At 62.8% G+C, this 56,872-nt stretch carries 53 protein-coding genes and 2 pseudogenes (1 of these 55 cut by a window edge); 43 read left to right on the top strand and 12 right to left on the bottom strand.

Annotation, left to right across the window (positions count from 1 at the left end):
- Positions 1-740: 740 nt before the first annotated feature.
- Positions 741-1,337 (bottom strand): MarR family winged helix-turn-helix transcriptional regulator, encoded by a 597-nt coding sequence (locus CV770_RS21790; protein WP_104463797.1) that lies wholly within the window; start codon positions 1,335-1,337, stop codon positions 741-743.
- Between the two features lie 140 nt (positions 1,338-1,477).
- On the opposite strand from CV770_RS21790, the gene CV770_RS21795 reads away from it, so the two are divergent.
- Genes CV770_RS21795 through CV770_RS21840 form a run of 10 tightly spaced genes read left to right on the top strand, consistent with a single transcriptional unit; the run spans position 1,478 to position 10,637 of the window.
- On the top strand, positions 1,478-1,996 hold the full coding sequence (locus CV770_RS21795) for a flavin reductase family protein (protein ID WP_104463798.1): 519 nt from the start codon (positions 1,478-1,480) through the stop codon (positions 1,994-1,996).
- Positions 1,997-2,017: 21 nt separating this feature from the next.
- Positions 2,018-3,487: a 4-hydroxyphenylacetate 3-hydroxylase family protein gene (locus tag CV770_RS21800; RefSeq protein WP_104463799.1), complete on the top strand. Its 1,470-nt coding sequence runs from the start codon at positions 2,018-2,020 to the stop codon at positions 3,485-3,487.
- Positions 3,488-3,503: 16 nt separating this feature from the next.
- Positions 3,504-3,884 (top strand): cupin, encoded by a 381-nt coding sequence (locus tag CV770_RS21805; RefSeq protein WP_104463800.1) that lies wholly within the window; start codon positions 3,504-3,506, stop codon positions 3,882-3,884.
- 53 nt (positions 3,885-3,937) lie between these two features.
- Entirely contained in the window at positions 3,938-5,326 is a 1,389-nt protein-coding gene (locus CV770_RS21810; protein ID WP_245453823.1) for an ABC transporter substrate-binding protein, read from the top strand.
- 46 nt (positions 5,327-5,372) lie between these two features.
- Complete coding sequence (locus tag CV770_RS21815; protein WP_104463801.1) at positions 5,373-6,272, top strand: branched-chain amino acid ABC transporter permease; 900 nt, start codon at positions 5,373-5,375, stop codon at positions 6,270-6,272.
- A complete protein-coding gene (locus CV770_RS21820; protein ID WP_104463839.1) occupies positions 6,272-7,195 on the top strand; it encodes a branched-chain amino acid ABC transporter permease in 924 nt (307 codons plus the stop codon). Before CV770_RS21815 ends, CV770_RS21820 begins: the two co-directional genes overlap by 1 nt.
- Positions 7,192-7,938 (top strand): ABC transporter ATP-binding protein, encoded by a 747-nt coding sequence (locus CV770_RS21825; RefSeq protein ID WP_104463802.1) that lies wholly within the window; start codon positions 7,192-7,194, stop codon positions 7,936-7,938. Before CV770_RS21820 ends, CV770_RS21825 begins: the two co-directional genes overlap by 4 nt.
- Positions 7,938-8,630 (top strand): ABC transporter ATP-binding protein, encoded by a 693-nt coding sequence (locus CV770_RS21830; protein ID WP_104463803.1) that lies wholly within the window; start codon positions 7,938-7,940, stop codon positions 8,628-8,630. The genes CV770_RS21825 and CV770_RS21830 overlap by 1 nt, the downstream gene beginning before the upstream one ends.
- Positions 8,614-9,297, top strand: coding sequence for a DUF2848 domain-containing protein (locus CV770_RS21835; RefSeq protein ID WP_104463804.1), 684 nt, complete (start codon positions 8,614-8,616; stop codon positions 9,295-9,297). The genes CV770_RS21830 and CV770_RS21835 overlap by 17 nt, the downstream gene beginning before the upstream one ends.
- Positions 9,298-9,320: 23 nt before the next feature.
- Positions 9,321-10,637, top strand: a complete 1,317-nt coding sequence (locus CV770_RS21840; RefSeq protein WP_104463805.1) for an amidase family protein — start codon at positions 9,321-9,323, stop codon at positions 10,635-10,637.
- Between the two features lie 368 nt (positions 10,638-11,005).
- Here CV770_RS21840 and CV770_RS21845 read toward each other — a convergent pair.
- The 5 genes and pseudogenes from CV770_RS21845 to CV770_RS21865 all read right to left on the bottom strand — a co-directional run.
- Positions 11,006-11,191 (bottom strand): annotated as a pseudogene (locus CV770_RS21845) (JAB domain-containing protein); the annotation flags it as partial.
- A gap of 387 nt (positions 11,192-11,578) precedes the next feature.
- Entirely contained in the window at positions 11,579-12,091 is a 513-nt protein-coding gene (locus CV770_RS21850) for an aldo/keto reductase (protein WP_349627980.1), read from the bottom strand.
- A gap of 87 nt (positions 12,092-12,178) precedes the next feature.
- Positions 12,179-13,000 (bottom strand): DUF3108 domain-containing protein, encoded by an 822-nt coding sequence (locus tag CV770_RS21855; protein WP_104463806.1) that lies wholly within the window; start codon positions 12,998-13,000, stop codon positions 12,179-12,181.
- On the bottom strand, positions 12,997-13,926 hold the full coding sequence (locus CV770_RS21860; RefSeq protein ID WP_104463840.1) for an NAD(P)-dependent alcohol dehydrogenase: 930 nt from the start codon (positions 13,924-13,926) through the stop codon (positions 12,997-12,999). The genes CV770_RS21855 and CV770_RS21860 overlap by 4 nt, the downstream gene beginning before the upstream one ends.
- Positions 13,927-13,946: 20 nt before the next feature.
- Positions 13,947-14,560: pseudogene (locus tag CV770_RS21865) on the bottom strand (FMN-dependent NADH-azoreductase).
- A 210-nt stretch (positions 14,561-14,770) separates the two neighbouring features.
- Here CV770_RS21865 and CV770_RS21870 point away from each other — a divergent pair.
- Positions 14,771-15,364: a TetR/AcrR family transcriptional regulator gene (locus tag CV770_RS21870; RefSeq protein WP_104463807.1), complete on the top strand. Its 594-nt coding sequence runs from the start codon at positions 14,771-14,773 to the stop codon at positions 15,362-15,364.
- 247 nt (positions 15,365-15,611) lie between these two features.
- Here CV770_RS21870 and CV770_RS21875 read toward each other — a convergent pair whose 3' ends face one another.
- The 4 genes from CV770_RS21875 to CV770_RS21890 all read right to left on the bottom strand — a co-directional run bounded on the left by CV770_RS21875 (position 15,612) and on the right by CV770_RS21890 (position 19,975).
- On the bottom strand, positions 15,612-17,240 hold the full coding sequence (locus tag CV770_RS21875; protein ID WP_161500016.1) for an AMP-binding protein: 1,629 nt from the start codon (positions 17,238-17,240) through the stop codon (positions 15,612-15,614).
- 5 nt (positions 17,241-17,245) lie between these two features.
- Positions 17,246-17,698, bottom strand: a complete 453-nt coding sequence (locus CV770_RS21880) for a VOC family protein (RefSeq protein ID WP_104463809.1) — start codon at positions 17,696-17,698, stop codon at positions 17,246-17,248.
- A 33-nt stretch (positions 17,699-17,731) separates the two neighbouring features.
- On the bottom strand, positions 17,732-18,943 hold the full coding sequence (locus CV770_RS21885) for an ABC transporter substrate-binding protein (RefSeq protein WP_104463810.1): 1,212 nt from the start codon (positions 18,941-18,943) through the stop codon (positions 17,732-17,734).
- A 102-nt stretch (positions 18,944-19,045) separates the two neighbouring features.
- Positions 19,046-19,975 (bottom strand): LysR substrate-binding domain-containing protein, encoded by a 930-nt coding sequence (locus CV770_RS21890; protein ID WP_104463811.1) that lies wholly within the window; start codon positions 19,973-19,975, stop codon positions 19,046-19,048.
- 200 nt (positions 19,976-20,175) lie between these two features.
- On the opposite strand from CV770_RS21890, the gene CV770_RS21895 reads away from it, so the two are divergent.
- From CV770_RS21895 to CV770_RS21920, 6 genes are all read left to right on the top strand, one after another.
- Positions 20,176-21,876, top strand: coding sequence for an acyl-CoA dehydrogenase family protein (locus CV770_RS21895; RefSeq protein WP_104463812.1), 1,701 nt, complete (start codon positions 20,176-20,178; stop codon positions 21,874-21,876).
- A 5-nt stretch (positions 21,877-21,881) separates the two neighbouring features.
- On the top strand, positions 21,882-22,667 hold the full coding sequence (locus tag CV770_RS21900; protein ID WP_104463813.1) for a 2-keto-4-pentenoate hydratase: 786 nt from the start codon (positions 21,882-21,884) through the stop codon (positions 22,665-22,667).
- A gap of 125 nt (positions 22,668-22,792) precedes the next feature.
- Positions 22,793-23,773 (top strand): Bug family tripartite tricarboxylate transporter substrate binding protein, encoded by a 981-nt coding sequence (locus tag CV770_RS21905; RefSeq protein ID WP_104463814.1) that lies wholly within the window; start codon positions 22,793-22,795, stop codon positions 23,771-23,773.
- A 142-nt stretch (positions 23,774-23,915) separates the two neighbouring features.
- Positions 23,916-24,863, top strand: a complete 948-nt coding sequence (locus CV770_RS21910; protein WP_245453826.1) for a tripartite tricarboxylate transporter substrate binding protein — start codon at positions 23,916-23,918, stop codon at positions 24,861-24,863.
- A 3-nt stretch (positions 24,864-24,866) separates the two neighbouring features.
- A complete protein-coding gene (locus tag CV770_RS21915; RefSeq protein ID WP_104463816.1) occupies positions 24,867-25,352 on the top strand; it encodes a tripartite tricarboxylate transporter TctB family protein in 486 nt (161 codons plus the stop codon).
- Positions 25,353-25,360: 8 nt separating this feature from the next.
- Positions 25,361-26,869, top strand: coding sequence for a tripartite tricarboxylate transporter permease (locus CV770_RS21920; RefSeq protein ID WP_104463817.1), 1,509 nt, complete (start codon positions 25,361-25,363; stop codon positions 26,867-26,869).
- A 32-nt stretch (positions 26,870-26,901) separates the two neighbouring features.
- On the opposite strand, the gene CV770_RS21925 is transcribed toward CV770_RS21920, so the two are convergent.
- Positions 26,902-27,492 (bottom strand): TetR/AcrR family transcriptional regulator, encoded by a 591-nt coding sequence (locus tag CV770_RS21925; protein ID WP_245323464.1) that lies wholly within the window; start codon positions 27,490-27,492, stop codon positions 26,902-26,904.
- Between the two features lie 120 nt (positions 27,493-27,612).
- Between CV770_RS21925 and CV770_RS21930 the strand changes: the two genes are divergently transcribed.
- The 19 genes from CV770_RS21930 to CV770_RS22030 all read left to right on the top strand — a co-directional run bounded on the left by CV770_RS21930 (position 27,613) and on the right by CV770_RS22030 (position 46,031).
- Positions 27,613-28,101, top strand: a complete 489-nt coding sequence (locus tag CV770_RS21930) for a tautomerase enzyme (RefSeq protein ID WP_091960689.1) — start codon at positions 27,613-27,615, stop codon at positions 28,099-28,101.
- 15 nt (positions 28,102-28,116) lie between these two features.
- Positions 28,117-28,896 carry a crotonase/enoyl-CoA hydratase family protein gene (locus CV770_RS21935; RefSeq protein ID WP_091960692.1) on the top strand — a complete coding sequence of 260 codons (780 nt, stop codon included), beginning with the start codon at positions 28,117-28,119 and terminating at the stop codon, positions 28,894-28,896.
- Positions 28,897-29,197: 301 nt separating this feature from the next.
- On the top strand, positions 29,198-30,250 hold the full coding sequence (locus CV770_RS21940; protein ID WP_091960696.1) for an NAD(P)-dependent alcohol dehydrogenase: 1,053 nt from the start codon (positions 29,198-29,200) through the stop codon (positions 30,248-30,250).
- 1,171 nt (positions 30,251-31,421) lie between these two features.
- Complete coding sequence (locus tag CV770_RS21950) at positions 31,422-33,092, top strand: aromatic/alkene/methane monooxygenase hydroxylase/oxygenase subunit alpha (RefSeq protein ID WP_091960700.1); 1,671 nt, start codon at positions 31,422-31,424, stop codon at positions 33,090-33,092.
- An 84-nt stretch (positions 33,093-33,176) separates the two neighbouring features.
- Positions 33,177-34,217: a 2Fe-2S iron-sulfur cluster-binding protein gene (locus tag CV770_RS21955; RefSeq protein ID WP_091960704.1), complete on the top strand. Its 1,041-nt coding sequence runs from the start codon at positions 33,177-33,179 to the stop codon at positions 34,215-34,217.
- Positions 34,218-34,278: 61 nt separating this feature from the next.
- Positions 34,279-35,349, top strand: coding sequence for an aromatic/alkene monooxygenase hydroxylase subunit beta (locus CV770_RS21960; protein WP_104463818.1), 1,071 nt, complete (start codon positions 34,279-34,281; stop codon positions 35,347-35,349).
- A gap of 6 nt (positions 35,350-35,355) precedes the next feature.
- Positions 35,356-35,727, top strand: a complete 372-nt coding sequence (locus CV770_RS21965) for an MmoB/DmpM family protein (RefSeq protein ID WP_018319956.1) — start codon at positions 35,356-35,358, stop codon at positions 35,725-35,727.
- A gap of 122 nt (positions 35,728-35,849) precedes the next feature.
- Positions 35,850-36,872, top strand: coding sequence for an amidohydrolase family protein (locus tag CV770_RS21970; protein ID WP_092252091.1), 1,023 nt, complete (start codon positions 35,850-35,852; stop codon positions 36,870-36,872).
- A gap of 5 nt (positions 36,873-36,877) precedes the next feature.
- Positions 36,878-37,714, top strand: a complete 837-nt coding sequence (locus CV770_RS21975) for a metal-sulfur cluster assembly factor (RefSeq protein WP_104463819.1) — start codon at positions 36,878-36,880, stop codon at positions 37,712-37,714.
- Positions 37,715-37,814: 100 nt separating this feature from the next.
- Positions 37,815-39,446 carry a molecular chaperone GroEL gene (locus tag CV770_RS21980; RefSeq protein ID WP_104463820.1) on the top strand — a complete coding sequence of 544 codons (1,632 nt, stop codon included), beginning with the start codon at positions 37,815-37,817 and terminating at the stop codon, positions 39,444-39,446.
- A gap of 171 nt (positions 39,447-39,617) precedes the next feature.
- Complete coding sequence (locus CV770_RS21985) at positions 39,618-40,112, top strand: hypothetical protein (RefSeq protein WP_095426616.1); 495 nt, start codon at positions 39,618-39,620, stop codon at positions 40,110-40,112.
- A 102-nt stretch (positions 40,113-40,214) separates the two neighbouring features.
- Positions 40,215-42,281, top strand: a complete 2,067-nt coding sequence (locus CV770_RS21990) for a sigma-54-dependent Fis family transcriptional regulator (protein ID WP_091960724.1) — start codon at positions 40,215-40,217, stop codon at positions 42,279-42,281.
- 17 nt (positions 42,282-42,298) lie between these two features.
- Positions 42,299-42,748, top strand: a complete 450-nt coding sequence (locus CV770_RS21995) for a hypothetical protein (protein ID WP_091960727.1) — start codon at positions 42,299-42,301, stop codon at positions 42,746-42,748.
- Complete coding sequence (locus tag CV770_RS42705) at positions 42,745-43,053, top strand: hypothetical protein (protein WP_201759974.1); 309 nt, start codon at positions 42,745-42,747, stop codon at positions 43,051-43,053. Before CV770_RS21995 ends, CV770_RS42705 begins: the two co-directional genes overlap by 4 nt.
- An 8-nt stretch (positions 43,054-43,061) precedes the next feature.
- Positions 43,062-44,177, top strand: a complete 1,116-nt coding sequence (locus CV770_RS22005) for a WD40 repeat domain-containing protein (protein WP_245453825.1) — start codon at positions 43,062-43,064, stop codon at positions 44,175-44,177.
- Positions 44,178-44,224: 47 nt separating this feature from the next.
- Positions 44,225-44,407, top strand: coding sequence for a hypothetical protein (locus tag CV770_RS22010; RefSeq protein ID WP_091960733.1), 183 nt, complete (start codon positions 44,225-44,227; stop codon positions 44,405-44,407).
- A 777-nt stretch (positions 44,408-45,184) separates the two neighbouring features.
- Positions 45,185-45,346 (top strand): DUF2934 domain-containing protein, encoded by a 162-nt coding sequence (locus tag CV770_RS22020; protein ID WP_091960736.1) that lies wholly within the window; start codon positions 45,185-45,187, stop codon positions 45,344-45,346.
- Entirely contained in the window at positions 45,343-45,528 is a 186-nt protein-coding gene (locus CV770_RS22025; protein ID WP_104463822.1) for a hypothetical protein, read from the top strand. The genes CV770_RS22020 and CV770_RS22025 overlap by 4 nt, the downstream gene beginning before the upstream one ends.
- A gap of 224 nt (positions 45,529-45,752) precedes the next feature.
- Positions 45,753-46,031 (top strand): DUF2934 domain-containing protein, encoded by a 279-nt coding sequence (locus CV770_RS22030; RefSeq protein WP_201759975.1) that lies wholly within the window; start codon positions 45,753-45,755, stop codon positions 46,029-46,031.
- A gap of 1,627 nt (positions 46,032-47,658) precedes the next feature.
- On the opposite strand, the gene CV770_RS22040 is transcribed toward CV770_RS22030, so the two are convergent.
- Positions 47,659-49,446, bottom strand: a complete 1,788-nt coding sequence (locus CV770_RS22040) for a peptide ABC transporter substrate-binding protein (RefSeq protein WP_091961161.1) — start codon at positions 49,444-49,446, stop codon at positions 47,659-47,661.
- 339 nt (positions 49,447-49,785) lie between these two features.
- Here CV770_RS22040 and CV770_RS22050 point away from each other — a divergent pair, with 339 nt between their 5' ends.
- From CV770_RS22050 to CV770_RS22080, 7 genes are all read left to right on the top strand, one after another.
- Complete coding sequence (locus CV770_RS22050; protein WP_104463825.1) at positions 49,786-50,580, top strand: MetQ/NlpA family ABC transporter substrate-binding protein; 795 nt, start codon at positions 49,786-49,788, stop codon at positions 50,578-50,580.
- Between the two features lie 152 nt (positions 50,581-50,732).
- Complete coding sequence (locus CV770_RS22055; RefSeq protein ID WP_104463826.1) at positions 50,733-51,767, top strand: putative FMN-dependent luciferase-like monooxygenase; 1,035 nt, start codon at positions 50,733-50,735, stop codon at positions 51,765-51,767.
- Between the two features lie 35 nt (positions 51,768-51,802).
- The gene (locus tag CV770_RS22060) at positions 51,803-52,405 is read left to right on the top strand and encodes a CMD domain protein (RefSeq protein WP_104463827.1); all 603 of its coding nucleotides are present in this window, start codon (positions 51,803-51,805) and stop codon (positions 52,403-52,405) included.
- 15 nt (positions 52,406-52,420) lie between these two features.
- Positions 52,421-52,999 (top strand): alkylhydroperoxidase domain protein, encoded by a 579-nt coding sequence (locus tag CV770_RS22065; RefSeq protein WP_104463828.1) that lies wholly within the window; start codon positions 52,421-52,423, stop codon positions 52,997-52,999.
- A 58-nt stretch (positions 53,000-53,057) separates the two neighbouring features.
- On the top strand, positions 53,058-54,212 hold the full coding sequence (locus CV770_RS22070; RefSeq protein WP_104463829.1) for an ABC transporter substrate-binding protein: 1,155 nt from the start codon (positions 53,058-53,060) through the stop codon (positions 54,210-54,212).
- 54 nt (positions 54,213-54,266) lie between these two features.
- Positions 54,267-56,090, top strand: a complete 1,824-nt coding sequence (locus tag CV770_RS22075) for an ABC transporter permease (RefSeq protein ID WP_104463830.1) — start codon at positions 54,267-54,269, stop codon at positions 56,088-56,090.
- Positions 56,090-56,872 carry the 5' portion of an ABC transporter ATP-binding protein gene (locus CV770_RS22080; RefSeq protein ID WP_201759976.1) on the top strand. It continues 63 nt past the right edge of the window, so the window shows 783 of its 846 coding nt (coding positions 1-783); it begins with the start codon at positions 56,090-56,092; its stop codon lies off the right edge, out of view. The genes CV770_RS22075 and CV770_RS22080 overlap by 1 nt, the downstream gene beginning before the upstream one ends.

The raw sequence follows: 56,872 nt of genomic DNA on the forward strand, positions 1-56,872 counted from the left end.
CAACCTCGTGCATATCCTTTATGTGAAGATCGATAATGTCACCGAATGTACGAGCCCGCACAGCAACCTTCGGTTTGGGTGATCCGCTGCGGTCAATATTGCGCTCCATGGCGAGCGCCCAGTCCTCGCCATCCTTGCGGCGGCGGAAGCTCTCTGACACACAGCGGTTCTTGCGGCGGACCTGGCGCGCCAGTTTTCGGAAGGCAACTGAGTGAAGCTGGCAATGGACGTGTGCACTCCCCAATTCGTGCACTATGTGTGCACCGAGAGGGTCAAAACGGGTACAAGCGTGTGCAATTTCGTCTATTTTGGAGTGCACACGTTCGCTGTTCTTCCCCTAGAAGAGTAAGATAAACTGTTGAAATCGCAAGACTATCGCTTTTCCGCGGCGCCCATGATGGATTGGAGCGAAAGTTCACATTTTTCAATTGGTTAGACTGCGGCATGTGCACGACGTGTGTGCCGGGAGGTCAAGAAAAATCTCATCACAGCCAACGTGAGGAGGCTTGGTGGCAGCCTACACGCCCAAATTCGCAGGGAAGGGAGAGGCGAGTGCTGACCAACAGTCTCAGCCCTGGAGCTGAATTCGTTTCCACCTCAATGCAGTCGGGCGACTTCATTGACCCAGTCGAGAGCCAAAGACTCTCGCTGGGTTGGTCGCGCTCCCTCGCTATGACGATGCAGTCGCTCGGCCAGGGAGCTGAGAAGCACCCACGCATTGGTCGGCACTACCCCAGGCATTACCGGCTTGTTCGTTGCTTCTTGCGGCCTCTCTGCGGCTCGGTGCGGTACGCTTCGTTATTTTGCGACGTGAGCGTTGCCCGAACGTGCTCAGCGAGCTTCAGCGCGCTATCGGCGTTCGACGCAAGTCGAGAGAGCATTTGCGAGAGCACTTTGAACTCCTCGCGCGTCAGCATTCCAAACAAGGCGTCGTTGACCGGGCGTTGCAAGGCGGCGAGGCGGATCAATAGGTTCATCCCGCGTTCGGTTAGCGTGAGCTGCACGCGCCGTCCGTCGCCAGGATGTGGGCTTTTCTCGATCAGATCGTCAGAGACTAGCTTGTTGATCTCGTTTGTGACGAAGGCGCCGCTGAGATACAGCCGTTCGGCGACCTGATTAACGCCCATCGGCTTTTCCGCCGTCGAATTCTTGATTGCGATCAAGATCAGATACTGGGTGGGGGATAGGCCAACAAAGCTCGCGAAGGTCTCGCGAGCGGCTTCCAGGCCCCGTCCGAACGCAAAATAGTCGTAGAGGACGCCGCGAAGCGTGCGATCTCCATCCTTGTCGAGCAGTTCGGGCTTCGACGCCGTCAACAGTGCATCAGACACGGGCATTATCTCCGCAAAATCATAGCGTTGGAAGCCGCCTAAAGAGCACGCATGCGCCCGGTCAGCAAGCGCATTGACATTTTCAAATAGCTTTGTCAGAAAGCTACTTGGGAATTATAAATCAGGACCGGGCGACGAGGCAGTCCATGGAGGATCGTGCATTCAGGCGTGCTCTCGGCGAATTCGCCACCGGCGTTGCGGTGGTGACCGCGCGCGGCAGTGGCGAAGAGCTAATCGGCATGACCATGAGCTCGTTCAACTCCGTCTCACTCGATCCGCCGCTCGTTCTCTTCAGTGTCGATCGCAAGGCGCGCAGTCTGCCTGCGATGCTCGAAGCCAAGGGCTTTGCCGTGAACATCCTGGCGCGCGACCAGGAAAACATCTCCAACCAGTTTGCGCGCGCCCTGTCCGACAAATGGGACCAGGTCAAGACATCGGTCGGCCATGCTGAGGCGCCGCTGATCTCGGGCGCGATGGCGCATTTCGAATGCGCGCCCTATGCCAATCACGACGGCGGCGACCACGTCATCTTCGTTGTCCGTGTCGTTCGCCACGCGAGCCGCGCCGAGGCCGCGGCTCCCCTGATCTTCTTTCGCGGCCGATACCGCGATCTCGTCGATGAAACCGAGCGCGAGCCGACCTGGCCGCTTCCCATTCACTACTAGCTTCGAACCGGAGAAACTGCGATGCGCAGCGCAAAGGAATATCTGTCGGGCCTGAAGGATGGCCGAACCATCTACATCAACGGCGCCTCGGTCGGCGACGTCACGACGCACCATGCCTTTCGCAATCTCGCGAGCTCCATGGCGGGCCTGTTCGACTTCGCCAGTGCGCCGGCGAACGCGGAGTTGATGACGTTCGACACCGGCGCAGGTCGCGCCAACCGTATCTGGCAGCTTCCGACCTCCTACGCCGAGCTCGTGACGCGGCGAAAGTCCCTCGAGGCGTGGGCCTCGCTGCATGCCGGCTTCATGGGCCGCGCCCCGGACCACGTGGCGTCCTGCATTTCCGGACTCTACATGGGGCTCGATGTCTTCAAGGCGTACGATCCGGCCCGCGCCGGCGCGCTCGAGAGCTACTATCGTTACGCGCGCGACAAGGATCTCTATCTCACCTACGTCATCATAAATCCGCAGGCCGATCGTTCCAAGGGGGCGGCCGAACAGGCCGATCCGTTCCTCACCGCCGGTGTCGTCGATCGCGATGCCGAAGGGATCACGATCCGCGGCGCCAAGATGCTCGCCACCGGCGGCGTGGTGGCCGACGAGGTCTTCGTCACGACCATCCAGCCGATGCGTCCGGGGGAAGAGCGTTATGCGATGTCCTTCGCGATTCCGATGAATACGAAGGGCCTGAAGATGCTGTCGCGGAAATCCTATGAGGATGCCGCCGGCGCCGTGTTCGACAATCCCCTGTCGAGCCGTTTCGACGAGAACGACTCGGTTCTCTACTTCGACGACGTGAAAGTGCCTTGGGATCGCGTCTTCATCGAGGGCAACGTCGAGATGTGCCAGAAGCAGTTTCACGCGACGCCCTGTCACGTCTATCAGAACTACCAGGCGATGGTGCGCCTGAGCGTGAAGCTCAAGTTCCTGACCGGCCTTGCGCATCGCACCGCCGAAATGAACGGCGTCACCCAGTTCCCGCAAGTGCGCGAAATGCTCGGTCAGCTCGCAGCCGAGACCGGCATGGTCGATGCGCTGGTGGCTGCGATGGAGGCAAAGGGCACGCAGGTCGGCCCCTATTTCATTCCGGACCGGCACACGCTCTATTCCGCGCAGGTGCTGACGCAGCAGCTCTACGCGCACATCATCAACACGCTTCGCGAGCTCGCCGGCGGCGGCATGATCATGCTGCCCTCGTCGGTTGGGGACTTCGACAACCCCGAGATCGCGGCCCTCATCGGCAAGACCCAGCAGTCTCCGAAGGCCAGTTCGCATGAGCGTGTGAAATTCTACAAGCTTGCCTGGGATGCCGTCGGCTCGGAGTTCGGATCGCGCCACCAGCAATACGAGATGTTCTACGCCGGCGCCACCTTCGTCACCAAAGGCCATTCCTATCGCACCTACGATTGGGCCGGCGCCGATCGGCTGGTGCAGACCATGCTCGATTCCTACGACCTCAACGGCGTCTCGACCGCCAGCAAAGCCGCGTGATCCAGGGAGACAACTCATGCCCGTCAACAAGAAGCACGACGAGTTTCATACGCTCGATATGACCAGCGGCTGGGAAGTGCCGGCAGGCTATCCGAGCGGCATCCAGCAGAAGATCATCGCGGGTGGGCTGGACGAGGAGAACCGGCGCGGGACGCGGACGCGGCTGCTCCGCTTCGCGCCCGGCGTCTACACGACCGCGCCGTTCTCGCACGAGTATTGGGAAGAGGTCTATCTCGTCTCGGGAGATTTGATCGTCGGCAATGATGCGAAGGGTGAGGGCGGCGAGAGCTTCCCGCCGAACACGTACGCCTGCCGGCCGCCGCATGCGCCGCATGGCCCGTTCAAGTCGGTGAACGGCTGTCTCCTTCTGGAGATGCACTATTTCGATCCGGTGTGATCCGGATCGCTGCCGCACAACATCATTCGACCAGCACAGGGGGAGGAGACATCATGGCGTTCAGAGGTATTTCCATCGTAGTTGCGCGTTGCCTGTCGTCACTTGAATTGCTCTTCAGGCTGGATCGCGGCGTGCCGCAGGGCAATGTCCGATGGGTGGTGGATGGACTTGCCGGGGCCCTCGCGCTTGGTGTCGTAGCCGCCACGCCGGCGACTGCGCAGGAGAAGCCAAGCGCGTTGGGGCTGGGCATCTTCACGTTCACATCCGGGCCTGCCGCAGCCTACGGCATGCCGGGCAAGAACGCGGCCGACCTCATGATCGACGAGATCAATGCAAAGGGCGGCATTGGAGGCGTGCCGGTCAGCGCGACCTATGTCGACGAGGCGCAGGGCGCGCAGGGTGTGATCGCGGAATACCGTCGGCTCGCCGGGGACGCGAAGAACCAGGCGATGATCGCCGCCTTGTCGAGTGCGAATTGCCTGGCGCTGGCGCCGCTGGCGGAGCAACTCGAGGTTCCCACCGTGGGATGGAACTGCGATACCCATCAGCTGCTGATCGACGGCAAGAGCAAATATGTGTTCCGTCCGAACGGCAACACCGTGCCCGAATTCATCGCCTATGCGATCTATCTGCTGGATCGTAAGCCCGATGTGAAAACGGTGGCGATCATCAACCCGGACTATGCGTTCGGCCACGACGCGGCGAAGATCTTCACCGCGGCATTGAAAGCCCTGAAGCCGGACGTCGAAATTGTCGCCGAGCTCTATCCGAAGCTGGGCTCGCCGAACTACCAGACCGAGATTTCGCGCCTCGCCACCGCGCGACCGGATGTGGTCTTCTCAAATCTTTGGGGTGCCGACCTCGAGAACTTCGTTCGCCAGGCGGCGCCGCGCGGGATCTTCACCTCCAGCCAGGTGATCCTGGCACTCGGCGAGACAGTGCTGCAACGCGTGCCATTGCCTGACGGCGTGATCGTCGGAGTTCTCGGCGACGGCTGGTGGAAGTCGCCCGACGCCAGGGCGAAGCCGAACACAGTGAAGTTTGCCGAAGCCTACAAGGCGCGCTTCGGTGAGTATCCGGTCTTCCCCTCGATCAAGATGGCCAATGCGCTGATCTACGTGAAAGCCGCCTACGACGCCGCAATGCAGAAGAACGGCGGCAAATGGCCGACACGCTCTGAGCTCGCCGATGCCATGAAGGGCAGCAAGGTCGAGACCTTGACTGGCTCCGCGCAGACACGCGCCGACAATGACGGCCTTGTCGACCAGATCGTCGGCGTCACCGCGAAGACGCCGGCGCAGCAGTTTCCCGTGATCGGCGACATGGTCCGCTACAAGGGCGACAGTCTGATGCCGCAGGCTGGCCAGGATCCGCTCGCGTGGATTGCGACGCTCAAGCCTGAGTTCGCCAAAAGCCTGCCGAAGCCGGGTAGCTACAAATAGAGCGGGATGACGTTCATCTGGTTCCAATCACGGAAGGCGTAGGCCGATGTTGAATGCAATCATCCCCTTGCTGCTGGACAGTCTGGCCAGCGCCGCGCTGATCTTCTTCGCGGCGGTCGGACTGACGCTGGTCTTCAGCGTGCTGCGTGTCCTCAACGTCGCTCATGGCAGCCTCTATTCGATCGGCGGGTACGTCGCGGCTTCGATCTGCCTGTTCATCGCGAGCCGCCAGCTCAACCCGTATTTGTCGTTCCTGGCGCTGCTGTTCAGCGCCGTGTTCGTCGCGGCGATATTCGGTCCGCTGATCGAGCGCGGCCTGGTCCGCTGGACCTATGGCAAGTCGGAGGCCGTGCAGATCCTGATTACGTTCGGACTGTTCCTCATCCTGGAGGACCTTCAGCGCGTGATCTTCGGCGTGCAATCTTTCTACGAAGACGCGCCGATGCGATTGCTCGGCACCACGAGTATCGGTGGCGTCGTCTATCTCAACTACCAGATCCTCCTGATCGGGATGGCGCTGCTCGTCGTCGTCGGTCTGCGGCTCCTGATCAATCATACCCGGCTGGGGCGCCTTATCACGGCCGTCGTCACCGACCGCGAAATGGCGCAGTCGATCGGCATCGATACCAACCGGATATTCATCCTGGCGTTCTCACTCGGCGTGTTCCTGGCAGCATTGGGCGGCGCGCTGGCGACGCCGACGTCGGGCATCGCTCCGGGGCTCGGGGCCGACACCATGGTGCTCGCCTTTGCTGTGGCCGCGATCGGAGGACTGGGACAGATCGAAGGCGCCGCGTTGGCATCGCTGATCGTCGGCCTGGCGCGCGTGCTGGCGATCTATCTGGTGCCGTCGCTGGATGCGGTTGCGCCCTATGCGGCGATGCTTGTCGTTCTCCTGATCCGTCCCTACGGCCTGTTCGGATCGGTGACGGCGCGGAGGATATGATGCGAACGATTACTGCCGCTGCGGCGGTCCTCGTCATTGCGCTGCTGCCTGTTGCAGCACCCTGGCTTCAATTCGTCCTGACGCTTGCGATCGCCAAGGGGTTTGCGGCGCTCGGCGTCGCCGTGCTGCTCCGCGCCGGGCTGATCTCGATCGGCCATGCAATGTTCTTTGCGGCGAGCGCCTATGCAGTGGCTTTCCTGGCGCGCGCCGGCGTCAACGATCTTGGGTTGCTGCTGATCCTGTCGGTGCTGGGCGGGGCGCTCGTGGGCGCCGTCGCCGGATCGTTTCTCGTCCGCTATCGCGCGATCTTCTTCGCGATGTTGAACCTCGCTGTCTCCATGGTGTTCTACGCGCTGTGCGCCAAGCTGTACGGCGTCACCGGCGGGACCGACGGCATGCCCGTGCCGGTCCCGGCTGTGTTTGGCGTCGTGCTCGGCGAACCGGCCTTCAAGAGCGTGCTGTTCTATCTCAGCCTGGGGCTGATGGTGCTCGTCGGTCTTGCCGTGCAGCGCTACCTGAACAGCCCGCTCGGCCATGCGCTCTCGGCCGTCCATACCAACGAGATCCGGCTCGAATATCTGGGCATTCCCGTCTGGGCAGTTCTGCTGATTGCCTATGTCGTCTCGGCAGCGCTCGCTGGCCTTGGCGGCGCGATTGCCGGCTTTGCGATCGGGCGCGTGGTCCCGGATTTTGCGTTCTGGAGCGCATCGGGTCATCTCGTGCTGATCGCCGTGCTCGGCGGCATTGGTGGCGTTCCAGGCGCGTTCATCGGCGCCCTGTTTCTGGAATTGCTGCACAGCGCGGCGGTGACCGTCACGGATTCCTGGAATTTGATCGTGGGCATGACGCTGATCATCGTGATCATGTTCATGCCGCAAGGGATCTATGGATTGTTCGCGCGCAAGGAGGCGACGAACCTATGACGCGTCCCATCCTGGAAGCCAGGGGGCTCCACGTCGCGTTCAACGGCGTCAAGGCCGCCGACGACGTCAGTCTCGCCATTCACGACGGCGAGTTCCTCGCGATCATCGGTCCGAACGGGTCGGGCAAGACGACACTACTGAACATCTGCACGGGTTATATTCGTCCGAAATCGGGCAGTGTGCTGCTCGACGGTCAGAACATTACCCATCTGTCGCCACGCGCCATCGCGCGCCGCGGCGTCGCCCGCGCATTCCAGATCCCGCAGCTCTTCTCCGCACAGCGCGTCATCGAGAACATGATGTTGGCGCTCGCGGCAACGGATGGCCTGTGGAGCGCGGTCCGGCCGCTCGAAACTGCGAAGCGGCGCGAAGAGGCAAAGGAATTGCTCGACCTGGTCGGGCTCGCAGGTGATGCCGACCGGATCAGCAGCACGCTGCCTGAAGGGCATCGCAAGCTGCTGGACATTGCGGTTGCGCTGGCGCTGAAGCCTCGGTTGCTGCTGTTGGACGAGCCGACCAGTGGCGTAAGCGCCCTCGAACGCTTCCCGCTCATGGAGGCGCTCATGGGCGCGCTGCGTCAGCGCCGCATCACCGCGCTGTTCGTGGAGCACGACATGGACGTGGTCGCGCGCTACGCGAGCCGCGTCCTGGTGTGGAACGCCGGCAACATCATGGCCGAGGGCCGGCCCGACGAGGTGTTCAGCAACGCGCAAGTCCGTCAACGTGTCGTAGGAGTGGCCTGATGCTCAGGCTCGACAAGGTCAGCGTCTCGATCGAGGGCGTTCGCGTGCTACGCGCCGTCAGTTGCGAGATCATCGCGCGCAAGACGACGGTGTTGATCGGCCGCAACGGCGCCGGCAAGACCACGACGCTGCGCGCAATCATGGGCCTCATCGCGCTCGACGAGGGCTCGGTCCGCCTCGATGCCGACGATCTCGGCAGCAGGCCTGCCCACACCCGCGCCCGCGCCGGCATTGGCTATGCTCCGGAGGATCGCCGCCTGATTCCAGAGCTAAGCGTGGAGGAGAACATCCGCCTCCCAGCTCTGGCCCTGAAGCTCGACCGTGCCGAGATCGCACGCAGGCTCGACGAGATCTACCAGCTATTGCCCGAACTGCACGTGATGCGGTCCCGGCCCGCCGGCGGGGTTTCCGGAGGGCAGGGCAAGATGGTCGCGCTGGGGCGCGCGCTGACGGTCGCGCGCAAGGTCTTGCTGCTTGACGAACCCTTCCAGGGTCTGGCGCCGGCCCTCGCGCTCGACTACGCGCGGACCCTGGGCGAGCTACGCACGTATCGACCGGAGCTGGCCATGCTGATCACGGAATCTTCGCCGGCGCTGCTCGACCGGATCGCCGACAGGACGCTGCAGATCGAGCGCGGCGAAGTCCTGGCTACATCGACCAACGATAGGGAATCCCATGTTGCTGCAATTTGAGCGCCTCGCAAATGACCGGACTGACCGTATTGCTGTCGAGATCGAGTCCCTGGTCATCGCAGGCTGGGCAGGCAGAGATGCCGCGGCCATCGACCACCATATCGAGGAACTCGCCGCGCTCGGCATTCCGCGCCCCTCGACTACACCGCTCTATTACCGGGTCGCGGCACAAACATTGACCCAGGAAAGCCGGCTGACCGTGCTCGGCCCGGACAGTTCCGGGGAGGTCGAGCCGGTGATTGTCGCCATGACTGATGGACTCTGGGTCGGTATCGGATCCGACCATACGGACCGCAAGGCGGAAGCTTCGGGCATCGCTCTTTCGAAGCAGCTCTGCGGCAAGCCGGTCGGCCCACAGCTCTGGTCTTATGCAGATGTCGAGGGGCATTGGGATCAACTGGTCCTTCGCTCGTGGGCGACGATCGATGGCGAGCGGGTCCTGTACCAGGATAGCCCGGTCTCCTCGCTCAGGACGCCGCGCGATCTCATTCGTCGCTACGCCGGAACGGACACGCTACCCGCCGGCACACTGATGTTCTGCGGAACGCCGGGCGCGATCGGCGGCATTCGACCGGGGACGCGTTTCGAAATGGAGCTGAAGGATCCGGTCCTTAATCGGACTCTGACGCATAGCTACGACGTTGACGTCCTGCCAGTCGTCTCCTGATCCTTCTCTCCTAAGCGCGTGTCATGACAGCAACAAAGGATCGATCGTACCCTTCGGCCGTCGCCCGGCTGGAGACGGCACTTGCGCGGATCCATCCGCCGCAAGCAAAGAACGTCTTCACGACTGTGCTCGCGGACAGTGCCCGGTGGGAGGCTGAGGCCGCCGATCGGCGCTCCGCTGCCGGGGCGTCTCGCGGCCCGCTCGATGGTCGTATCGTTTCGGTGAAGGCGTTGTTCGACGTCGCCGGCACGGTCACGAGCTCTGGATCGGACGTGCTGCGCCATCTGCCGCCGGCCGTTGAGGACGCTGAAGTCGTGAAACGGCTGCGGGCTGCAGGTGCCATCGTCATCGGCAAGACCCAGATGACAGAGTTTGCCTTCTCCGCGCTCGGCACGAACCAACATGATGGAACGCCAGGTAATCCGCGAGACCGCGCACGCGCTCCGGGAGGGTCCTCGTCGGGAGCCGTGGTGTCGGTGATTGAGGGGATGGCAGACATCGCCATCGGCAGCGATACCGGCGGTTCCATTCGAATCCCGGCCTCGCTATCAGGCGCGGTTGGCTTCAAACCGACCAGCGGTTTCGTGCCGACTGCGGGCACCTTCTCGCTGTCATCGACGCTCGACACGATCGGTCCGATCGCCTCGAACGTCGAGGACTGTTTCGTGACTGATCAGGTGCTTTCGGGGGAAATCGCACCGTCGCGGCTAAAGGGGGCCTCTCCCGGCACTTTCCGCCTCATCGTTGCCCGCGGACGCCTGTTTCATCGTTGCGAGTCAGACGTGCTCGACGCGTTCGAGAATGCCATGGAGCGGCTTCGAAGAGGTGGATTGCAGATCAAGGATGGGTCGATTGAGAGCGCACTCGATGATGTCGCAAAAATCGACAAGATCGGCACGTTCCCGTCCATCGAGGTCGGCGCGACGCTGCGCAGTCTAGGGCTCGGGGAGCTCGACGGAGTCGATCTCCGAACGCGCGTTCGTATCGAAGCCGGAGCCGGCGTCCTCGGCACAGACTATGTCCGCATGGTGCGGCTCCGGCAGGCCGCGATCCAGTCCTTCGAAAAGTGTTTCGGCAACAACGAGGTTTTCATCCTGCCGACGACGCCAATCCGAGCGCCGCTTCTTTCTTCTGTTGCGGCGGATGCGGCATTTCATGAGCTCAATGGTCTCGTGCTGCGCAATCCGCGCGTCGCCAATTTGCTCGACTGTCCCTCTGTCTCCTTGCCGCTGCCGTTTGACGGCCTTCCTGTGGGGCTGATGCTGGTCGGACGCAGGAATTCGGACAGGCGTTTGCTCGAGATTGCGTCGTGCATCGAAGCGACACTGCGTCCGGCGTAACAGTATCGAACGCGTCCTCAAAACTCTGGCGACTCGTTCGGGTCGCCCCGTGGACTGCGACAAGCCTCCTCAAGAAGCTCTCAAGCGCGCCGGTAAACTCGACGCCACCCCTAGTAGCGACCGCGGAAGGTCGGGACGCAGTCCTGCTGGGTTGCATTTAGCTCGCGCAGCGTCGTGAACAGTTTCTCGACGATTGCTTCGCATTCAGGGAGATCCGGCATTGAATTGCGACCGCGCAGATCCCGCTCGAGCTGGGCCTAGGCACCGGCAGCGCGTAGCGCTATCTTGCTTCTGACCTTGATTGGCTTTCTGACCGCTTTCTCGCCGCCAGACAGACGCTTTTCTGTGGCTGCTGTGAGTGCTGAACGTCAGAAGGGGATGCAGCTAATCAGCTTCATCCCCTTCAAGCTCGCATGCCCGTTCTTGCCGACGATGATGTGGTCGCGCACGGAAATCCCGAGCGGGGCGGCGATGTCGATGATCGCCCTCGTCATCTGGATATCCGCCTGCGACGGCGTCGGATCGCGGGAGGGGTGGTTGTGCACCAGAACCATTGGGCCGCAAAAAAAGCGATCGCGCAGGCTCCTGACTGGATGCTTATGCCTTGGGGGCAGAATAGCCCAACCAGCACGGCTTCTCCCACCAAGAACGGTCAGGCCGCTGCTTCGAATAGCGATTTGAGATGGTTGCATGTCCCAGATTTGAACCTGCCTTTCGACAAGTGGCGAGGCTTCAGGCGGACGATCGGAGGAAGTATCGCAGATTTGCGTCGTGTGGAGAAAGGCGGTAGCGGTCTCCCGCTACCACATTCCCGACAAATCCCTGAAATTCCTCGAACTTGCGTGATCGCTGCTGTTGCGCACGAGGGATGTATCAATGATACGGGTGCGCGAGCTTCTCAGCAACGGCCACAAGGGCCGATCGGGCTTCTAACGCCTACTCTAAACGAGACGGTCACCGGGGCGATCGCGTTCGCGCCGGCCGTCTCGCAGGGCAGCGAGAGCCTCGAACCGTTCAGCAACGGACTCTCCGCGGGGCGGGGCCATCGCGCCGATGCGCAGATAGACGATATCGAGCCGATCCAATCCGAGGGTCTCAAGATTCTCCTCGACCAGTTGTCGCATCTCGGCGCCGGTGCCCGGCCGGAAGCTGCCATCCGCGCCGAAGACGGGCCCCACCTTTGTCGCGATCACCAGATTCGAGGGATAAGGATGAAGCGCCTCGCGGATCAGGCTGTTCGCGCGAACCGTCTTGTCGCTGCTGTAATAGAACGCGGCCGTGTCAATGAGATTGACTCCAAGTTCGACGACACGACGCAGCACGGCGCGGCCCATGGCAGGGTCCCGGGCTGGCCCTCGGAATCCGTTGGCCGAAAGGCGCATGGCGCCAAAGCCGGTCCGGTTGACAGTCGTGTCACCGCCGATCAGGAAGTTCGTCCTTCTAGTTGATGGCATGTTTGTACTCTCTGGCCATTTGTCCGACGACGCAGTCGTCGCGGACGTTGCGTTTGATGGATTACGGCGTTGTCAGATCTCAGCGGGTCAACGTCCGTCGATGCTGTACTCATCGAGCTGGACGCTGCCCGTTCCAACGGGCAGCGGCACCGTCGCCGATATCAGCAGGGCATAGGGAGTATCCTGCAAAGCAGCCAACCGGATCCTGATCCCGGTGTTGGACATCATGAACCTCGTCGTGGTCGCCTCCGGATTGTGACCTGCGAGCGGCTTGTAGCGCACCGAGCAAACCGTAACGGGACCCCTGTACGCGCGGGATTTCACCTGCTCCGACCCTGCATTAGCAAACTCCAGGTCCGAGCGTGCCGCTCCCGTGAAAAGGCGCACGGTTCGTCTACATGTCGACGGGTCGAGATCTCCGCCGTTCTGCCGCACCGGCATGATCAGCGCACTGAGAGGATCGACGACGTTCCTCCTGTGCTCTTCTGTCAGGGGAACCCTCGGACCATCGGTCTCAATTGGCGGGTCGATTTCGGCAGCCTTGATGTTGCCGGCAGCAGACGCCACGCGGATCGTGCGTGTCTCAGCTCCAGCCTGGCTGAGCGAGAAGGACGATGGCAGGATCAGTCCGTCCTTCAATATTCCATCAGCCTTCATGCTCAAACGGTACGGCCTTGCGACGGCTGCAATGCCGCTCAGATGCGCGGTGAGATCGGCCTCGTAGCTCGTGGGTCCGATGTTGCTTGTCGTCGTGAGCTCGCCAACCCGGACTCCGAGATACGACAAGGAATATTTGGCGCGAACCGTGGCCGCATCCGATGTCGGTATCTGGATGATCAGACTTGATGCCAGCAGAAGCGCGCGGAACGCGCTTCGTTTGGGGGGCAACGCGAGCCGCTTCGCCATCATAGCGCGAGGACAATTCGGCCAGGGCCGCGAAAACCGGACTCCGCGTTTGCGATCGCGGTCAGGGCCTCGCTAAATGGCTTCTCGAGACCGATCGTCGGGCGCAACACACCCTCATGCGCAAACTGGGCGATCTCGGGGAGATGCTCGGTTCCCATGGTCGCGAAGGCCATCTTGTAACGTCCAGACAGCATTCCACGGACGACTCGTCCTGGTGTGGGATTGATGTCGATGAACACGCCTCCACGGTTGAGCATGGAAAGCCCTTCGCTGACGGACATCGTGCCAGCCGTATCGAAGATCGCATCGAACTTTCCGGCGCTTCGGTACGAGGAGCTGTCCGCGTAGTTGAAGACCGGATCGACGCCAGCGGCCCTGGCCTTTGGCATGGCGGCCTTGCCACACGAGCCAGACACCGTCGCGCCTCGCGCCAGCGCCAATTGTACCGCGAACGCGCCGACGGCTCCGCTACAGCCATTGATGAATATGCGCGATCCGCTGCGGGCTTGCGCCTTGTCGATGATTGCAGCCCAGGCGGTCGTCGCCGGGATGGGAAGGCAAGCAGCTTCGCTGAAGGAGAGCTGCGCCGGCTTTCTTGTCAGATATCGGCAATCGACGACGATGGACCCGGCAAAAGCGCCGGCGTTCTTGAAATCCATCGTGCCGAAGACATCGTCTCCAAAGTTCACGTTCGTCACGTCCTCGCCGGCCGCCTCAATAGTGCCGGCGTAGTCGGAGCCGACCCCCTTCGGAAACGTTCTGCCGATGATCAGTTTCATGGCACCCTGGCGGAGCTTCCAGTCAAGGGGATTGATGGCGACTGCCTTCACCTTGACGCGCACCTGGGTGCGTTCAAGCGGCGGCGGAACGTAGTTGCCGAAATACATTTGTTCTGGACCGCCGAAGCGGTCGTACTGAACTCTCTTCATGGCGGGCTCTCGGTTCTGCATCAGTGTGAGGCCACAAGGCTTTCGATCTCGGCCGAGGCTGCCGCCATGGCGGCATTGCGGCTCTCCGGGCTGATTCCGAGACCTTCCGCACGGATCGCGGTGACATCGCTGACGCCGAGGAAGGTGAAGAACCCTTTGAGATACTTCTCCTGATGATCGAGCCCGGCGGCCGGCTGACCCTCGCGATAGAAGTTGCCGCGCGAGGACGCGATGATCACGCGTTTGCGCTTTGCAAGCCCTTCGACACCTTGGGGGTGTAACGGAAGGTCTTGCCCGCAACCGCCACGCGATCGAGCCAAGCCTTGAGCTGCGAGGGCAGGGAGAAATTGTACATCGGCGCGCCGACGACGACGATATCGGCATCAAGGAAGTCGTCGAGAGCTTTCGCATTTCGCGCCGCGTTCTCTTTGGTGGCGGCGTCCTCGGGTGTCGAGCCTCGTTGAGCCAGCAACTCCGCACCGGTCAGATGCCCGATTGGCTCGGCCGCAAGATCGTAGCGGATGACATCGGTGTTGGGATTGAGAGCAGTCAATCGCTTTACGATGGAGTCGGAGAGCCGGCGGCTGGCCGAATGATCGCCAAGGATGCTGGCGTCGACATGCAGAAGTTTCATAGTTCGTGTTCTTTCATATGGTCCCGCGATCGAGCTTCCGATCGGGGAGATCGCTTTCACGTGCCTGTGTGCGCGCACGTACCGGAGAAGATTGGCCCGGCCGGCGAATTCGAACCGCTACCCGGACAATAAATTACAGTCTGCGTAATTTTCAGATATTACAGTGACTGCGAATTTACAAGGGGTGCTGTTTTTGGTATTCGAAATGCCATGGAAAACGAATCGTCGGCTCCGAAGGGATGGCGCGAGCAGAAGCGTCGTGAGACGCGGCAGCGCATTGCCGAAACCGGGCTTAATCTCTTTATCGCCAATGGATATGAGGCGACGACTCTGGAAGCGATCGCGGCAGCTTCCGGCATATCGGCGCGGACATTCTTCTATTATTTCAAGTCAAAGGAAGACATTCTCCTCGCCTGGCAGCAGGGATTGCCGGATGCGGTCCGGGCGGCGATCCTTGCAGAATCGCCGGACCAGCGTCCCGTTCATCTCGTGCGCAACGCACTTTTGAAGTTGGCGGCGCAGTTCAGCTCCGAACAAGCCGTGGCTATCGATCGCATTTTGCGTTCAACCGAGCAGCTACGGGCGAGCAATCAGGCGAAGTTCTTGCTGATGGAGAAAGCTGCGTTTGAAGCTCTATCCGAGCATTGGCCGCAGGCGCGCCGGCGCAAGGCGCTCCAGGTCGTTGCGATGGCCTCTGTCGGGGCGATGCGTCTTTCCGTTGACGCGTGGGCCGACGAAGCAGGTCAGAAGCCGCTCGCGAGCTTCATCAAACAGACGTTTTCTGCATTGGAGGACGAACTATAGCAATGGTGAATGCAGTTGGGAGCCGTTCTCAACTGTTGGGAAGTCTACCTGGCTGATCGGCAGTCGGAGGCACACCGGAAGCGCCCGTCAAGGCGGGATCGTCGCTCGTGAGCCAGAGTAGACGGCACCGGTAGGTGGCGTTTGATGGGTGGCACGCATAACCCTTAGAGGAATTCTGCGCCCCGCGAACGAAAAAAACGGCGCCACGTTTTTGGGCGTGGCGCCGCAAGTGTGCCCTGGGAGGAACCTAGGGCGTTGTAATCGACCAGGCGCTTGAGTGCTCAGACGCCGATTGGCTCAGCATGCCATCCGCCCGCAGCCGCTCGACGCAGGCCCGCTCGATCGGCTTCTCGGAGATCGTTTTCGGAATCTCGGTCAAGACCTGGATGAGCTCGGGAATGTCGCGCTTCTGCAATACCAACCTGCAATATGTGAGCAGCGCGGCTTCGCTGAAATCAGGCGTGCGCGGGACAACCGCTGCGACCAGGGTCCTCTCGCCCGCAACATTTCGTGGGGTCGCGACGCCGTAGACGAAGACGTCGGAGAGGAGGCCCGATTTGATCAGAGCGGCTTCGACCAGCGCCGTGTTAATGAAGTCGCCGTCGCGCCGAACGCCTCCGCCGATCCGATAGTGGAAGAAGAACCAGCCGTCTTCGTCAGCGTGGACGACGTCGCCGGTGCGGAACCAACCTTCCACGACCTTGGCGTCGCTTGCCTCCGGGTTTCTGAAATACGTGGTCTTGATCGGTACGCCATCCCGGCGCCGGAAGCGCAGCTCGCCGGGCTGCATGGGCGGGCAGCGCTGTCCGTCGTCATCGAATACCGCGGCTTCGAGCTCGGGCGGGGGCTTGCCCAGGCTGCCGATCGGTCCGCATCCCGGCGGGTTGGTAAGGGCGCCGCCGCCTTCGGTCGAGCCGTAGATTTCGCAGATCTGCACGCTATAGCGCCGTTCGTACTCCTTCCAGAGCTCGGGCGGCATGCCGGCGCTGATGATGAGGCGAACCGGATTGTCGGAATCGTTCGGCGCTTCCGGGATGCTGTAGATCTCCGGGATGATGCCGCCGAGAATGTTGAACATGGTGCAGCCGAATCTCCGGCAGATCGACCAGAGATGGCGCTTGCTGAACTTGCGGCTGATGACGACCGGCAAGCCTGCCGTCAGGCCGATGCGCAGCGTACCCTGGGCATTGATGTGCGTTAGCGACAGGCCGGTGTAGAGCACGTCATCGGCATCGAGCTCGATCCCGTGCATCCCGCGCGCCCGGCTCATATAGGCGCCGTGCGAGATGACCACGGCCTTGGGATTGCCCGTCGTCCCCGACGTGAACATCAGCATCATGGGATCGGCCGGCGAAACGTCGATGCGATCGCTGGATCCGCCTTCCTTCAAGACATCCCGGTAGCTCAGGTTCATCCGTGCGACCGAGGGAGGCCAGGCGCCATTCTGCGTGAGGATCACGGCCCAGGAGAGGGCATTACCGTCCAGGCCCGCAATGGCGGCCGCACAGTCTGCCGAGCAGATCACTCCGCGGCACTCGGCATGCGACAGCATGAAGCTCAGTTTCTCGCCGATCGTTCTGGGATCGATCGGCACGAAGACCGCTCCCAGCATTGCGGCGGCCAGCATCGCTTCGACGAATTCCGGATGATTGGCCATCATCAGGGCGAAGGTTTCGCCGCGCCGAAGGCCAAGCGCGGCGAGGCGCCGCGCGAGCGCAGCGCCGTTTCGTTCCAGCTGTGCGTAGGAGCGCTCCTCGGTCCGATAAATGCCGTCAGACGTCACGTCCACGAATGTCAGGGCCGTCTTGTCAGGCGTCTTTAGAGCCTGGGCTGCCACGAGGTCGGCGACAGTATCGAGCGGAGGAGCGGTGTCCACGGGTCTCACCCCCCAAAGCCATAGTAGCTCCGGACCACCGGTTCGCGGAGCTTGCCCGGCTCGAAGATTTCGATGACGACGCCATCGGGTGCGCCGAGCATGAAATAGCCACCGCCTCCGCCGAGGCGGCGGATGGGATTGGGAATATGCAGGCCGTCGGCCTTCATACGGTCGTACAGCTCGTCGATACCGACGACCTGCATGCCGAGATGGTGGACGGCATTCTTGCCCTCGCCGCGCGGAAGCTGGTCGTAGAGATGCAGCGCGCCAATGCCGACCTTGATGAAGACGTTACGCGCGCCGGCGACGTCGCCGTCCCACATCACCTCGGCGTCGAACCACGTCCTGTAGAAGTCGATGGTGGCATCGGCGTTAGATGCGAACAGGTGCACATGCTGCAGGTGATAGCGCTGCTTGGTGCCATAAGGATACTGCCACTCGTTCTCAGGTGTCGTCATTGTCGTCCTCGGATGTTGAAGTCGGATATCGGGTCAGCGCTTCACGAGCGGGCAGGTGCTCTCGGCCAGCGGAATGGTGACGTCCTGGGCCGGGATCGTGCGGAGGATCTTGTAAAGGTCCCACTCGCCCTTGGACTCCTTGGGGGCTTTCACCTCCGCCAGGTACATGTCGCGAACGACGCGGCCGTCCTCGCGGATCGTGGCGCCATGCGTGAAGGCGCTCTCGATCGGAGTGGCGCGCATCTTCTCGATCACCTTGTTCGCGTCGTCCGAGCCGGCTGCCTCGATCGCCTGCAGATAGTGACGGACGGCCTCGTAGACGCCGATCTGCATGAAGGTGGGCCGCTGTCCCTTGCGTCGTGCCGCGAATTTCTCCGACCAGGCGCGAGTCTGCGTGTTGAGATCCCAGTAGAAGGGCGTCGTGAGGAATGTGCCTTGCGTCGCCTGCAAGCCGAGCGAGTGAACGTCAGTGAGCAGCAGAAGCATCGCCGCCATCTTCTGCCCACCGGCGGTGAGGCCGAACTCTTCGGCCTGCTTGATGGTTGCGACCGTGTCTCCGGCGGCGTTTGCGAGACCGACGATGTTGGCTTTGGATGCCTGCGCCTGAAGCAGGAAGGAGGCGAAATCGGTGGTCCCTTGCGGGTGCGCCGAGGCTCCCAGCACCTTGCCGCCATTGGCCTGCACGACTGCGCTGGCATCCTTCTGAAGCTGATGGCCAAAGGCGTAGTCGGCCGTCACGAAGTACCAGCTCTTTCCGCCACCTTCGACCACGGTCTTGGCCGTTCCGCGCGCAAGGGCATAGGTGTCGAAGGTCCAGGCGACGCTGGTCGGCGAGCAGAACTGGTTGGTGAGCGCCGTCGTTCCGGGCGACGAGAACAGCATGACGCGCGAGCGCGTCCGGGCGACTTCCTGCACCGCGAGCGCGACGGCCGAGTTTGGCACGTCGGCGATGGCGTCCACGCCGTCCTGCTCGAACCATTTGCGCGCGATGTTGGCGGCCACGTCAGGCTTGAGCTGATGGTCCGCGAAGACGATCTGGACAGATTTGCCGGCGACGCGGTTGCCGAATTCTTCCGCGGCCAGTTGCGCTGCGACGACCGAGCCTTCGCCGGTGGCATCGGAGACGATGCCGGACATGTCGGTCAGCACGCCGATCTTCACGATGTCGCCGGTGATCTGTGCTCGTGCTGGCGCGCTTGCGCCGATCGCCAGTCCCGCGACCAGCATCCCGAATAGCAGCCTCATCCCGCGTTTCCCCCATCATCGGTGCGTGACGCGGGGTCTGTGTCAGAGCCGGTTCGGACTGGCAAACGAGGTTTTCGCGGTGTCCCTTGAGTGAAACTCAACTCAATCGTTTGCACGCTTTCGCGAGGATGTCCTGGCCGCCGCCTTGTCGGCGCCCTGCTGCTTACAGGCATTGCAGAGCCACGTGGCAAAGGCCGCGACCGCCGGATCGTCCGCCATGCGTTGCTCATATTCGAGCACGAAGTGGCGCCGCGTCGGCCGGACCACGGGATGCGCTCTGACGAGATTGAGTTGCGCAAGGTCCGGAGCGAGCAGGCTCTCGATGGCGATGGCGGCGCCGAGCCCGGCCGCAGCGGCCTCGATCGCGAGCCCCAGATTTTCAAAGCTGCTTCCGCCGCGGATCGGCACCTTGGTGAGCTGCGCGTGGTCGAGCCAGCGCCGCCAATCGTCTGGCCGCGGCCTGTTGTGCAGCAGCGGGACTGACGCGAAGTCCAGCGCGCCATCCTTCAGCAGAGCTGGCGAGCAGACCGGCACGGTGGCGATCGGCAGCAGAGGCCGGGTGACGAGGCCGGCTCTCGGCTCTCCGTCCGAGACGGCAATGACGGCATCGTAGCGGCTGGCAAGAAGATCAACCGGGTTGGCGCTGGTGTGCAGATCGATCTCCAGCTCGGGATGTGCCGCCTTGAGCCCCGGCCATTTCGGCAGGAGAAAACGCGACAGGAAGAATCCGTAGACGCCGACGGATAGCCGTCTGAACTGCCGCAGGTGCAGGCCTTCAGCGGCATCCGCAATGCGATCGAGGGCCTCGCGGGTGGAATCGGCGAACGCCTTGCCGGCCGAGGTCAGGACCAGGCCCCGCGATCCCCGCAGGAATAGCGCGGTGCCCATGCGCACCTCGAGCGCGCGGACGTGCCTGCTGACTGCGCCGACCGTCACGTTCAACTCGTCGGCCGCTCGCGTGATCGACAGGTGTCGTGCGGCCGCTTCGAATGCCCGCACGGCATGGAGTGGAGGAAGTCGTCGTGAAGCCATGATGGTGCGCCCCGCGGGATGACCGGGCCTTGAGTTTCGCTCAAGGCGCCCGCCCAAGAAGTCGTTTGCGTGGAGCGCTGTCAAGTCATACCCGAACACTGGCCCGGGGTCCGCCCCGCCCAAGATACGTCCGTCCGGAGAGGAAGTTCATGACCGTTCATGCCGGTTTGGCCCGTCGCGAAGCGTCGTCCCGACGCTCGATGGCGTTAGCGCCCACCTGCCGTGGGCTGAACTACTTTGCGATCGACCGGAGCATTCGGGATCTGCTTCCCCTCTACATGGACGCGCCGTTGCTGGCGCATCTCCAGCCGCATCTTGCCGAGCTCGGCGCGCTCGCCGGCGGCAGGCTTCACGACCTTTCCGATCAAGCCGAGCGCCATCAGCCCGTCCTGCATTCCCGCGACTTCTACGGCCGCGACGAGGAGTGGGTCGAATATCACCCGGCCTATCGCGAGATGGAGCAGATCGCTTTCGGACAATTCGGCATGCACGCGATGTGCAACCGCGGCGGCGTGCTCGGCTGGCCCTCGGCCATGCCGCCGCTCGCGAAATACGTGTTTCACTACCTGTTCGCGCAGGCCGAATTCGGCCTGCTGTGTCCGGTGAATCTCACCGACAGCTCCTCCGAGCTGGTCCGGCGCTTCGGCAGCGGCGAGCTTCATGAACGATATCTTTCGCGGATGTGGAGCCAGGATCCGGCCACGCTGCTCAAATGCGCGCAGTTCATGACCGAGAAAGCCGGCGGCTCCGATGTCGGTGCGGCCGAACTGACCGCCGTGCGTGATGGCGCGCATTGGAGGCTCTATGGTGAAAAATGGTTCTGCTCCAACGCCGATGCGGAGCTTGCCGTGTTGCTGGCACGGCCGGAGGGCGAAGTTGGCGGCGGGCGCGGCCTCGGCCTGTTCCTGATGCCGAAGACGCTGCCGGATGGCAGCCGCAACGCCTATCGGATCATGCGGCTCAAGGACAAGCTCGGCAGCCGTACGATGGCCAGCGGCGAGATCGTGTTCGATGGTGCCGTCGCCTATCAGCTCGGTGAGCTCGATCAGGGCTTGAAGCATATGCTGGTGATGGTGAATTCCAGCCGTGTCTCGCATCTGGCACGTGCCGCCGGCATGATGCGCCGCTGCCTCAACGAGGCGCTCCAGGCTTCCCGTCATCGCAATGCCTTCGGTCGTGCGGTGGTCGATCATCCCTTGATGCGCCGGCAGCTCGTCAAGCTGATGGTGCCGACCGAGCAGGCGCTGTCCGCGCTGCTCTATTCGGCAACCGCACCGGAGAAGGTGCTGCGGCTGCTGACGCCGATCGTCAAATACCGGGCCTGCCGCGACAATGTCACGGTGGCGACCGGTGCGATGGAGGCGCGCGGCGGCAACGGCTACATCGAGGACTGGCCGAACGCGCGGCTGGTGCGCGATGCCCATCTCGGCCTGATCTGGGAGGGCACCAGCAACATCAACGCGCTTGATGCCGTGCAGCGCGCCGTTGGAAAGATCGGCGCGCACGCCGCCTTGCGCGACGATCTCGCGTCTCGGCTCGTCGAAATGCAGGGTGTTCCCGGTCAATTTCGCACGCGGCTTGAGGGCGCTACCAATAGCGCCATGCGCTTCGCGGAAGAGGTCGCGGAACGCCCAGAGAATGAGCGCTTCTGCCGTGCCGCTGCCGGCAAGCTCTATCATGCTGTCACCGCCGCGCTGTTCATCCAGGAGGGCTTGCGTCTGGGCGCATCCGGCGGCGACGCCCGCCGCCTGCTGCTCGCGCGCTTCGTGCTGGAGCACCGCGTGCAAGAGCCGAACACGCTGAACCTGGAGAGCCAGCGCTGGGAGGACGAGGCCATCGACTTGCTGCTGGGCGAGGCGCCGGTGCCGCTGTCGCGCGCGGCCGAGCTGCTGGTGAGGTAATCGCGATGGATCAGTCGGCACAACGCGAACTCGCCCATTTACTCGCAAGCCTGCGCCGCCAAGGACGCCAGCAGAGCGGCCTCGACCTGCGTCTCGTGCCGCCGGACAAGCCGACCGCCTACCGCGTCGCGCGCATGGTCGAGGAGGAACTCGGCTGGACCGTCGCGGGCTGGAAGATTGCGGCCATGAAGGAAGGGTTGCAGCGCGAGCTGCGCACGGACTCGCCGATTTATGGCCGGGTCTACGCTCCGCTCATCAAGCAAGCGCCCGTCACGGTCGAGTATGCACGCCAGTGCAGTCCCATTCCCGAAGTCGAGTACCAGGCGCTGCTCGGCGCCGATCTTCCGCCGCGTGAAGCTCCCTACAGCATCGAAGAAGTCAAGGAAGCCGTCGTTTCGCTGCATCCGGGCGTGGAGCTGGCCGAGTGTCGCTTCGTCCATGACGCCGCGTTTCCTCCGCTGCCCGCCATCCTTGCGGACGGAGCCGGCAGCGGGACGATTGCATACGGTCCGCCGATCGAGAACTGGCGGGAGCGCGACATTGCCGGCCAGGAGGTCGTGCTGACCTGCAACGGGACACTGAGGCGGAAAGGCAGTGCCGCCATCGCGCTCGACCATCCGATCGTGCCGGTGACATGGCTCGCCAACGAACTCTCGCGGACCGGCATCGGCCTGAAGGCGGGGCAGATGATCAGCACCGGCACGGTGACGGGAATGTTGAGACCGAAAGCCGGCGAGACGTTCGTCGCGGATTTCGGACCTTTCGGCAGCGTGACGGTGACATACGCGTGATCTGATCGAACTGACAATTTCCCAGAACAATAAGTCGGACGTGCTGCGCGACGATATCGCCAGACCCAACCGGCAAGGAGCTGAAAAACGGCATGGCGTCAGCCTTGCGGGGAGGGGAGCAGCCTATGGAGTTCATCGGTCTTTGCCGCAAATTACTTCTTGCGTCGACCATCGCGTTGTCCATGCCCGCGATGGCGTGGGCGGAATTTCCCGAGCGACCGATCAAATTCGTCGTGCCCTTTGCAGCCGGCGGGCCGACGGACGCATTGGCGCGGTCTCTGGCCGAGGGTGTCAGGGTCAAGCTTGGCCAACCCGTCATCGTCGAAAACCGTGCCGGCGCCGGCGCCAACGTCGGAGCCGACTTCGTCGCGAACTCGCCGGCCGATGGTTACACCCTCCTGTTCGGGACGTCGGGCCCTCTCGCCATCAATGTGAGCCTGTACGCGAAGCTCAGCTACGATCCGATCAAGAGCTTCGATCCGGTCATCATGATCGGAAAAATGCCCAACGTGCTTTCGGTGCATCCCTCTGTGCCGGCGCAGAATGTGCAGGAGTTGATCGCGTATGCGAAGGCGAATGCGGGAAAACTGAGCTTCTCCTCGTCCGGCAATGGCGCATCCACTCACCTAGCGGGTGTCATGTTCAATGCCATCGCCGGCACCGACATCCTGCACGTGCCGTATCGTGGCGGCGCGCCTGCGATCAACGATCTGATCGGCGGCCAGGTTCAGATGAGCTTTGCCGACATCTTCGTCTCCGCACCTCACATCAAGGCCGGACTCCTTCGCGCGCTCGGCGTCACGACGATCGAGCGGACGCCGGTTCTGCCCGATGTGCCGACCTTCGACGAGCAGGGCCTGAAAGGTTTCGACGTCAGCGTGTTCTTCGGCGTCGTCGCCCCGAAGGGCGTGCCTGAGCCGATCATCGCGAAGCTCAATGCGGCCTTCGTCGCCGCCATGAACGACAGCGCGATCAAACCGATCCTCGATGCGCAGGGAATCATCCCGGCGCCGTCGAGCAATCCCGCCGATCTGGGGACGTTCATGGCGCAGGAAATTCCAAAATGGCGGGACGTCATCAACTCGATCGCGCTGCGAATTGATTGAGGCGGGAGAAGCCATCGGCAGTCGTGGTCCGCCAGGGGAGGGGATTCACGGTGCCGATGGTAGGCCGCCGGCAGGACACATGAAGACACGAGCTCGAGCGAACCACTGGAGAGAGGATCTTATGTTTCAACGCAGCAGTTTGATGATTGCGATCGCGGCGCTCGCCATGTTCGTGCCCGTCTGCGCCGGCGCACAGGAATACCCGATCAAGCCGATCACGCTGATCATTCCCTGGCCGGCCGGCGGATCGACCGACCTCACCATGCGCGCGATCGCCGAGAGCGCCTCGAAGGTGCTGGGACAACCGATCGCGATCGACAACAAGGCCGGAGGAAGCGGCACGGTCGGCCCAGCCACCATGGCCGCATCCGCGAAGCCCGACGGCTACACCATCGCGCAGCTCCCGATGGGAGTGTTCCGCCTGCCGCTGATGCAGGAAGTCCCGTGGGATCCGTCGAAGGATTTCACCTATATCATCCACCTCTCGGGCTACACCTTCGGCGTCACGACCAGTGCGGAAGGTCCGTTCAAGACATGGCGTGACGTGGTTGACTACGCCAAGGCCAATCCGGGCAAGGTCACCTATGCGACGCCTGGCGTCGGGACTTCGCCGCATGTTGGGATGGAACAGATCGCCATGCTCGCGGGCATCAAGCTCACGGCTGTCCCGTTCAAGGGCGGCGCGGAGACGAATGCCGCAGTGCTCGGTCAGCATACGATGCTGCAGGCCGACGCCACCGGCTGGCGTCCGCTGGTCGACGCCGGCAAGCTGCGCCTGCTGATGGTGTGGACCGCGAGCCGCTCGCCGAACTTTCCCGATGCGCCGACGCTGAAGGAACTCGGCTATCCCGTGGTCTACGACTCGCCGTTCGGCATAGCCGGCCCGAAGGGCATGGACCCCAAGATCGTCGCCAAGCTGCACGACGCCTTCAAGAAGGCGCTGGATGATCCGGCCGTGGTCGCGACGCTGTCCAAATACGACATGGTGCCGAACTACAAGAACAGCGAGAACTACAAGAAGTTCGTCGTCGAGGTCACCGAATCTGAGCGCAAGGTGATCGATGCACTCGGGCTCGGCAAGAAGAACTGACCCATGAGCGGCGATGGCAACGTCAAGGTCCGCCTCGACAATTCGGAGCTTTGGAGCGGGCTGATCGGGCTCGGGCTCGGCATCTTCGTGATCAGGTCCGGCCTGAAGCTCAAGCTCGGCACCATCCACGATCCGGGCTCGGGCTTCGTGCTGTTCTATACCGGCATCCTGATCTGCGCGTTTGCGGCAACGATCATGGTTGCCGCGATCACCGAAGGCGGGCCGACTTTCGGCTCGCGCTGGAAAGATACGCGCTGGGCCAAGCCGGTCATCGTCATCGCATGCCTCACCGGGTTCGCCATCGCGCTCGATCCGCTCGGCTTCCTGCTCGCCGCCATTCCGCTGACGCTGCTGCTGATGCGCCTGATCGACCCGGTGCGCTGGTCGCTGGCGATTCCAATTTCCATCCTCGTTCCCGTCGGCATGTGGTGGCTGCTCAAGCAAGCGCTTGGCATTCAGCTCCCGTCCGGCATGTTCGGTATCGGCTGAGCACGGTCATGGATACTCTCGTCAATGTCGCGCAGGGCTTCGGGGTCGCACTGGCACCGATCAACCTGCTTTACTGTTTCATCGGCGTCTTCATTGGCACGCTGGTCGGCGTGCTGCCGGGCATCGGGCCGATCTCGGCGATGTCGTTGCTGCTGCCCGTGACGCTCTCGGGCACGCCGGAATCCGGCATTATCATGATGGCCGGCATCTATTACGGCTCGATGTATGGCGGCTCCACCACCTCGATCCTGGTCAATATCCCGGGCGAGGCGGCATCCGTCGTCACTTGCATCGATGGCCACCAGATGGCGAAGCAGGGCCGCGCGGGTCCCGCGCTTGGCATCGCCGCCTTCGGCTCCTTCATCGCCGGCACCTTTTCGCTGGTCGCCTTGATGCTGGTCGCGCCGAAGCTCGCCAGCGTCGCCATCGTTTTTGGTCCGGCCGAGTATTTCAGCCTGATGGCGCTCGGGCTCGTGGTGCTGACCTTCCTCACCCAGGGCTCGATGGCGAAGGCCTTGTTGATGGCCTGTATCGGCGTCGTGCTCGGCTTGATCGGGCTCGACAGCATTACGGCGCAGCCGCGCCTGACCTTCGGTCGCATAGAACTGATGGACGGCATCGGACTCGTGCCGGTCGTGATGGGCCTGTTCGGCGTCGCCGAGGTCCTGCTCAACACCGAGCAGGCCATCAAGCGCGACATCATCAATGCCAAGATCACCCGGCTCCTCCCGAACAAGGAGGACTGGAAGGCGAGCGCCGGCCCGGTCGGCCGTGGCACCATTCTCGGTTTCTTCCTCGGCATCCTGCCGGGCGGCGGCGCCGTCGTGGCGTCCTTTGCCTCCTACGCGCTGGAGAAGCGGCTCTCCGCGACGCCCGAACGTTTCGGCCATGGCGCCATCGAAGGCGTCGCAGGGCCGGAAGCGGCCAACAACGCCGCAGCCGGCGGCGCGTTCATTCCGCTGATGACGCTCGGTATTCCGCCCAACGTGGTGATGGCGCTGCTGCTCGGCGCCTTCGTGGTTCACGGGCTGCAACCGGGACCGCTGATGATCACGCAGAACCCCGGGCTGTTCTGGGGCATCGTCGCCAGCATGTATATCGGCAATCTGATGCTGCTGGTGCTCAATCTGCCGATGATCGGCATGTGGGTGCAGCTTCTGAAGCTGCCTTACAACATCCTCTTCCCCCTCATCATCCTCTTCACCATTATCGGCGTCTATTGCAGTGGCAACAACGTCTTCGACGTCTATGTGATGATCGCGTTCGGGATCATCGGCTATTTCATGCGCAAGCTCGGCTACGAGCCGGCGCCGCTGGTGCTGGCCTTCGTGCTCGGGCCGATGCTGGAGAACAATCTGCGCAAGTCGCTGATCCTCTCGCAGGGCGATCTCGGCACCTTCGTGACGCGGCCGATCTCGGCGGTGTGCCTCGCGCTTGCTCTGGTGCTGCTGATCGGACCGCTGTTGCCGACGCTGCGCAGAAAGCGCGAACTGGTGGCGCTTGACGAGGGAGCCTGACGTTGACCTGTGCGGCTCTCGCTTTCTCGACGCTATGGCTTGTCGATTGCGCCCTTCAGCAGGAGCTCGAGCTCGTGGCTGACCTCCTCCAGGGGTTGGGCGCTACGCGCAGCCCTGCACATGGCGACCGTACCTTCGACCGATGCGACGATCAGCGTGGCAAGCCGCCGTGCGCGCGACGCGGTGAGGCCTTCCTGCTTCAGCGCGTTGGACAGGATCTGCTGCCAGTCCGCAAAGATGCCCTGAGCGAGATCAAGCAGATGGCGCTGGATCGCCTGTCCGCCGGCGGTTTCCTGATCGGAGGGATCGCTGACATATTCCTCGACGGCAACTGCCAGGATCGGACATCCGGCCTGATAATTCGTCTGCTCCAGCGTCCTCTTCCAAAGCGTGATGAAGGCGCGCAGGCCGGCCATGGCCCCCCGTTCGCTGGTGAGATGCCGCAGGGGACCGCTGACCTGGGTGCCAGCAAAGACAATGGCATCTTCGATGAGCTGCCGTTTGCCCCCGGGAAAATGATGGCTGATCGATCCGCGCGGCGTGCCGGTGTGGCGCACGACCTCCCGTACGCTCGTCGCATTCACGCCGCGGCGGCTCATCAGATCGGCGGCCCCGGCCACCATTTTCGCTCTCGTATCGGACGTCATCGGGCACCTCGTCGTCCGACGCTACAATATGACAGTTGACATAGCTAGCGCCGTGTGGGTGTATGTCACGTGACATAGTCAGCCGGAGAGCTCAAGATGACCTTTATCCATGTGATGACCCCGCAAGGCCGATTGACCGGTCAGCAGCGCCGGGTGCTTGCCAAGACGCTGACGGACGCCGTGCTGGTGCCGGAGGTCGGCCGGCTCGTTCCCCAGGCGCGGCGAGGTTACCAGGTGCATTTCCTCGAGCGCCCGCTCGACATGATCGCGCACGGCGGAGAGCTGCTCTCGGACCAGCCGAGCGACGTCATGGTGGTGGACGTCGTCGTGATGGACTGCTGCTGGACCCGCGAGGATCGAGCCGCCGTCATTCGCAATGTGCTGAGGGCGCTCGCCGATGCTTGCGAGATGAAGGAGCCCTCTCCGAGCTGGTGGGTCAATTTCCGCATCATCGAAGAGGGCAATTGGGGCTCTCGCGGCGGCGTGTTGTCCTTCCTCGACATTCTCCAGGAGGGCGCAGCGGCGTTCCCGCCGGAGCGGGCCGCAGCCATTCGAACCGCACTCGCCATCAAGAACGACAGGTAGACAGGAGACGCTCGCATGACCACCGAAGGCACGATCCGCACCGAGGCGCATGATCACATCCTGAAGATCATCATCGACAATCCCGCGAAGAAGAACTCCTTCTCGCCACAGATGATGGATCTGCTGTCGGACGCGTTGACCGAGTTGCACGACAACGACGGCTACTGGGTCGGCGTGATTTGCGCGGAAGGCAAGGACTTCACCGCGGGCCTCGACATGCCGAAATTCTTCGGCCCGAATGCCGAGAAGCGGACTGTCAAGGAAGGCAATGTCGACGTTTTCGGCCTCACCAAGCGCTGCAAGAAGCCAATCGTCACCGCGACACAAGGCATCGTCTACACCGTCGGCATCGAGCTGATGCTGGCCGGCGACATCGTGGTGGCCGCCGACGACAGCCGGTTCTGCCAGATGGAGGCCAAGCGCGGCATCGCGCCCCTGGGCGGCGCGCACTTCCGATATCTGTCCCGCGCAGGCTGGGGTAACGCCATGTACCACCTCTTCCTCTGCGATGAATTCACGGCGCAGCGTGCGCGCGAGATCGGTCTCGTTCAGGAGGTCGTTCCAGCCGGCCAGCAGATCGGCCGTGCCATGGAGATCGCGGCAATCATCGCCCGCAACGCACCGCTTGGGATTCAGGTGACCAAGGAAGCGGCCGCGAAATACACCGAGCAGGGTGAGGCGGCTGCGATCGCCTGCATTCCGGCGATCCGCGACCGTGTGCTCAAGAGCGCCGACGCGCGCGAGGGCATCCAGTCCTTTGTCGAGCGGCGCCCGGCGGTCTTCCAGGGGCGGTGAGCAAGAGGTCGGCAGCGATCCCGCGATCAACCGGATGCGTCGAGCCTATGCTTCGGCATTGCGGGCGCAGGCTGTTGCTGGCACGGCCTCAAAGCGGAGGCTAATCTGGAATACCGCAATCTCGCGTACAGCGCCTGGGTGGCTGGCCTTGTCGTCGCCAGTCCACTCGCTCGGCCCCAAGGGGCCCTCAGCATAAGCATTCCCTGGTGCGTTGCGACATTCGAGCAAGCTCGCTGGCACGAAAAATGCTGAGCCGCCTCGGCGAAGGCGAGCATGAAGTTCGCCGCGGACGGAGGACAACATGAAAGCCCAAGTACTGAGAGCGTATGACGAAAAGCTTTCCGGCGAGCGCTGGGTTAGCGAAGAACAAGTGCCTGATCCGAAGCTGACGAAATCGACCGACGTCATCGTTCGCATTGGCGGTGCGGGCGTATGCAGGACCGATCTTCACATCATCGAAGGCGTGTGGAAGCCGCACATGGATCCGACAGGCGACAAGCTGCTGCCCCTGATCATGGGACACGAAAATGCCGGCTGGATCGAGGAGGTCGGCAAGGAGGTCGAGGGGCTGAAGAAGGGCGATCCCGTGATCGTCCACCCGAAGATCACCGGCGGGACGTGTCTCGCCTGCCGTCGGGGCTTCGACATGCACGGTCCCGGCACATTTCCCGGTCTCGATTGCAACGGGGGCTATGCAGAAGTTCTTTGCACCTCGGAACGGAACATTGTCCCTCTGCCGCGGACGCTTGCGCCAAAGGAGGTCGCGCCATACGCGGACGCGGGTCTCACGGCGTATCGCGCAGCGAAGAAAGCCACGCGTCACCTTTTGCCGGGCGAATTCTGTGTCGTCATCGGTGCGGGCGGCTTGGGTCACATCGGAATCCAGTGCCTCAAAGCGATGTGTGCGGCCGACATCATTGTCGTCGACAAGTCCGAGGCATCGCTGAAACTAGCGGAAAAATCAGGCGCCGATCACCTCGTGAAGGCCGACGGCAATGAAGTGGCAGCCGTTCTGGAGTTGACTGCTGGAAACGGTGCCGAAGCGGTGATCGATTTTGTCGGCGAGAAAGGCACGACCTCGAAGGGCCTGGCAATGACCCGCCCGATGGGGAGCTATTACGTCGTCGGCTATGGTGAGGACATCCGGGTGCCGACCGTCGACATGGTGATTACCGAGAAGAACATTATCGGCAATCTGGTCGGCACATGGGCCGAGTTGACCGAGTTGATGGCGCTTGCGGACAGAGGTTTGGTCGAGCTCGCTACAGCTGAGTATCGCCTTGCCGATGCCAACAAGGCTCTTCACGACCTCAATGCCGGCAAAATTCACGGCCGTGCAGTGCTTATTCCCTGAACCTGATCCAACCCGATCCATCGCGGGTAAGCACTTGCTCGCGATGGACTTCGAGGGCTCTCGCTCTGAGATGGGCGTGCAGTTTTGGAGGGCGTTCGGTCAAAATACTCGGGCGTCCTGACCTGCTTGTGCGCCAAGCCGTCGAGGCAACCAAACGCAGGCGCTGAGAGTCTCATTCTGCGTCGTCGTCTCAATTTGCGTCGCAGCGGGGAAGCAAAATGCGCCGAAGCTTCCAGAGTCCCCGGACCAGATGCCGCGCTATCTGCGTTTCACCGGCATCATCTCTGGCGTACGGCGCCGGGCTCCGGGAGGGGCGTCGATCGGTTCAAACGACGTAATGAGGCCGATCGCAAATGGCTTCGCTGCTTGTTGGCCGGATAGGCCGAGCAGAACTCTCAAATAACATCGTACGGCTTCGCCTTGGGAGCGTCAGATGAGGTTCGTCCTGGTGAATGGCAGGATGCCATGTTCGAAGACGCTTTGCATGCATTGCTGTGCGCGAATCCATGCAGGCTATTTGAGAGAACTCAGCACCGGGCTGTCGTTCTGCGATCACGAATGCTACGCGCTCTATTCCTGTCGCTGGGCCGTGAAGCTTGGGTCGGGCCTTGCGGGGATCAACGCCCCATAACGCATGTCCAGTGCCCGGGTGCGTGATCGCTGCTGCAATGCAAATAGTGCGGCGCAAACTTACGCTTCTGGTTTGCTGAGATTCTCAATCTGCAATTTCTGTCGCAATTTGCATCGGCCTCGTCCGCGGGCTCGCAGCTGTAACGCCTGCGTTTGCGCCGATCTCCGCTTCCGCGCGGCCGGAAGCGATCCGGCGAGCCGTCCCGACCGCTGGCACGACCGTTGCAAAGCTTCCGATACAAGAACGCCGACTGCTCTGTATGGGGCGAGCCGCGAAAAGAACGAGGGAAGGGACGTCGAGCTAAGGGCACATCATGTGCGGGATGACGCAACTGCGATCGGAGGACCGCCGCTCCGATGACCGCCTCATCCTCCTAGTGCTCCACAGTCGTCCCAGGACCCTTGCCGATATCAAGCGTCCGGCCGTGCAAGCGGCCGCGAGGTGGCCCGTAACGCACGGGTAGGCACTGCCCGGCCCGTGGAGGGCCTGGGCAGGCAAAATATCGATGTGGTTTCTGACCCGATCAGGAGGAAAGACTAGATGTCTGGAACTTTAACTCTCAACAAGATCACGGCCCAGCGGGGCATTTCCGTGGGTGAGGCTGCAAAGAAGATCGCAGACCTCGGATGGAATCCGTCCTACGTCCAGGAAGCGATGACCTTCCCCACGGACTACAAGATCACGAAGGCGCCGAAGGATCCGATGAAGCAGGTCCTCCGCTCCTACTTCCCGATGCAGGAGGAAAAGGACAATCGCGTCTACGGCGCGCTCGACGCGGCGCTCCGCGGCGACATGTTCCGTAACGTCGAGCCGCGATGGGTCGAGTGGATGAAGCTGTTCCTGGCGATCATTCCGTTCCCGGAAATCTCCGCCGCACGGTCCATGGCGATGGTCGGCCGTCTGGCCCCGGGTGAGGATCTCCGCACCGGCTTCACGATGCAGATGGTCGACGAGTTCCGTCACTCGACCATCCAGATGAACCTGAAGAAATGGTACATGGAGAACTACATCGACCCGGCCGGATTCGACATCACCGAGGAGGCGTTCGGCAAGTGCTACGCCACCACGATCGGCCGGCAGTTCGGCGAGGGCTTCATCACCGGTGACGCCATCACGTCGGCGAACGTCTACCTGACGGTGGTCGCAGAGACCGCTTTCACCAACACGCTGTTCGTCGCGATGCCGTCGGAAGCGGCCCGGAATGGCGACTATGCGTTGCCGACCGTGTTCCTGTCGGTCCAGTCGGACGAGAGTCGCCATATCGGCAACGGCCACTCGATGCTGATGTCGATGCTGAAGGAGCCGGAGAACCACCTGCTGCTCGAACGCGACATGCGGTATGCCTTCTGGCAGAACCATGCCATCGTCGATGCGGCGATCGGCACCTTCATCGAATACGGAACCACGAACCGCGACAAGAACAAGGAATCGTATGCGGAGATGTGGCACCGCTGGATCTTCGAGGACTACTACCGGACCTATATGCTGCCCCTCGAGAAATACGGCATCAAGATCCATCATGACGACGTCCAGACCGCCTGGAAGCGACTGACCGAGAAGCACTACGTCCACAAGGTCGCGCAATTCTTCGCAGTCGGCTGGTCGGCGAACTTCTGGCGCATCGAGGCCCAGACCGACAAGGACTTCGAGTGGTTCGAGCACAAATATCCGGGCTGGTACGCGCAGTTCGGCGAGTTCTGGAAATGGTACGAGAAGCTGTCGCATCGCGGCCAGACCAACATCCTGTTCAATAGCGATGTCGGTTACGTCTATCCGCATCGTTGCTGGTCGTGCCTCGTTCCATGCCTGATCCGTGAGGACATGGTCACCGACGAGATCGACGGCAAGCTGCACACCTTCGCCCATGAGCTCGACCGCTGGACGGCGGTCGAAGCCTTCGCTGGCGAGTACCAGGGACGTCCGACCCCGGCGATGGGACGGTTCAGCGGCCGTCGCGAGTGGGAGAGCGTCTACCACAACGTGGATATCGCCGACGCCATCAAGGATCTCGGCTTCGTGCGCACGGACGGCAAGACGCTGGTCGCCCAGCCGCACCTGCGGTTCGACCAGAAGGAAATGTGGACGCTCGACGATGTCCGCGGCCACATCCTCAAGAGCCCGCTGCAGACGCTGCGGGAGATGAGCCCGGCCGACCGCGAGACTCATCTTGCCGACTACCGCAAGGGATTCACGATCAATCCCTGCAACTAAGCGAGACCGAAGGGGCCGGCTTCGGCCGGCTCCTTCCCGATCGTTCCCCGGAAGATATGAAGCGTTGGTTTGAGGAGGCCCCCTATGGGCGCGCCCACGAATGTCGTTCGCCTGCAGCCGGTTGGCATAGAGTTCGAGGTCGAGGAGAACGAGACCGTTCTCGACGCCGCGTTTCGCCAAGGGATCGCGCTGCCGCATGGTTGCAAGGAAGGACAGTGCTCGGCGTGCAAATGCGTGCTTACCGGAGGGGACGTGGAGCTGAAGAAATACTCCACGTTTGCGCTCAATGAGATGGAACGTGGCCAGGACTACATCCTGCTCTGCCGGACTTTGGCCTATTCGGATCTTGAGGTGGAGCTGCTCAACTATGATGAGGAGGTGCTGTCGAAATCGATCCCCGTCAAGGATTTCACGGGCACGGTCACGAACGTCGCTGCGCTGACCCATGACATCCGCCTCCTCGAGATCACGCTGGAGCAACCTCTGAAGTTCTGGGCGGGTCAATATGTCGACATCACGCTCCCGGGACCAGAGACGATTACGCGCTCGTTTTCCATGGCAAATCCGCCGGGCGAAAGCCAAAAACTCGCGTTCATCATCAAGAAGTACCCCAACGGACGCTTCTCCTCACGACTCGACGGAGACCTTGTCGTCGGAACCGAAGTCGGAATCAAAGGACCTTACGGGACCTGCTTCCGACGAGAAAACAAAACCGGAGCCATGATCCTGGTCGGTGGTGGATCCGGGATGTCGCCACTGTGGTCCATCCTGCATGATCACATCAGCTCGGGAGAAGTGCGCCCGGTGTATTTCTTCTACGGAGCTCGAACGCAGGGCGACCTTTTCTATCTCGATCGCTTCGCCGAGCTCGCAGCCAACCATCCGGAGTTCACCTTCGTCCCCGTTCTTTCCCATGCAGCGGACGATACGGCCTGGAGTGGAGCGAAGGGCTTCGTGCACGAAGCGGTCGGATCACACCTTCGCGGCGCCGGATATGGCGAAGACGTCGACGTCTACGCTTGCGGACCATCGCCGATGATCGAGGCGTTGACGCCGGTACTGCAGATGAACGACGTCGAGTCAGACCGAACCTTCTTCGACAAGTTCACGCCAGCCAACAACTAGGGCGGCATTGACCGCCGAGCGACCAATCATAAAGCCCGACAACAGGAGGAGGAAGACGACCATGACTGCCGTTCAAACTGAATCAGCCAAATCCGGTGCAGCAGGTTCTGCGGTGTTCCCGGACTCGGATAGCCGAAAATATCGGTATTTCGAGCCGCGCAGCAAGCGAGCCACGCACTACGAGGACGTGACGGTCGACGTCCAACCCGACCCGGAACGCTACCTGTTGCAGGACTGGATCATCGCCTTTCCGAACGGCAAGGGTGCCTACACCAAGGACAACACGGCGGCGCTCAGCTCGAACTGGCATGCCTTCCGCGCCCCCGACCAGGAGTGGGAGCGCACTCACTACCAGCGGCAGTCCAGGATCGAGGCGATGGTGCAGGCGGTGATCGCCAACGGCCGCAAGTCCGGCGCACCGAAGAGCTTCGACAAGGCCTGGATCAAGATCCTGCAGAACCATCTGGGCGCCTGGAAGCATGCCGAGTTCGGCCTCGGCACGTCGCTGATGCAGGCTCAGCGCTACGGCTACACCCAGATGATCAACAACGCGACGCTGACCAACTCGTCGTACAAGCTCCGCCTTTCCCAGGACATCACGCTCTATCTGGCCGAGATCGGAATGGACATTCCGGGCTTCGACGACGCGGCAGGCAAGCGCGCCTGGCTCGAAGACAAGGGCTGGCAAGGTACCCGGGAAGCGATCGAATCGATCATGGGCTCGCCCGACTATCTCGAGCAGTACTTCGCCACGAACATCGTGTTCGAGCCACTCGTCGGCGAATTGTTCCGCAGCGGTTTCCTGATGCAAGTGGCCTCGTCGAACGGCGATTTCATCACCCCGCCGGTGATTTCGTCCGCGGAAGCGGATTACGAGCGCAATCTCGCCAACACGATCGATCTGATGCACCTCCTGGTGACCGACAACCAGCATGCAGCCCACAACAAGAAGCTGTTCCAGGGCTGGGTGAACAAGCATGTGGCGCTCGCGAACAAGGCGGCGGCCGGCCTTCAGCCGATCTGGTCGCAACCGCACTCGAAGCCGGCGCAATACGCCGATGCCCGTGCGCAGTCGGTCGAACGGATCAAGAAAATTCTCGGCGAGCTCGGCCTCACCCTTCCCAAGGAGTAAATTGCAATGTCCGTCGTTTCCAGGTCTGCGACCAACCAGAACATCTTTCAGAAGATGGGAGATCTTCGTTTCGAGCAAACGATTTCCCATCAGTGCGGCGTCACAATGAACGACAGCGTCGAGGCGCGAGCCATCGCCGAGTTCATGGGAAAGAAGCCGAACGTCACCGTGACCTACCAGCCCGCGCTGATCCGCATCGACGGCGAGGGCAAGCTGATCTTCAAGATGGACGAGATCAGCGAAATTCTCGGGAAGGAAATGACTGCCGAGATCTTCGAGGTGAATACCTCGACCCACTACGGCCGGATGGTGCGCATCGACGACAACACGGTGACACTGTTCGGCAACATGGACGAGGTCTTCGAATACATCGAGTGAGCTCCATTCTCCCTGACTGGGTGGGGCCGCTTCGTGGCCCCACCTCTTCTCGAACCGTTCAAGCGCGACGACTGCGCATCGATTGATCGAATAGAGCTAACCAAGAATTCCTGGAGATCACCATGTTCATCACTCCCAGCGGCGAGGAAGTTTTCGTAATCGACGGCCACACCCATTTCTGGGACGGTAGCCCGGCCAACCAGCTCAACATCCACGGCAAGCAGTTCATCGACTGCTTCTACGCCTATCACACCTCGCTCAGCCCGAAGGACAAGCTCTGGCCGAAGGAGCAGTTCGAGAAATACAGTGCCGATCAGATGTACCACGATCTGTTCGTCGATGGTCCGGACGACATGGCCGTCGTTCAGTCGACCTACCTGACCGAGTTCTACAAGAACGGGTTCAACACCATCGATCGCAATGCCGAGATGGCGAAGAGGTACAAGGACCGCTTCATCGTCAACGGCGCGTTCGACCCGCGGGATGGCGAGAAGGCGCTCGAGTATATCCACTACATGAAGGAGACGTTCGGCATCAAGGGCGTCAAGCTCTATACGGCCGAGTGGAAGGGCGACTCGCGTGGCTGGAAGCTTACGGATCCCAACGCCTATCGCTGCTTCGAACTTTGCCAGAAGCTGGGGATCACCAACATCCACGTCCACAAGGGGCCGACGATCATTCCGTTGGACAAGGATGCCTTCGATGTTCACGACGTCGACCATGCCGCGACCGATTTCCAGGGGCTGAATTTCATCATCGAGCATTGCGGCCTGCCGCGACTCGACGATTTCTGCTGGATCGCCGTGCAGGAGACCAACGTCTATGGCGGCCTGGCGGTGGCGCTGCCGTTCATCCACGGGCGTCCGCGCTATTTCGCCGAGGTGATCAGCGAGCTTCTGTTTTGGGTCGGTGAGGACAAGATTCTCTTCGGCAGCGATTACGCGATCTGGACGCCTCGCTGGCTGGTCGAGAAGTTCTGGAACTTCGAGCTGCCGGAAGACCTGAAGCAGGAGCACGGCGTCGACCTCACCCCCCAGGCGAAGCGGAAGATTCTGGGCCTCAATGCGGCGCGCCTCTATGGCGTCGACGTCGAGGCGCAGAAGGCGAAGCTTGCACAGCAGGTTCACGCGACTGCGGCGGAGTAGACATCATGAGCGCGCTCCAACATCAGCATGATCGTAAGACCGGCGAGGTGTGGGAGCGCCTTGCGATGGTGACGGATCCCGAGCTGGACGAGTCGGTTACCGAGCTCGGATTTGTCGAGCAAGTCTCCGTCGATCATGACGACGGCGTCGAGATCGTCTTTCGTCTGCCGACCTATTGGTGTTCGGCGAGCTTCGCCTTCCTGATGGCCGATGACATGCGCCGGGCGGTATCCTCGCTGCCGTGGGTTCGCGAGGCCCGTCCGCAGCTTCGAGATCACATGGTCGCCGAGGAGATCAACAAGGGTGTCCGCGAAGGCATGTCGTTTGGTGATGCACTCAAGGACTTCGCGGCCGGCGGGTCGCTTGACGAGCTGCGGGAGAAATTTCGCCGCAAGGCATTCGAACGGCGCCAGGAGACCATGATACTGGCATTGCGGGGGCTGGGTTATGAGGATCCGGCGATCTGCCGGATGGACCTGAGCACGTTTGACGCGATCAACTTCGACTCGGAGGAAATTGCCCGCCAGAAGCCGCGTTATCGGGAGCTTCTGGTCGAGCGGAACCTCGCCAATCTCGCCGGCGATCGCGCCTTTGTCACCTACGATGGATGCACCATCAAGCGACACGAAATGGTCTCGTATCTGCAGCGGTTGCGAGGCGTGCGTATCAACATGGAGTTCAACAGCTCCTTGTGCAGAGGGCTCCTCGCGGTCCGCTATCGCGAGGTCGATGGGGATCGGTCGAGCCAGACGCCGGGGCCATGCGGTGGCTGCGGCAGTGGTTGTGCCGCGCAGGCTGTGGGACCGGCAGTCCTGAAGACATATTCCGCCGCGCTTGTGTGAGGCCGGGCCGCTACACGAAGCGCCTGCAAGCGCCAACGGAGCGGACAGCAAGCCCGCCCGAGCTGACAACCAAGAGACGACCACGTGGGAGTGAAGCGCAATGCCAAAAGTTCTGCTGCATGACATCGAAGCTCGCCGTGCTCTCGCGCGCGGGGTCCAGAAGCTCGCCGCCGCGGTCGAATCGACGCTCGGTCCGAAGGGCATGAACGCGATGGTGGACAGGCCGATCGGTACGCCCATCGTATCGCGAGACGGCGTGACCATCGCCTCCGAGATCGAACTGCCGGACCGGTTCGAGAACATGGGCGCACAGGTGGTGCGCGAGGTCTCGATGCAGACCAACGAAGTCGCCGGTGACGGTACGACGACGGCGATGGTGCTCGCGAACGGCCTCATTCAAGGCGGCGTTGTGGCCCTGGAGCGAGGCGCCAAGGCTGTCGATCTCTGCAAGGGGATCGACCGGGCTGTCGAGGTCGTCGTCGAAACCCTGAAGGGTGCGGCGGTCGCCGTAACGGATCGCAAGACCCTGCAGGCGGTAGCGACGATCGCATCGACCGACGCTCACCTGGGCGGTCTGATCGCCGAGGCGGTCGAGCGCGTTGGCAAGGACGGCATCATCAGTTCCGAATACGGGCTGACGACGAGCACGACGCTCGAGGTCGTCGAAGGCATGTCGTTCGACCGCGGCTACATTTCCCACCATATGGTGACGGACGTCGAGAAGATGGAAGTGGTGCTGGATCAGCCCTACATTCTCCTGACCGATCTGAAGATCAGGACGCCGAGCGAACTGTCACCGGTCCGCGCGATGGTGGCCGCGACCGGACGGCCGCTCGTCATCGTTGCTGAGGAGATCGCGCCGGAGGTCGTCGTCACGCTGCTGGGCGATGGCAACCGCGGCAAGGTGCTGGTGGTCAATCCACCAGACTACGGCCACTGGCGCAAGGCGATGATGGACGACCTCGCCATCATCACCGGCGGGCGGGTCATCGCCCGCGAGCTTGGCGGCAGGCTGGAGGAGATCGGCATCGGCGATCTCGGCACCGCGCGGCAGGTGCGGGCGAGTGCGCGTGAAACGGTCATCATACGGGGCGGTGGCGACGATGCGGCGATTGCGGCCCGGCGCCAGCAGGTGGCCAAGCAGCACGATCTGGCACCGCCCAACATCGAGCAGGACAAGCTCAAGGAGCGCCTCGCCAAATTGTCGGGCGGAACCGCGGTCATCTTTGCGGGGGGCGTCACGCCGGTCGAGCAGAAGCGTACGATCCAGCTGATCGACGATGCGTTGAGCGCGGCGCGGGCCGCGGCCGAGGAGGGCATCGTACCCGGTGGTGGCACGGCATTGGCGCAGTGCGCGCCGGTGGTGGCGCGCACGCTCGGCAACATCAATGGCGATCTGGGTGAAGGCATCAGGCTGGTGCGTGAAACCTTGTCGCGTCCTGCGGCCTTCATCGCGCGGAATGCGGGGCATGACGCGCAGAAAGTCGTGGCCGAGTTGCAAAGCTCGCGGACGGGTGTCGGATTCGACGCCGCAAACGGCGTTTTCATCGACATGGTTTCGGCCGGCATCGTCGACCCCGTCAGGGTGACGTATACCGCGCTTCGAAACGCAGCCTCCGTCGCCACGCTGGTCCTGACCACCAACACGCTGGTTGCGGACGTGCCGCAATACACCGATCCGACGCAGGGACCGGCACTCGGCGGCGGAGCAGAGAAGCTTGGCCGCGCATGAGGCGTGACGCCTCATGTTCCGCCGCACCGCTTCAGGCTCGAAGCGGTCGGGATATCTTAGGTGACAACGATCCGGAACGCGGTACAATCTTGGAAGCTCCGGCATGAGCCGAAGGAGGCGTGTAACAAGCCTTCACGGACATCCGACTAGCCGGGCAGGAGGAAGCGGGACATGGCCTACATCATCTCCAAACGCGACGGTCCGCACCGCGAAGAGGTGGCGGCGAAGGACTTCCTTCAGAAGAACCGCACCACCATCAACTCGCTCGCCAATCATCTGACGCTCGGGCGTTGGCAGGAGTTGCGCAATCCGAAGCCTCCTTCACAGCCTGAGCCATCGGGCAAGCTCTGGTCCACGTCTCCGGCGCGGCCAAAAGAGCTCGAGCCCTATGTGCGGATCAGCTTTAATGGTCGTGTCGTGATCGCCGATCTCGCTTCGGGCCGGCAACTCCATTTTGTCGGCGAGCTGCGCGGCAGCGGCCGATCGCGCCACTTCGCGCTGGCGACGCGCGAGAACGGGATCTTCGATCCGCTGGACGACGAGTTGTACAAGGTCCTGATCGACCTGGAAGGCGTGAGCGTCCCCGATGAGACGTCGGAGGCGCAGCTGGAGCAGGTCATCTCAAATCGTCTCGGCTTGGACGCGATCGCCAGAAGCATCGAATAGTCTCCACGACCTGGACCTTGCGGGATATCGATCTCGATCGGGTCCGGCTCATGTCGTTTCTGCCGATCAAGCTGTGTTTGCCCATTCAGATTTGGTGCCCCAATGCTGACGGAAACGTTCATGGCTAAGCCGCCGTTTTCCCTGGAAGGCTACAAAGTTCCGGACGCGACTGATGCGGAGCAGGGGCGGCCCTACGATGAACGAGAGACCAACAGAGCGTGGGAAAACTTCCTGACGTTCGGGGACGCGAAGCGCGAGGACGCGCTGGTGCGAGGCGTCATCGAGGAGTCGTGGCAGCGCAGCATCCAGTCGGGCGTCGATGCCCGTTGCAAGGGCAGCGGTCTCATCGCCTCGCCGGACGATCTCTATGAGCTGCGTCTGAAGAACGACGATCTGCTCGGCTCCAGCGCTCAGACGTTTCGCCGGGTGGCGGATGTCCTCGGCGATGCGGCCACGATGTTGGTCATCACCGACAGGAACGGCGTCGTGCTCGATGTCGGCGGCGACCAGCGGACGATCGATGCGGGGCACGATATTCGCCTCGAAGTCGGCGCCGATTGGGGCGAGACGGTGACCGGCACCAACGGCATTGGCACGGCGCTCGTCACGGGCAAGCCGGTCCATGTCCACGCGGCGGAGCACTTCTCCGAAGGCATCAAGGCCTGGACCTGCGTCGGCAGCCCCATTCGTAGCCCGATCGACGGCAGCATCATCGGCATCATCGATTTTTCCGGACCACAGGCGATCTTTCACCGGCACAACGTCGCATTGGCGGTGATCGCCGCCAACCATATCGAGCTTGCGCTCTCGGAAAAGATCCGGCTCGAGAGAATACTGCTGCTCGAGGCGAGCATCTCTCGGATGCCGGGGATGGGCAGCGCCGACGGCGTGGTGATCCTGGATCGCTTTGGCCGAGTGGTCCATCACAACGACATGGCGTCGGCTCGCTGGCGGCGGCTCGCGCAGTCTCGTGAGTTGAGCATTGGGTCACAGATTCTTCCAAGTCGCGAAGGCCTGTTGGGAAAAGACCTGGCCGAGGGGTTGCCCGAGGAGCTGCGCGAGCAGCGGATCGAGCCACTAATCGTTGACGGGGTCGTGAAGGGCGCAATGCTCGTGCTTGCTTCGAAGCCGCGGATTAATCCTGCTGCATCCGAGATGTCGCCGACAACCCGCGCCGCCCTGATGTCGGCAAAGGAAGCAATCGTCGGATGTAGCGAGGCATTGCTTGAGGTGGTGCAGAAAATCGAGCGGGCGGCGCTCGGCCGGACAGCAATCCTGCTCGAGGGCGAGACGGGCGTCGGCAAGGAACTCTTCGCCCGCTTGGTTCATGCCGCCAGTCAGAAGACCGGCAAGGAGCCTTTCGTTGCCTTCAATTGCGGTGCGGTTTCGAAAGAGTTGCTCGGCGGCGAATTGTTCGGGCATGCGCCGGGCGCCTATACCGGCGCTACGCGCGAGGGAAGGCCCGGGCGATTCGAATTTGCCAATGGGGGCGTGCTCAGCTTGGACGAGATCGGCGAGATGCCGATGGACCTGCAACCTTACCTGCTCCGTGTGCTGGAAGAGCGCGCGGTGTACAGACTGGGTGACAGCAAGGCGCGCCCGGTGGACGTCCGGCTGGTGGCGTCGACCAATCGGAACCTGAAGCAGGAAGTGGCCGAGGGACGTTTCCGGAAAGATCTGTACTTCCGGATTGGCGTCGTCAAGTTCACCATCCCGCCACTCCGCGACCGGCTGGGCGATGTCGAGATCCTGATCGATCACTTCAACAGGCAATTCGCTACGATCTACAGCACCCAGCCGCTGCGCTTCGAGGCGGCCACGATGGAGTTGCTGCGCCGCTATTCCTGGCCGGGAAACGTTCGCGAGCTGCGCAATCTGATTGAGAACCTGGTGCTGATGACGATAACCGGCATCGTCACGCCCAGAGACCTGCCAGAGGATTTCGTGGAGGTCACGCCGGCTCAACCTCCCTCAATGTCGGTGCAGTCGGAGAACAGCGCGACGGGATCGGAGGGCGACGAGATCGCGCGCTTTGACGAGATGGAGCGGCGTGCGATCGAGAGGGCCGTCGCAAACGCCGGCGGCAATATTGCGGCTGCGGCGGAAAAGCTGGGGCTCTCGCGCGCTACGCTGTACCGCAAATTGCACCAATACCGTTCCCGGACCTAGCGATCGGGGAGCCTTTCATGGCGGCTGTCTGGGATGAGCAAAAGAGCGGGAAAGGTCCGGCCCCCGCGGCGACGCTGGCCTCGCAGATCCTTGCGCGCGCCGACCGCGACGTCACTTTCGTGGTGCACCTGGTTGGCGAAAGCCAAAGTTTGCTGGTGCGGCATTTCATCTTGTTCATCGAGACCGAGCTCGCAAAGCGCGGCATTAGCTACGGCGTACATCCGCTGCTGCGGCCGTTCGTCGAAACGCATGCACGCGAGCTGTCGGATTTCGTATTGCAGGGGATCGGCTTGCGGCATCAGTTCGGTCTCCAGACCATCGAGACGATGATGGGCGATCCGGCGCGGTTGCTGAGGGTCGATCTGTGGGACTCGGTCCAATCTTACGTCAATGACGCGCAGCAACACTTCGTGTCCGATGCCCGGGGTCTCCAGCGGATCCTTGATCAAATCGAGCCGAGCGCATGAGTGTCGATCCGGAGGTTCTTGTCGAGATGCTGAAGGAGCGGTTGCTCGTCGTTCAGCAGATGTCGGCCGCTCAATCGTGGAACCTTCTGAACCGTCAGCTTGCCGGTGGAGCAGAGTTCGAGATTCAGAGGATTGAGCAGGAGATCGCGGCGACGGGCGATTCGCATGCATTCGCCCAAATTATCGAGGAAGCGCACGAGCGCTGGAAAGAAGCAAAGGCCGGAATGGCAGCATGCGACGCCCAATGCGCCGCGCTGGAACGACGCCTTGAAGAACTCGACAGATGTATTGCGACCGGCAGGTGAGACGACCGATGGACACGATGGAAGCTGAGACGGCTACGCTCTATGACTTCCTTGGTCGGCATTGGACCATGGGAGCGCCCGTTACGAACGCGGCGTTCGACGTTGCGGGACAGGCAGTGGCGTTCGCGCTTGCCGATGGCTCTCTGGCCATCGCTCCGCTGGCCGACAGCGAACCGCCGAAAGACCGTTATCGTATGGCCTTGGACGGCGGTCGACCGACGATCTCGCCACGGCGGAATCCGGTCCCGCCCTTGACGAAAGTCGTCATCAGCGATGCTTCGCTTCATCTCGCCTCGATCGAGCCCGAGGGCTTCATCGCAAGCGATGGCAGTCAGTTGCTGCACGTGTCGGCATCCGGCGTCACGCGACAGGCCGCAAAATTAGCGCCCCCGATCGATCTCGTTGCCCCGGTGCATGCCGGAGGTATTCTGGCTGCTTCCGACGGGTCGGTCATATTCTGCGATTCCAACGGCGAGGTCGGATGGCTTCAGGAGCGTGCGGGAGGGCGTTCGTCCGCGATCGCCGTCTCGCCAGACGGTCGGAGCTTCGCGATAGGAGCTGACGGTTGTCTGCTTGTGCGTGCCTTCGGACCCCGACCTGAGCCCACCGCTACAATGGCTTTGGGCGTCATCTCCAGCTTGGCCTGGAGTCCCGATGGAAGCTGGCTGGCAATGTCCGTCGCAGAAGGAGGTATCGTATTGCTGCGCCTTTCCGATGCGCGCACCGTTCGGATTCCGAGCTATCCTGCAAGCGTCCGGTCTCTTTCGTGGAGTGCAGACTCCCGCGTTCTCGTGACGAGCGGAGCCTACCGCATGATCGCATGGGACCTTTCCAGTTTCGACGACGGTGGCGAACAGCCGACGAGCGTTGGCACCGGCCGCGGTGGCTTCGTACTTGTCGAGGCAGTGGACATGCATCCGGGACGTCCGTTGGTCGCGGCAGGATACACCGACGGCAGGGTCGTCGTTGCCAGGATTGGCGAACCCGACGAACTGGTCGTCAAACCGCCGGGCCGGAGCGCGGTCCAGACCGTCCGCTGGTCCGACGACGGCCAGCATCTTGCGGTCGGAACACATGGCGGCGAGGCGGCAATCGTGACGTTCCCGCCGCAAATCTTCAAGTAACGGCGTGCTGGGCGACGAGCCTTGCCGCGAGCTCCAGGAGTAAGTTCATGACAGCCACCGAAGCGCGAAGCGAAGCCACAAGCAAAGATCACTTCTTCCAGGAACTGGCGGAGCTCTCCGAGCGTATGATTGCCGCGCACGGAAAGGAGTTTTCGATGGGGGCCTTGGTGTTGGCGGCGAGGTTCATCGCCGAAAACAAGCCCTTCGAGAGTAGCGCAACAACGCAGTGACAGGTCAACTAACTGCACGCGAAATCCGGTCGAATGGTCGAGGGGGCATGTCGAAGGGGCTTATTCGGGACAACGCTCGTCCACAAGGCTGAGTGACTCGAGACGCTGTCACTGTATCGTGGCATTGGACTGTGGGATGCGATCCCATACGAGCGGGACGTGATGCACGCCAAGGCGCGGTCGACCTGGTCGAGCGAATTCCGGCGCTTGTGCGGGTTCAAGACAGAAGCCGAATTTCCCGACGTGGTACGATCCTGGTCTGACCGCCTTCCGTGTCTTTCCTGAAGGCGCGGCGAAGGTGCTACATCCGGAAGAGATGTATCCCGCTCGGGCTCGCACCTCCGATCCAGATAAATCTTTGAATTTGCGTAGGATTTTGTTCTTTTGGAATGTGGTGGCGGATCCCCTCTCCCGCTACCAATATCCCCGAGCTTCGCATCTCCATCCTCCCGAGACATTGCACGACCTGCCTGGTGTCCTGACTTTTGCGGCCTGGGATGTGCGGTCGTGATCCCGGTGATGGCGGCCGCCTGGCCTTCTTGAGAGCCTGGGGCGTTGCCCGAGTGGCTCCTGTTCTGGCTGGGCGCCCTGTTCTTTCCTGTCTCAAGGTATTGATGAGGACGTCGTCGCCCGGGCGCGCGCGATTAGGAACTCCCGCGCACGATCGAAGCTTGAATCCGCGGGTCAGCCTCGCCGCCGATCGCTGGCCTGCACGGCCCGCCTCCAAGCCCCCCATACCCCCCAGGGTGGGCCGTGCTTCACCAGAGGAGACGAGAATTGCCCGACCCGACCGAGCAAGAGATCAGAGAACGCGCGCACCGCTTGTGGGAGCAAGCCGGCAAGCCCGAAGGCCGTGAAGAAGAATTTTGGAACGCGGCCGAGCAGGAGCTGCGCAACGAGGACAAGTCGAACACGCTGCGGACGCCGGATACGCTGTGACCGACAAGAAATGCCCATTCTGCCAGGGTCTGGGATGGGTCTGCGAAAACCATCCGCTCCGGGCCTGGAGCGAGAAGCTCGGCGGCTGCCGCTGCGGCGAGGGCATGCCCTGCACCTGCAACACGGCGGAAGATCCGGAAATCAGAGTGGTGATCGTCGAAGCCGACACGACGTGGCACTAGCGGCGTCGACTCGATGTGATGGTGCGTAGGATGGGTAGAGCCCTTGCGAAACCCATCATGCGTCGACGTCATCTAGACCCCCGATGGGTTTCGCTTCGCTCTACCCATCCTACGCTCTCCCATCCCGCTCGCTGTTGTCGAGGGAACAGACCATCCCCGAAAGGAATTCAATCTCCGAACAGCACGGGCTCTGACAACAATCCTTTCCCTCGGCAGTGTCGGCGGTGGACGAGCAGAAAAAGATAGAGCACCAGATCGAACTCGCCACGCGAGCGGCCGCGCTCGTCAGGGACGAAACCACCGGCCAGCGTTTCCGCAGCTTTGCCGAGGAGCTGAAGCGAAAGCTCCGCCGCATGATGCGGCGCGGCCAGGTGCGCGCACGCGCCTACGAGCTCTGGGAGCAGGCGGGCCGGCCGAGCAATCGCGAGCTGGAGTTCTGGCTCGAAGCGGAGCGGCAGGTCGAGGAAGAACGGGAGGAGCGGAAGGGGGCGGGTGGTTCGTAGGCGACAGGTGCCGGCCCGATCGATGAGCATCGCATTCGGATCTTTGCAAGGTCGTCATGCCCGGGCTTGTCCCGCCTGCGGGCCGAAGCCCCTTCGGCGCCGCGAAGGCCCGGGCATCCACGCTTTCAGGTGCTGCATTGCAATGAGAAAAAAAGCCGCCGGGCTCTCCACCCTGGCGGCCTCAAAAGTCCCCTAGCTGTCGATCGCCTCCGCAGCCTCACGCGTACCGCCGTTACCTTGTTTGCGGCCATGCTGGGTCATTGTAAGGGAGGGCGCGTGATTCTGCTGTGATCTGAAGCACACAGTGGAAAAGAGGATGGGGACGGCTGGGATAATGTCACGAGAGCGGGCAGGTAGGACGGTAGAGTACTTGCGAAACCCGTCTTGCCCTCGCATTGGATACACCCAGATGGGTTTCGCTTCGCTACACTGCGCCGCTGTATAGAGAATGCCTTCGCGCTGATTCCACCGGCCGAATAATACCTGAGAAGCGGGCTCTCACTGACGGTCAGATCAATGTGCAGGCGTTCTTCGCAAACGTCTAAGTGTCTGATGAAGCCTGAGTGGAGGCAGTGTGTAGGATGGCGGCGGGCAGAACCCCGCCCCTGTGTCGCCCTCCGTCAACCCCTTCCCATAAAAATATTCCACTTTACCGAAATTCGGTTTCGGCGTATGTGTCGCCCATCCCGGCTCATCCAAGAGGGGCGATCTTGTGTCGTCACTGTCGCGAGCCGGGCTTGCGGTGGACGCGGCAGCGTCGGCATGAGAGGTGCGGGCAGGGCGGGTAGTCCCTGTGAGTCCGTAACCGCGTGCGACGAGCGGCGCTGTTAGGTTCGTCTCGCCGGCAGGTCGATGGCAACGTGCACAACGTCGTCGAACCCTGCGGCGAACAAGCGGGCCGTGCGTACGGCAAAACCGTGTGGTCCTGGCCGTCGTTGCTACGGTCAAGCATCTGCGGAGATGCGCGCGAGCCCAACCGGGCAGACGGCATCGTCAATTCGCGGGGCGAGGGAGGCCAGAAGGAAAGGTCGGCTCCCGGGAGATCACGGCATAAGCCGTCCGACCATCGCGCAGGGAAGGCCGAGTGATCGGCGACACCTGTATGCTGCTGTGCGGTCTCCTTTGCGCATTATTCGCGCAGCAGACCGCGGGTGCCAGCTGGCACCCGGCCTTCCCTGCGCCCTCTTGGCTATGAGGGTGGAGCGACGAAGCAAAGCTCGGGCGGATTGAGCCGCGAGAAGGCGAAGGCGTGTCTGCGGGTTGAGCTGCGTGCCACAATCTCGATCTCGTAGGGTGGGCAAAGCGCAGCGTGCCCACCACTCTCCCGTATTGCTTAAATTCGTGGGCATGGCGCTATGCGCCTTTGCCCACCCTACGGCACCGCCGCTGGGATGTGCACTGGAGCATCGCAATGAAGACGTGGAATGAGCATGCGCCGCACTCCGCTCTCGTGCCCCGGACGCTGCGCAGCGCCCCGGGCGATGCGAAGCATCGGCCGGGTGGTGCGCTGCAGAGCCGGGGCCCATGTCGCGGCATTGGACCGTGTCGCTCCTGGGTCCCGGCTCTGCGCTGCAACGCGCTATGCGCGTTGCAGCTTGTCCGGGACACGAGCGTCGATCCAGCCCCTTCAGGCGCGATACCACGCCGCCAGATTCCACGTGATGGTGTCCCAGCCGGAGATGTCGATCATGAGGTTGTTGGCGCCGGCGTTGACGATGGGGCGTGAGAGCAGCGGCAGGAACACGTGGGCTTCGCAGAAGATCTCGTCGACCTTCATCAGCAGCGCGGCGCGCTTGACCGGGTCGAGCTCGTTCTGCGCGGCCTTGTAGGCCTTGTCGGCTTCGGGATCGGAATAGCGCGAGTTGTTGCGGCCGAGCCATTTGTTGTCCTTGGTGGCGATCTCCCAGGACACGCACTGGTTCAGCAGGCGCTCCGGGTCGGGCTGCGGCTGCGTGGTGTTGTACATCTCCATGTCGGCATAGAATTTGGAGTAGGTGTCGGGATTGCCGACGTCGGAGGAGAAGAACACCGATGCGGTGACCGACTTGAGCTCGATGTCGATGCCGGCCTTCTGGCAGGCCTGCTTGATGATGGCCTGCGTCTTCTGGCGCGGCGCGTTGATCGAGGTCTGAAACACGTATTTGAGCTTCTTGCCGTCCTTCTCGCGGATGCCGTCCGCGCCCTTCTTCCAGCCGGCCTCGTCGAGGATCTTGTTCGCCTTGTCGATGTCGAACTCGTATTTCAGCTTGGGCGACTTGAACTGCTTGGGCGCGTTGACGAAGCTCGCGGTGGCGATGCCGCCGCGGCCGTAGATGAATTTCTGGATCGAGTCGCGGTCGATCAGGAGGTTGATCGCCCGGCGCACCGCCGGATCGGACAGCGTCGGGTGCTTGGACTTGACGCTGGAGCGCTCGCCGTCGATCTCGGTCCACGGGTCCGTCGTGTTGAGGATGATGAACTCGACGTTGCCGGACGGCGTGATGTCGAGCTTGCCTTTGCCGCCCGCCTCCATGCGCTTGAGCACCTCCTCCTCCACCTGCATGTTCCAGGCAAAGTCGTACTCTCCGGTCTGCAGCACGGTGCGCGCCGCGGACACCGCATCGCCGCCACCCTTGATCTCGAGCGTGTCGAAATGCGGCTGGTTCTTGATGTGATAGTCGGGATTGCGTTCGGCGCGGATCAAATCGCCCGGCTTGAACTCGACGAATTTGTACGGGCCGGTGCCGACCGGCTTCAGATTGGCCGGTGCCTCGCGCGACTTGGCGCCGGCATAGTCGCCGAAATGATGTTTTGGCAGGATCAGGCCGACCGAGCCGACGAACGGATCGGCCCAGAACGGCGTCGGCGCCCTGAAGATCACCTTGACGGTGTGGTCGTCGATCTTCTCGACCTTGATGTCCTTGTAGGATCCCGTGGTGTAGGCCGCAGTTGCGAGATCGGCGGCGTATTGCCAGGTGAAGATGACATCGTCGGCGGTGAAGGGCTGGCCGTCATGCCATTTGACGCCCTGCTTCAGCTTCCAGACGACGCTCATGCCGTCGGCCGCAAGGTTGCCGTTCTGCTTGGTCGGGACCTCGGCGGCAAGGCACGGGATGAGGTTGCCCTCCTTGTCCCAGCCGGCGAGCGGCTCGAAGAACACGCGCGAGGCCATCTGGTCCTTGGTGCCGAGCGCGAAGTGCGGATTGAGCAGGGTCGGCGCCTGCCAGAACAGCAGCTTGAGCGGGCCGCCGCCGCCGGCCTTGGTCGGCTTGTACGGCAGTGTGGCATCCGCCATCGCCACGTCGTGCCAGAGCAGGATCTGGCTCGCGATCGGCGCTGCGATTCCGACCGCGGCGACCTTCTGGATGAACGAGCGCCGCGACAGCGTGCCTTGCTTCACCTCCGCGACCAGACCCCGGATTTCGTTCTCGTTCATCAGATGACCCTCCACCGCGAAGACAAATCGTCGCCGGCGGCCATCATGTTGCATCATGCACGAGGCGGCAATGCCGGCGTGACTGCCGGGCCATGCGACGAAATGACGATGGGGAGCACCCTTGGGGGCACGACCCGGCTCGCCGCCCGGAAGCGGCGAGGCTTGGTCATGGCGATACGCCGGGGCTGATTGGGCCTCACGCTTGCGCAGGCGCGTTTGTTCCCCACATCGGATCGAACGGAGAAGCGTCGTCCGCGCCGGGCGGCAAGTTTGGTTTTCCATTTCATTGATTTCATCCGACGGAGAAGCGAATACGGTTCCAATTATTCTCGCCGTGCCATGGAGACCAAGATGTCGTTTCGCTTCCCCCTGATCCTCGCAACCGCGCTCGCCGCCTGGTCGGCAGCAGCCACCGCCGAGACCATCAAGATCGGCGTGACGCCGGGCCCGCATGCGCAGATCCTGGAGGCGGTGAAGCCGATCGCCGCCAAGCAGGGCCTCGACATTCAGCTGCTCGAATTCTCCGACTACGTCGTGCCGAACGCGGCGCTCGATGCCGGCGAGATCCAGGCCAATTCGTTCCAGAACCAGCCTTATCTGGACAACCAGAAAGCCGACCGCGGCTACAAGATCGAGGCCGTCGGCCTGACCGTGAACTTCCCGATCGGCGTCTATTCGAAGAAGCACAAGGCCATCGCCGACCTCCCCGAGGGCGGCAAGGTCTCGATCCCGAACGATCCGACCAATGGCGGCCGCGTGCTGCTGCTGCTGCGCGACAAGGGCCTGATCAAGCTGAAGGACGGCACCGGCTTCAAACCGACGGTGCTCGACATCACCGAGAATCCGAAGAAGCTGAAGTTCATCGAGGTCGACGCGGCGCAGGCGCCGCGCGCGCTCGACGATGTCGACGCCGCCGCGATCAACACCAACTATGCAACCCAGGCGGGCCTCGATCCGGTCAAGGATCCGATCGTGCGCGAGGACCCGAAGGGCCCCTATGTCAACCTGATCGCCGTGCGCACCGCCGACAAGGACAAGCCCTGGGTCAAGATCCTCGTCGACAGCTACCACACGCCGGAGGTCAAGGAGTTCGTCCTGACCAAGTTCAAGGGCGCGGTGCTGCCGAGCTGGTAGGCAATCTGCCCAGCCAACGTCCAGCGAAGTCCAGTGCAGGGGCGATCCCGGCGGGCAGCCTTGCGTATGAGCCTTGCGCAATGCCCGCTTGTCTGGAGCAGCAGTAACCGACATCATCGGCAGCCTGGCCATCCTCGCCCGACAGGGGTCGCATGCAACGCTTTGCAAATCTGAAACGCCTGGGATTTTTCACGCGGCTATTGGACGAGGCCTCGCCCGCCGAGCGCTATCGCTTCGCGGCCGAGCAGATCGTTCGCGCCGAAAAGGCCGGCCTCGATTCCGCGTGGATCGCCCAGCATCATTTCCACGAGCGCGAAGGCGGCCTGCCGTCGCCCTTCACCTTTCTCGGCTACGTCGCAGCCCAAACCTCGCGCATCCGCCTCGGCACCGGCATCGTCACGCTGCCGCTGGAGAACGCGGTGCGGGTGGCGGAGGACGCCGCGGTGCTGGATCTGATCTGCAACGGCCGCTTCGAACTCGGCGTCGGTACCGGCGGCAATCCGTCGGCCTTTGCCGCCTTCGGTCTCGACAGCGCCCAGCGCAACGAGATTTTTGCGCGCAATCTGGAGGTCGTCCGCACCGCCCTGGTCGGCAAGCCGCTCGAGGGCGGCGACACAATCTATCCGCTGCGGCCGCAGCTGGATAAGCGGATCTGGCAGGCCACGTTCTCGGTCGCGGGCGGTGCCCGAGCCGGCAAGGCCGGTGACGGCCTGTTGCTGTCGCGCACCCAGCCGCGGACCAAGGAGGCGCCGCAGGCGACGCTGGCAGAGATCCAGAATCCGGTCATCGACGCCTATCTGGACGCGCTGCCCAAGGGGGCAGAACCCCGCATCATGGCCTCGCGCAGCGTGTTCGTCGCCGACGACCATGCCGAGGCGATGCGTCTTGCAGACATTGGCTTGCGGCGTGCGCTGCCGCAGTTTCTCAAGGGCGGCCACGCCAAGCCGGGCGAGACGCTGGAGGAGATGATCACGGCGTTCGACACCCATGTCGGCGGCGCCGACGAGGTCATCGCCTCGCTGCGCACCGATGCCACGCTGGAGCGGGTGACCGACCTCGTCTTCCAGGTGCATTCGGTCGATGCCCCGCATCCCCATGTCCTGCGCTCGATCGATCTCGTCGCGGAGAAGGTCGCACCCGCGCTGGGCTGGACCCGGACGGCGCCCGACGTGGCGCTGGCGGGCTGATTGGACATGAAGAGCATCGCGTTGCACGAGGCTGCATGATGAGTACGCAGGATATCATCGACACACTTGCCGGGATCGAGCCGGGCTCGGCTCTGGACGCCATCCGCGCCCGCCGCCTGCAGGCGCGCGAGAACGCGCAGAAGAGCTATCTCTCGCTGTTCGAGCCGATCGACGCCGGCGATGTCTCGCTGACCGAACGTGCCGCGGTTGCCGCCTTCGTGACCGGGCTCCATGGCGAGTCCTCCGTTGCCACCTTCTATCGCGATAAGCTTGCCGCAAACGCGGACGGCGCGCGTCTGCTGGAGGCGATCGACGCCGAGATCGCACGAGGCCGGACCTCGGGTCCCTACGGCTCGTATCCGGCCGGTCCGCTGTCGATCGAGAACACCGCCGGCCTGATCTATCGCGTCAGTGCGGCGAGCAAACCGGCGCTCGGCGCCAGACTCGCAGCGGCGCTCGAACATGCGCACCTCCTGGTGTTCCGCCCGCGCGATGCGGCAGCTAGCGACATGAAGGCGCTGCTTGACGCCGGCTGGTCGACCACCGGGATCGTCACCTTCTCCCAGCTCGTCGCGTTCCTGTCGTTCCAGGTGCGGGTCGTCAGCGGCTTGCGCACGCTCGCCGCCGTGAACGCCTAAGAGGAGGCCGCAATCATGAGCGCCACCGTCAATCCGCCCGTCGTCTTCACCCAGGACGAGCTCGGCTGGGTGTCCTGGATCGATCCGCTGCCCGAGGCCGATCTGACCGAGCGGCATTTCGCCGGCCTCGTCGATCGCTCCCGCGCCAAGTCGGAATATTTCCGCCTGCTGGTGCGCGATCCCGAAGTGCTGGAAGCCCGCACCAAGACCGACAAGGACATCTTCTACAATGTCGCCGACGGCCTGCCGCGCGCCGAGCGTGAGCTCGCGGCGGCCGCGACCTCGCGCTACAACGGCTGCATTTATTGCGCCTCCGTGCATGCGCGTTTCGCCAGCACCTATTCCAAGCGCCGCGACGACGTGCAGCGCCTGCTCGACGAGGGCATCAAGGCCGATCTCGGCGAGCGCTGGAATGCCGTGGTCAAGGCCTCGGTGGCGCTGGCCGCGACGCCAATCGCGTTCGGGCCCGACAATATCGCGGAGCTGCGCCGCGCCGGCCTCGACGATGCCGAGATCGTCGACGTCATCAATGGCGCCTCGTTCTTCAACTGGGCGAACCGGCTGATGCTGTCGCTCGGCGAGCCCTCGAAATAGCTGATCTCACCGGCACAAAAATTGCTGCTTGTTTAACATTGAGTGGATGGAGCCGTGCATGAGCAACATCGATCGTCGTAGCCTGGTGAAGGGCTCACTCGCCGTCATGATGGCGGGAGCAGCGTCACGCGCCGCCTTCGCGCAATCGTCCGAACCGATCCTGCTCGGCGTCAGCGGTCCGCTGACGGGACCGAACGCGCAATATGGCACGCAGTGGAAGCAGGGCTTTGATCTCGCGCTCGACGAGATCATGGCGGCCGGCGGCATCAACGGGCGCAAGCTCGCTTATCAGTTCGAGGACAGCCAGAGCGATCCGCGCCAGTCGGTGGCGATCGCCCAGAAGTTCGTCTCCGATCCCCGGATCGTCATGGAGCTCGGCGATTTCTCCAGCCCGGCCTCGATGGCGGCCTCGCCGATCTATCAGCGTGGCGGCCTCGTGCAATTCGGCTTCACCAACTCGCATCCCGACTTCACCAAGGGCGGCGACTTCATGTGGAGCACCTCGGTCAGCCAGGCCGACGAGCAGCCGCTGCTGGCGGCTTATGCCGTGAAGCGTCTCGGCCTCAAGAAGCTCGCAGTGCTGCATCTCAACACCGATTGGGGCCGCACCAGCCGCGACTATTTCGTCAAGGCGGCGAAGGAGTACGGCGCCGAGGTCGCGGTCACCGAGGGCTACATCGCGGAGGAGCGCGACTTCCGTTCTACGCTGGTGCGCGTGCGCGACGCCAGTCCCGACGGGCTGATCCTGATCTCCTATTATTCCGACGGCGCGCTGATCGCCCGGCAGGCGCGGCAGGTCGGCCTGAAGCAGGTGATCTGCGCCGCAAGCTCGGTCTACTCGCCGAAATTTCTGGAGCTCGGCGGCGAGGCGGTCGAGGACGTCCATCTCGGCACGCGCTATTTCCCCGAGGATCCCAGGCCCGAGGTGAAGAAATTCATTACTGGCTTCAAGGCGAAATACGGCGGGCAGGAGCCTGACGCCTTCAACGCTTATTCCTATGATGCGATGAACATGGCGGCCGCCGTGGTCAAGATCGGTGGCACCGACCGCCGTGCGGTCCGCGATGCCTTCGCGAAAGTGAAGGACGTCTCCAGCGTCATCTTCGGTTCCGCGACGTTCGACGTCGAGAGCCGCCGCGTCAAGGGCGCCATGAATGCCGAGCTCGTCGTGCGCAAGGGCCAGTTCGCGCTCTGGGACGGCAAGCCGACCTGACCTAATGGCTAGAGCGATCGCTCCGACCCGTTCTCCCTTCAGTAGGAACGCTGTGTGTCTTCCTGGCTCGACTACACGATCAACGGGCTGATCGTCGGCAATGTCTACGCCCTCGTTGCGGTCGGGCTCGCGCTGATCTTCGGCGTCAGTCGGCTGATCAACTTCGCGCAGGGCTCGATCTATCTGGTCGGTGCCTATATCGGCTGGGTCGCGGTGGTGCAGCTGCATACGCCGCTGCCGCTCACTATCATCGTGGTCGCGGTGGCTGCCGCGCTCGTCGGATTGATCATCGAGCGGTTCGGCCTGCGTCCGCTGCAGAACTCGGTGCGCATCGCGCCGCTGCTCGCGACGATCGGCATCAGCTTCGTGCTCGATCAGCTTGTGATGCTGACCTTCTCGCCCAATCCGCGCGCGCTGCCGAGCCAGTTGCCGGATGTCCGCTTCCAGGTCGGCGGCGGCACGATCGGCCCGCTTGATCTGCTCATTGCCGGCGTCGGCCTCACGAGCGCGCTCTTGTTGTTCGTGTTCCTGCGCTACTCCAAGCTCGGCTGGGCGGTGCGCGCCACCGCGCAGGACCGCGATGCGGCGATGCAGATGGGCGTCGACGTCAACCGCGTCAATCAGGCGGTGTTCGGCATTGCCGCCGCGCTCGGCGGCGTCTCCGGCATGCTGGTCGGCATGTACTACAACCAGATCGACACCGCGATGAGCCTGCAGGCGACGCTCAAGGGCGTCGTGGCCGAAGTGGTCGGCGGCGCCGGCAATGTGCCCGGCGCCGTCATCGGCAGTTTGCTGCTTGGTCTCGTCGAGAGCTACGGCGTTGCGGTGTTCGGCACCAGCTACCGCAATCTGTTCGCATTCCTGCTGCTCGTCGTCGTGCTCGTGCTGCGGCCTAACGGCCTGTTCGCGAGCGCGCATCAGGCGCCGCCCGAGCCGCTCACCGGAACCTTCATCGCGCCGAGCCGCCCGGTGCGCATTCCGCGCTGGGCCTTGGCTGCTGCGGCCGCGATCTTCGCGGTCCTGCCGTTGTTCCCGGTGTCGTTCTACGTGCTGCAGACCCTGATCAACGCCTGGCTGCTCGGCATGCTCGCACTCAGCCTGACGCTGGTTGCGGGCACGATCGGCCAGGTCTCGCTTGGCCATGCCGCACTGCTCGCGATCGGCGCCTACACCTCCGCGCTGCTGTCACTGACCCTCTCCGTACCGGTGGGCCTTTCGATCATCGGCGGCGGCCTGATGTGCGCTGCGCTCGGCACCGCGCTGATCTCGCCGTCGTTCCGCCTGCGCGGGCATTATGTGTCGATCGCCACGCTCGCCATCGGCGAGATCGTCTCGCTGGTGATCCTGAACTGGGAAAGCGTCACACGCGGCCCGATCGGCATCTCCGGCATCCCGCCGCTGTCGCTGTTCGGCTACGATTTGATCAGCCCGACCTCGATCTACTGGTTCAGCTTTGCGGTGATGGTCGTGCTGGCGCTGCTGCAGGGACGCTTGCTCACCTCGCATCTCGGCCGAAGCTTCCGCGCCATCCGCGACGACGACATCGCAGCGCGCGCCTATGGCCTCAGTCTCAACCGCTACAAGTCGCTGGCCTTTATCTTCGGCGGGTTCGCCGCCGGCGTCAGCGGCGGCATCGCCGCGCACCTCTACTCCTACATCAACCACGAGACCTTCAACACGCAGCAATCGATCCTGGCGCTGACCGTGGTCATCCTCGGCGGCCTCGGCAATGTCGTCGGCGCGATGCTCGGAGCGGTCGCGCTGGTGGGACTGCCCGAGGTCTTCCGGATCGCGGCGGAGTATCGCATCCTGATCTACGGCATCGTGCTGTTGCTGCTCGTGCGGTTCAGGCCGCAGGGCCTGTTGGGGACGCTGTGATGGCACAGCTCAATTCCATGCTGTCCCTGCGCGGGCTGACGCGGCGCTTCGGCGGCCTCACTGCGGTCGACGCCATCGATCTCGACCTCGCCAAAGGTGAGCTCATCAGCATCATTGGTCCGAACGGCGCCGGCAAGACGACGCTGTTCAATCTCGTCACCGGGCTCGATCGGCCCGACGCGGGTACAGTTCACTTCGAAGGCCAGGACATCACCGGCCTGTCGCCGGAGCGGCTCGCAGGCGAGGGCATCGCGCGCACGTTCCAGCTCGGCCGCGTCTTCGGCAATCTCAGCGTGATGGACAACGTGCTGATCGGCGCCCACACGCGCTTGCGTGCGGTTAAGCCGGCGGTGCCGGTGATCGGCCCGTTGCTGGAGCTTGGCCTTGCGCTGCTGCGTCCTGCTAGCGTCAAGGACGAAGAAGAGCGGCTGCGCGAGGAGGTGAAAGCCATTCTCGCCCGGTTCGGCGAACGGCTGCTGCCGCGGATCGACCAGCCTGCCTATAGCCTGTCCTACGCCAATCGCCGCCGTGTCGAGATCGCACGCGCACTGGCGCTGAAGCCGCGCCTGCTGCTGCTCGACGAGCCCACGGCCGGCATGAACCCGACCGAGACCGCGGAGATGCAGGCGCTGGTCGCCGAGCTCAAGGCGGAAGGGCTGACCATCCTCCTGATCGAGCACAAGCTGGAGATGGTGATGCGCCTGTCCGACCGCGTCATCGTCATGGACGAGGGCAAGAAGATCGCGGAAGGGCCGGGCGAGGCTGTGCGGAGCGATCCCAAG

This window comes from Bradyrhizobium sp. AC87j1, assembly GCF_002936975.1.
Lineage (GTDB): Bacteria > Pseudomonadota > Alphaproteobacteria > Rhizobiales > Xanthobacteraceae > Bradyrhizobium > Bradyrhizobium shewense.

Coding starts and splice junctions, on each gene's coding strand:
- CV770_RS21885 (WP_104463810.1), bottom strand. CDS start 18,943: ATGAGGCTGCTATTCGGGATGCTGGTCGCGGGACTGGCGATCGGCGCA.
- CV770_RS22040 (WP_091961161.1), bottom strand. CDS start 49,446: ATGAACGAGAACGAAATCCGGGGTCTGGTCGCGGAGGTGAAGCAAGGC.
- CV770_RS21850 (WP_349627980.1), bottom strand. CDS start 12,091: ATGCCATCAACTAGAAGGACGAACTTCCTGATCGGCGGTGACACGACT.
- CV770_RS21810 (WP_245453823.1), top strand. CDS start 3,938: ATGGCGTTCAGAGGTATTTCCATCGTAGTTGCGCGTTGCCTGTCGTCA.
- CV770_RS21820 (WP_104463839.1), top strand. CDS start 6,272: ATGCGAACGATTACTGCCGCTGCGGCGGTCCTCGTCATTGCGCTGCTG.
- CV770_RS21990 (WP_091960724.1), top strand. CDS start 40,215: ATGCTGACGGAAACGTTCATGGCTAAGCCGCCGTTTTCCCTGGAAGGC.
- CV770_RS21800 (WP_104463799.1), top strand. CDS start 2,018: ATGCGCAGCGCAAAGGAATATCTGTCGGGCCTGAAGGATGGCCGAACC.
- CV770_RS21960 (WP_104463818.1), top strand. CDS start 34,279: ATGACTGCCGTTCAAACTGAATCAGCCAAATCCGGTGCAGCAGGTTCT.
- CV770_RS21835 (WP_104463804.1), top strand. CDS start 8,614: ATGTTGCTGCAATTTGAGCGCCTCGCAAATGACCGGACTGACCGTATT.
- CV770_RS22050 (WP_104463825.1), top strand. CDS start 49,786: ATGGAGACCAAGATGTCGTTTCGCTTCCCCCTGATCCTCGCAACCGCG.
- CV770_RS21830 (WP_104463803.1), top strand. CDS start 7,938: ATGCTCAGGCTCGACAAGGTCAGCGTCTCGATCGAGGGCGTTCGCGTG.
- CV770_RS22055 (WP_104463826.1), top strand. CDS start 50,733: ATGCAACGCTTTGCAAATCTGAAACGCCTGGGATTTTTCACGCGGCTA.
- CV770_RS22060 (WP_104463827.1), top strand. CDS start 51,803: ATGATGAGTACGCAGGATATCATCGACACACTTGCCGGGATCGAGCCG.
- CV770_RS21965 (WP_018319956.1), top strand. CDS start 35,356: ATGTCCGTCGTTTCCAGGTCTGCGACCAACCAGAACATCTTTCAGAAG.
- CV770_RS21890 (WP_104463811.1), bottom strand. CDS start 19,975: ATGGCTTCACGACGACTTCCTCCACTCCATGCCGTGCGGGCATTCGAA.
- CV770_RS22070 (WP_104463829.1), top strand. CDS start 53,058: ATGAGCAACATCGATCGTCGTAGCCTGGTGAAGGGCTCACTCGCCGTC.
- CV770_RS42705 (WP_201759974.1), top strand. CDS start 42,745: ATGAGTGTCGATCCGGAGGTTCTTGTCGAGATGCTGAAGGAGCGGTTG.
- CV770_RS21905 (WP_104463814.1), top strand. CDS start 22,793: ATGGAGTTCATCGGTCTTTGCCGCAAATTACTTCTTGCGTCGACCATC.
- CV770_RS22010 (WP_091960733.1), top strand. CDS start 44,225: ATGACAGCCACCGAAGCGCGAAGCGAAGCCACAAGCAAAGATCACTTC.
- CV770_RS21920 (WP_104463817.1), top strand. CDS start 25,361: ATGGATACTCTCGTCAATGTCGCGCAGGGCTTCGGGGTCGCACTGGCA.
- CV770_RS22065 (WP_104463828.1), top strand. CDS start 52,421: ATGAGCGCCACCGTCAATCCGCCCGTCGTCTTCACCCAGGACGAGCTC.
- CV770_RS21955 (WP_091960704.1), top strand. CDS start 33,177: ATGGGCGCGCCCACGAATGTCGTTCGCCTGCAGCCGGTTGGCATAGAG.
- CV770_RS21855 (WP_104463806.1), bottom strand. CDS start 13,000: ATGATGGCGAAGCGGCTCGCGTTGCCCCCCAAACGAAGCGCGTTCCGC.
- CV770_RS21790 (WP_104463797.1), bottom strand. CDS start 1,337: ATGCCCGTGTCTGATGCACTGTTGACGGCGTCGAAGCCCGAACTGCTC.
- CV770_RS21910 (WP_245453826.1), top strand. CDS start 23,916: ATGATTGCGATCGCGGCGCTCGCCATGTTCGTGCCCGTCTGCGCCGGC.
- CV770_RS21930 (WP_091960689.1), top strand. CDS start 27,613: ATGACCTTTATCCATGTGATGACCCCGCAAGGCCGATTGACCGGTCAG.
- CV770_RS21985 (WP_095426616.1), top strand. CDS start 39,618: ATGGCCTACATCATCTCCAAACGCGACGGTCCGCACCGCGAAGAGGTG.
- CV770_RS21900 (WP_104463813.1), top strand. CDS start 21,882: ATGGATCAGTCGGCACAACGCGAACTCGCCCATTTACTCGCAAGCCTG.
- CV770_RS21880 (WP_104463809.1), bottom strand. CDS start 17,698: ATGACGACACCTGAGAACGAGTGGCAGTATCCTTATGGCACCAAGCAG.
- CV770_RS21940 (WP_091960696.1), top strand. CDS start 29,198: ATGAAAGCCCAAGTACTGAGAGCGTATGACGAAAAGCTTTCCGGCGAG.
- CV770_RS21980 (WP_104463820.1), top strand. CDS start 37,815: ATGCCAAAAGTTCTGCTGCATGACATCGAAGCTCGCCGTGCTCTCGCG.
- CV770_RS21935 (WP_091960692.1), top strand. CDS start 28,117: ATGACCACCGAAGGCACGATCCGCACCGAGGCGCATGATCACATCCTG.
- CV770_RS21970 (WP_092252091.1), top strand. CDS start 35,850: ATGTTCATCACTCCCAGCGGCGAGGAAGTTTTCGTAATCGACGGCCAC.
- CV770_RS22005 (WP_245453825.1), top strand. CDS start 43,062: ATGGACACGATGGAAGCTGAGACGGCTACGCTCTATGACTTCCTTGGT.
- CV770_RS21950 (WP_091960700.1), top strand. CDS start 31,422: ATGTCTGGAACTTTAACTCTCAACAAGATCACGGCCCAGCGGGGCATT.
- CV770_RS21795 (WP_104463798.1), top strand. CDS start 1,478: ATGGAGGATCGTGCATTCAGGCGTGCTCTCGGCGAATTCGCCACCGGC.
- CV770_RS21840 (WP_104463805.1), top strand. CDS start 9,321: ATGACAGCAACAAAGGATCGATCGTACCCTTCGGCCGTCGCCCGGCTG.
- CV770_RS21895 (WP_104463812.1), top strand. CDS start 20,176: ATGGCGTTAGCGCCCACCTGCCGTGGGCTGAACTACTTTGCGATCGAC.
- CV770_RS21975 (WP_104463819.1), top strand. CDS start 36,878: ATGAGCGCGCTCCAACATCAGCATGATCGTAAGACCGGCGAGGTGTGG.
- CV770_RS21925 (WP_245323464.1), bottom strand. CDS start 27,492: ATGGTGGCCGGGGCCGCCGATCTGATGAGCCGCCGCGGCGTGAATGCG.
- CV770_RS21870 (WP_104463807.1), top strand. CDS start 14,771: ATGGAAAACGAATCGTCGGCTCCGAAGGGATGGCGCGAGCAGAAGCGT.
- CV770_RS21995 (WP_091960727.1), top strand. CDS start 42,299: ATGGCGGCTGTCTGGGATGAGCAAAAGAGCGGGAAAGGTCCGGCCCCC.
- CV770_RS21815 (WP_104463801.1), top strand. CDS start 5,373: ATGTTGAATGCAATCATCCCCTTGCTGCTGGACAGTCTGGCCAGCGCC.
- CV770_RS21805 (WP_104463800.1), top strand. CDS start 3,504: ATGCCCGTCAACAAGAAGCACGACGAGTTTCATACGCTCGATATGACC.
- CV770_RS21860 (WP_104463840.1), bottom strand. CDS start 13,926: ATGAAGAGAGTTCAGTACGACCGCTTCGGCGGTCCAGAACAAATGTAT.
- CV770_RS21915 (WP_104463816.1), top strand. CDS start 24,867: ATGAGCGGCGATGGCAACGTCAAGGTCCGCCTCGACAATTCGGAGCTT.
- CV770_RS21825 (WP_104463802.1), top strand. CDS start 7,192: ATGACGCGTCCCATCCTGGAAGCCAGGGGGCTCCACGTCGCGTTCAAC.